The organism is Mesorhizobium sp. P3_A10 (assembly GCF_056403175.1).
The window spans coordinates 400530-457906 of sequence record NZ_JBFUFZ010000005.1 but is presented as its reverse complement, the minus strand read 5'-3'; the positions used below and the strand labels follow the sequence as shown (position 1 = coordinate 457906).

Below are 57377 nucleotides of genomic sequence, written 5' to 3'. Positions count from 1 at the left end.
CATTGTCGACCTTGGCATGGTTTCCGAGATTTTCATTGCCGATTCCAAGGTCTTTTTCTCGATCACCGTCCCCGCCGCTCGCGCCCAGGAGATGGAGCCGCTGCGCGCCGCCGCCGAGCGGGTCGTCAAGGCGATCCCCGGTGTCTCCGGCGCCGTGGTCGCACTGACGGCGGAAAAGAAGGGCGGCGGCATGGAGGCCTCGGTCCCGGCACGTCCCGCCCCCAGACCTGCGCCGCCGGCCGCACCCGCGGCCCCGCGCCCAGCTCCCCACGCCCCTGCATCGCAAAGCCAGGGAAAACGCGGCGTGCCCGGCATCGAGGCGATCATCGCGGTAGCCTCCGGCAAGGGCGGCGTCGGCAAGTCGACCACCGCCGTCAACATCGCGCTTGGCCTTGCCGCCAATGGCCTGCGGGTCGGTGTGCTCGATGCCGACATCTATGGCCCGTCCATGCCAAGGCTGCTCAACATCCATGGCCGGCCGCAGACCGTCGACGGTAAGATCCTGAAACCGATGGAGAATTACGGGCTCAAGGTGATGTCGATGGGCTTCCTCGTCGATGAGGAGACGCCGATGATCTGGCGCGGGCCGATGGTGATGTCGGCGCTGACGCAGATGTTGCGCGAGGTCGAATGGGGCCGGCTCGACGTGCTGGTCGTCGACATGCCGCCCGGCACCGGCGATGCCCAGCTGACCATGGCCCAGCAGGTGCCGTTGGCCGGCGCCGTCATCGTCTCAACGCCGCAGGACCTGGCCCTGATCGACGCCCGCAAGGGGCTGAACATGTTCAAGAAGGTCGACGTGCCGCTGCTCGGCATCGTCGAGAACATGAGCTATTTCATCGCCCCCGATACCGGCAAACGCTACGACATTTTCGGCCATGGCGGGGCGCGGCGCGAGGCCGAGCGTCTCGGCGTCACCTTCCTGGGCGAAGTGCCGCTCGAAATGGGCATCCGCGAGAGCTCGGACGCCGGCACCCCGGTGGTCGCCTCGAAGCCAGATGGTCCCGAGGCGAAAATCTACCGCGATATTGCCGGAAGGGTCTGGGAGCGGATTAATGAAGAACGCGGCGCGGCGGCAGCTGCCGTGCCGAGCATCGTCTTCGAATAAGTTTTGACGACCTAGGCTGCGCCGACCTTCTCGCCAAAGCTCGAGAAAAACTGGCCGGCCAGTTTCTTCGAGGTCGATTCGATCAGCCGGCTGCCGAGTTGGGCGATCTTGCCGCCGACATCGGCCTTGGCCGCGTATTTGAGGATTGTCGCATCTGGTCCGTCGGCGGTCAGCGTCACGTCGGCGCCGCCCTTGGCGAAGCCGGCGATGCCACCCTTGCCTTCGCCCTGGATCGTGTAGGAGTTCGGCGGGTTGAGGTTTTTCAGCGTCACTTCGCCGTTGAACGTCGCCTTGATCGGCCCGATCTTCAGCACCACGGTCGCCGTCATTTCGGTCGGCGACTTCATGTCGAGGCTCTGGCAGCCGGGAATCGTCGCCTTCAGCACCTCGGGGTCGTTCAGCGCTTCCCATACTTTTTGCAGGGGTGCGGCGATGCGTTCCTCGCCTTCGATCACCAAAGCCATCAAAATCTCCCCGAAAAGACAGGTCTGAAGCCCTAGCGCAGGGGTGCGGATATGTCTATCGCACCAAAGTGTGGGTTCGGACCGCGCGTGCCTCTTGCCTGCTCTCGCGCGTTGCCATATCGATTTGTCCTACAAATATGGAGACCATGATGGCCGGCGCCCCTACCAGAAAGAAGAAATTTCGCTCGCAGGAGTGGTTTGACAACCCGGACAATCCCGGGATGACCGCGCTTTATCTGGAGCGCTACCTCAATTACGGGCTGACACGCGCCGAGCTGATGTCGGGCAAGCCGCTGATCGGCATTGCCCAGACCGGCTCGGACCTGTCGCCTTGCAACCGCCACCACATCGAACTGGCCAAGCGCGTGCGCGAGGGCATCGTCTCGATGGGCGGCATTCCTTTCGAATTCCCTTGCCATCCGATCCAGGAAACCGGCAAGCGGCCGACCGCGGCACTCGATCGCAACCTTGCCTATCTCGGCCTGGTCGAGGTGCTTTACGGCTACCCACTAGATGGCGTCGTGCTCACCATCGGTTGCGACAAGACGACACCGGCCCTGCTGATGGCTGCTGCCACCGTCAACATTCCGGCCATCGCGCTGTCGGTCGGCCCGATGCTGAACGGCTGGCACAAGGGCAAGCGTACCGGCTCCGGCACCATCGTCTGGGAATCGCGCCAGCGGCTGTCGGCCGGCGAGATCGGCTATGACGAGTTTATGGACATCGTCGCGTCCTCGGCGCCGTCCACCGGCTATTGCAACACCATGGGCACCGCCACGACGATGAATTCGCTGGCCGAGGCGCTTGGCATGCAATTGCCGGGCTCGGCTGCCATTCCGGCGCCTTATCGCGAGCGCGGCCAGATCTCCTACGAGACCGGCAAACGCATCGTCGAGATGGTGCATGAGGATCTGAAGCCTTCGGACATCATGACCAGAGAGGCGTTCGAGAACGCCGTTGTCGTCAATTCTGCCATTGGCGGCTCGACCAACGCGCCGATCCATCTCAATGCCATCGCCCGTCATCTCGGCGTCAAGCTCGACAATGACGATTGGCAGGCGATCGGCCTCAACGTGCCGCTGCTGGTCAATCTGCAGCCGACGGGCGAGTATCTCGGCGAGGACTATCACCATGCCGGCGGCGTGCCGGCCGTGGTGGCCGAACTGATCAAGGGTGGGCTGTTGCCGCATCCCGGCGCGCGCACCGCCAATGGCAAGTCGATCGGTGAGAATTGCGAGGGCGTCGTCAACGAAAACGCCGACGTCATCCGCTCTGTCGCCAAGCCGCTGAAGACCAATGCCGGCTTCATCAACCTCAAGGGCAATCTGTTCGATTCGGCGATCATGAAGACCAGCGGTATCTCGCCCGAATTCCGCGAGCGCTATCTGTCCAACCCTGCGGATCCCGAGGCCTTCGAGGGCAACGCCATGGTCTTCGACGGTCCGGAGGACTATCACACTCGTATCGACGATCCGGCGCAAGGCATCGACGAACACACCATCCTGTTCATGCGCGGCGCCGGCCCGATCGGCTATCCCGGTGGCGCCGAGGTCGTCAACATGCAGCCGCCGGCCTATCTCATCAAGAAGGGCATCCATGCGCTGGCTTGCATCGGCGATGGTCGCCAGTCGGGCACGTCGGGCTCGCCGTCGATCCTCAACGCCTCGCCGGAAGCCGCCATCGGCGGTGGGCTGGCGCTGTTGAAGACCGGCGACCGTGTCCGTATCGATCTCAGGAAAGGCACCGCCAACATCCTCGTCAGCGACGACGAGATCGCCAAGCGGCGCGCCGCGCTGCAAGGCAATGGCGGCTTCCACTATCCGCTGCACCAGACGCCGTGGCAGGAGATCCAGCGCGGCATGGTCGACCAGTTCGACCAGGGAATGGTGCTGAAGCCGGCGGTGAAATACCAGGATGTGGCGCACACACGCGGCGTGCCGAGGGACAACCACTGAGCGGCGGATTCCGCCGCTCAAGCCGGCCGGCAAGGCGGTTATGGGCGGCAATCGCCCTAGCCGCCTGGCTCTTGCCCTCGGTTGCCTCGGCAACCGACTTTCCCGTGACGGCGGGCGGCTGGACCGTCGCCGTTGCGGGACGCTGGTGCAACGCCACCAACCGCGATCCGGTCGAGTTCGCTGCGACGCCCTACAACGGCCTGGTCTTTGCACGCACGCGCGACTCCTCGCGCATCGCCATGCGCGTCTTCCTGTGGCCAGGCGCCTTCAAGGAACAGGACATGCCGGTCACGGTGACGTTGCAGCTCAAGGGCGTCGACAGGCCGTTGGAAATGGCGGGCATGACCACCGTCGACTATATCGCCGACATCGACAATGATCCGACGGCCGAGGAGCGGAAGGCGATCGCCGATGCCGGATCGATGACGGTGCGCGTGACCGGCGTCGACCAGCCGCTCGTGTTTCGGACCGAGGGTGTTGCTGGAGCGCTAAGGCTGCTCGATGAATGTGCCAGGACGATCAAACAGGGGTGAGTCCTATTCCGTTTCCTTTCGGACGCGCGGTTCCCATATTGGGTGGGAAACGGACAGGACCACCATGACGAAACGGCGCTCTTCCCTTGGATTCCTCGGAATGTTCGGCCGCTCGGGCGACCTCAGGGAGCTCGACGCGGCATTGCGTGGCGCCGACCTTCATCCCGCCTTGGTGCCGGAGGGCGTAAAGCTCACCATCGTCAATCTGATGAAGGATCACTGGCCCGACGAGCCACCACCCAACGCCTATCGATCCGTGGCGCAACTGTTCAGCTACTGTATCGCCGGGCCGCAAACTTTCGAGCAGGCCAATGGCTCTGAACGCAGGCTGGATGCAGAGCGCCGGATCGAGTCAGCCCTCGAGGCCGGCGACAGTTTCGATGCGCAAATCGTGCTGATGACGCTGCACGCCAAGCTGATCAGCGCCGAAATCGTCGAGCGCTACGGGCTGAGCGCCGACTGACCATCCGGCAGGATGGGCTCAGCCGCCCATATTGCCGCGCGGCAGCTTGATCATCTCGCCGAAGCGGGCGCGCAATTTGTCGTCGATCGCCTTTGGCACATGGCGCGGAAAGCGCTCGGCAAGGATGCGTTTCTTCTCGATGATCGCCCGTTGCAAGATATCGGGCCTGCCCTTTTCGTTCCATTCTTTTGGTGAAAAGCGGTCGCCGACGGCCGGATAGAAATATTCCGTCTGCATCAGCCGCAGCGTCTGCTCGTTGCCGAGATAGTGGCCGGGTCCCTTCAGGCAGACATCGGCGATGGTATCGATCGACAGCGCCTCGTCGGTCACCTCGATGCCGCGCACGCAGCGCAGGCAGTGGCCCAGCATGTCATTGTCGATGATCAGGCTTTCCAGGCAGAAGCCGAGCAGCGAGGCGTGCATGCCGGCCGATTCATAGACGAGGTTGAGCCCGGCAAGGCCGGCCATCACGTCGGTGATGCCCTTTTCATAGCCGGACTGGATGTCGGGCAGTTTCGAATCCGTCATGCCGGCGGCCGACCCGCCCGGCAGATCGTAATATTGCGCCATCTGCGCGCAGGCCGCGGTCAGCACCGCCTGCTCGGCCGACCCGCCGGACATGGCGCCGGTCCTGAGATCGGAAACGAACGGCCAGGTGCCGAAGATCGCCGGATGTCCCGGCTTGATGGCGTTGACATAGATGAGGCCGACAAGCACTTCGGCCACCGCTTGCACCACCGCACCGGCAATCGCCGCCGGCGCTGTCGCGCCGGCCTGGCCGGCCGAGAGCAGGAGAATCGGAATGCCGCCTTCGACGCAGGCTTCGAGCACGCCGCAGGCGTCCTCGGCGAATTTCATCGGCGGCACGACGAAGCAGTTCGAGTTCGACACGAACGGCCGGGCGCGAAAGTTCTCCTCGCCGCCGGCGATTGCGTATAGCATCTCCAGCGCCGGCTGCACGTTCTCGCGCACCGTGAACGACGTGCCGACATGCTTGGACGTCCCCATCACGCAGGCGTAGAGCGTGTTGAAGTCCATATCGAGCGGATCGGGAATGTCGCGCGGCACCATCGGCCGTTGGAAGAAATGGATATTGTCGAGCCCGTCGACGATGCGGGCGGCGTCGTAAATGTCCTGCAGCAGTGACTCGCGGTATTCGCGCTTCTCGACATCGACCAGATGCACGGCGGCACCGGCTGTGCCGTAGTGCACCCGCTTGCCCTTGATCAGCATGTCGTGCCGGGGATCCTGGCCGTGCAGGGTGAAATGCCGTGCTGCCTTTTTGATCGTGTCGAGGACGAGGCCACGGGGGAAGCGCAGGCGGCCATCGTCGCCAAGGGTAGCGCCGGCCTTGGTCAGGGCTTCGATGCAGGAGGGAATGGCGTTGGCGAAGCCGACCGTCTCCAGAAGGGTCAGCACCGCTTCGTGGATGCGCTCCTGGTCGTTCTCGGTCAGCGGTCCGTAGCTGCCGCCTTCAAGGCCGGCACGCACCGGCCTGATGTCGTCGGCGAGCGGTGCCGCCCGCATGGCGCGGCGCGCTTCGCGCCCGCCGGAGCGTCGCGAACGTTGGTCCGTCGATGCATCCTGCTTCTCAAGAGCCACTGACATGGAGGCACTCCACCTTTAGCTGCGAAGCGGGCGGCGGCGGTTGGTCCACCATCGGCCTGCTTCGTCCCCTTTATGCCTCCGACTATGCCGCCGGCATTGGCACAGCCTATGGGCCAACGACCCCCGTCGCATATGCCAGAGTGCTAAAAGAAAAACGGGGCCGTTTCCGGCCCCGTCACAAATCAGGTTGTCAGGCCGCTGCCGGTCGACGCCCGGCTGCGGTCGCCAGTTCGCGGATGCCGGGCTCGATGTGCTGCAGCGCGATCGAGGAAATGCCTAAGCGCATGAAACGCGACGGCTTTTCGTTGCGGTCGAAGAAGCGGTCGCCGGGCTCGATGATGACGCTGCGCGAGGCCGCGGCCTCGGCCAGCCCGCGTGAATCAGTGCCGCGCGGCCCCTCGAGCCAGAGCGATGTGCCGCCGGCAGAATCGGTCGAACGCCACTCCGGCAGGAAGGCGGAAATCGCATGGACCAGGCGCTTGCGCCGCTCGTCGAAGGCGCTCGACAGCCGCCGCACCAGCGCCTCGTGATGGCCAAGCGACAGGAACAGCGCAACGGCGCGCTGGTTGTTGGCCGGCGGATGGCGCAGCATGAAGCGGCGCAACGCGCGCAGTTCGGAGATCAGCCCGGCGGAGGCGACGATGTAGCCAAGCCGCAGGCCGGGAGCCAGCGTCTTCGACATCGAGCCGACATAGACGACGCGGCCGGAGCGATCGAGGCTCTTCAGCGCCTGCTGCGGCGCCTCGTCGAGAAGCTGGCTGTCATAGCCGTCCTCGATGATGATCTGGTTGTAGCGGTTGGCGCGCGCCAGAAGATCCTGCCGCCGTTCCGCCGACAGCGGCACCATGGTCGGGCAATGATGGCTCGGCGTGACGAAGACGAAGCCGGAATCATTGGGAATGGAAGAGGTTACGATGCCGGACTGGTCGACCGGAACCGGCTGTATCTCGGCGCCCGCCAGCCGGAAAATGCTGCGCGCGTCGGGATAGCCGGGATCTTCCATCGCCACTTTGGAGCCCTTGGTCATCAGCAGCGTGGCCAACATGTAGAGCGCATTCTGGGCGCCCAAGGTCACGATGATCTCGTCCGGATTGGCAAAAATGCCACGCCGCGGCAGCAGCCGCGCCTGGATCTGTTCGATCAACAGCGGATCGTCGCGGTCGACCATGTCAGACGCCCAGTTGCGGATTTCGAGCACGGCCAGCGCCATGCGGTTGCACTCGCGCCATTCGGCCGTCGGGAACAGTGCTGGGTCGAACTGGCCGTAGACGAAGGGATAGGACGACTTGATCCAGTTGTCGTGCTTGGCCGGCGGCGGCATGTCGCTGGCGGCGATCTGCCGGCGCGCCTTCCAGTCGATCTCATTGGCCTGGTCGGGCGCCTTCTGATGCGGCTTGGCCGGTGTCGCCAGCACATCGGGATTGACGAAATGGCCACGCCGTTCGCGCGCCACCAGGAAGCCCTGGTCGACCAGCTGCTGGAACGCCAGCACCACGGTGCCGCGCGCCACGCCGAGTTTTTCGGCCAGGATGCGGCAGGACGGAAGCGGCATCGAAGCGGCAATTTGCCGGTCGAGGATGGCGGCGACGATCGCCTGGCGGATCTGCGCCTGCAGGGTCTGACCGGATTCCGCAGAAATCCGGAACAGGCCGGACCATATGGCCGTATCGTTACGCTGTGGCATGAAGGATGTTCCTCGATGGCCAACCTTTTTTGCTTGGTTGGACCAGCCGAACGTAACCGTGGCACAAGGGGTTGCGCCAATCAATTTTTCTGATCTCTGGGATTTATGCCAGTGATCCATCGCGCGACGCGCCCAGCGTGACGCGCAGCGTCATCGCTTCGTGATGCATCCCATCCCCGGGTGACGCTTGCGTCATCCCGCCCGCGCGACGCGCAGCGTCGTCGCGCCTTCCGACGCTCGCGTCATCCCATCATGTTGCACTGCGTCATCGCGCGCATTGAAACGAAGGGAATTCGGCTCAATAGATTGACGCGCCGACACGCGCCGGAAACATCCGGTCTGATAGAATGTGTCAAAAAGCCCAGGAGCCCCGCCAGTGGATCAATCGTCCTTCGACAAGCAGCTCGCCGCCTTGCGCGACCATCGCGCGGCGGCGTCAGGCACCATGCGTGAGGCTTTCGCCGCCGATCCCAGGCGCTTCGAGACATTCTCCGCCACCGACGGCGACCTGTTGCTGGACTGGTCGAAATGCGCCGTCGACGCGAAAACGATGGAGCTGCTGGAGAAGCTCGCGGGTGCGGCCGACCTTGCGGGCCGCCGTGCCGCGATGTTCTCCGGCAAGAAGATCAACATCACCGAAGACCGCGCCGTGCTGCACACCGCGCTGCGCAACCTCAGCGGCAAGGGCGTCACGGTCGACGGTCAGGACGTCAAAGCGGATGTGCTGGCCGTGCTCGACGCGATGGGCGTTTTCGCCGACGCCGTGCGCTCGGGCAAGGCGGCCGGCGCCACCGGCAAGAAGATCACCGATATCGTCAACATCGGCATCGGTGGTTCCGACCTTGGCCCGGCGATGGCGACGCTGGCGCTGGCGCCCTATCACGATGGGCCGCGCGCGCACTACGTGTCCAATATCGACGGCGCCCATATCCATGACACGCTGAAGGGCCTGTCCGCCGAAACCACCCTGTTCATCATCGCCTCGAAGACCTTCACCACGGTCGAGACGATGACCAATGCCGAGACGGCGCGCAAATGGGTGCAGAAGGCACTCGGCAAGGACGCCGTCGGCAAGCATTTCGCCGCCGTCTCCACCGCGCTCGACCTGGTGGCAAAATTCGGCATCGCAGCGGACCGCGTGTTCGGCTTCTGGGACTGGGTCGGTGGCCGCTACTCGCTCTGGGGCGCCATCGGCCTGCCGGTGATGATCGCCGTTGGGCCAAGGAACTTTCGCGCCTTTCTCGATGGCGCGCATGAGATGGACGAGCACTTCCGCACCGCGCCGCTGGCGAAAAACCTGCCGGCGCTGATGGGGCTGATCGGCTGGTGGCATCGGGTGATCTGCAAATATCCGGCGCGCGCGGTCATTCCTTACGACCAGCGCCTGTCCAGGTTGCCGGCCTATCTGCAGCAGCTCGACATGGAATCGAACGGCAAGAGCGTCACGCTCGACGGCGGTGCTGTCACCACGCCGACCGGCCCGCTGGTCTGGGGCGAGCCCGGCACCAACGGCCAGCACGCCTTCTTCCAGCTGCTGCACCAGGGCACTGACGTCATCCCGGTCGAATTCCTCGCGGCGGCCATCGGCCACGAACCAGACCTCAGGCATCACCATGATCTGTTGTTGGCCAACTGCCTGGCGCAGTCGGAAGCGTTCATGAAGGGCCGCACGCTGGAGGAAGCCCGCGCGCAGATGCTGGCCAAAGGCATGAAGCCGGCCGATGTCGACAAGATTGCGCCGCACCGAGTCTTCTCCGGCAACCGCCCCTCGGTGACGATCCTCTACAAGAAGCTCGACCCGCGCACCTTTGGCCGGCTGATCGCGCTCTATGAGCACCGCGTCTTCGTCGAAGGCACGCTGTTCAACATCAATTCCTTCGACCAATGGGGTGTCGAACTAGGCAAGGAACTGGCGACCGGGCTGCTGCCTGTCGTGGAAGGCAAGGAGAATGCCGCAAAGCGTGACGCTTCGACGGCCGGTCTGGTGGGACATATCCACCAATTGCGTGGCTCGGAGTGAAAAATTTGGCGGACATCAAGGGAATTCTGTTCGACAAGGACGGCACGCTCGTCGACTTCAACGCAACATGGCTCGGGATCGCCGATTTCATGGCCATGGACGCCTCCGAAGGCGACCGCTGGAAGGCCGACAGGCTGCTTTCGGCGGCCGGCTTCGATTTTGCCACCAAGCGCTTCAAACCTGATTCCATCTTTGCGTCCGGCACCAACATGGATGTCGTCGAACTTTGGTTTCCGCGCCTGTCCGACGAAGATCAGATGCTGGCCGTCGCCCGCTTCAACGAGATCACCTCGGTAAAGGGGTCGGCAATGGCGGTGGCGTTGCCGGGCATCGTCGAGTCGCTGACGGCGCTGCACAGGAAATCCTACCGGCTCGGCGTCGCCACCAACGATTCGACCAGCGGTGCGGAAAAGACCTTGCTGACACTGGGCGTCGCCCAACTGTTCGATGCCGCCTACGGCTACGACGCCGTGGCCAATCCGAAACCGGCGCCGGACACGATCCTCGCCTTCTCGGACCTGACCGGCCTGAGGCCGGCGCAGATCGCCATGGTTGGCGACAACCGTCACGATCTCGAAATGGCGCGAGCCGGCGGCTGTGGCCTGGCGGTCGGCGTGCTCTCCGGCACCGGCACGCGTGAATCGCTGTCGTCGATCGCCGACGTCGTCCTCGATTCGGTTGCCGATCTGCCGGCGTTTCTTTCGGAGCGGGTCAAGGAGACGATCTGACGGGAGGCCTGGGCAAACAGAAACCTCGCGGACGAGAAGCGCCATGGCGACGGTCGCATTGTTTCATTCGGTTCTTGGTCTCAGAAATGTCGAAAGAGCGGCCGCCGACCGAATGCGTCGAGCTGGTCATACAGTCGCTATGCCCGATCTTTACGCGGGCCTAGTAGCGAGTACGATTGAAGAAGGTTTTGAGCTCATGAGCACGGTTGGATGGGAAGCCATCTGCGGCCGTGCTCGAGCAGCACTTGAACCACTTCCGGAAACAGCTGTCCTGGCCGGGCATTCCATGGGCGCGGGCGTTGTCAGCAGCGTATGGCCCGATAGGGCTTTGTCCAGCGGCATAGTCCTCCTTCACGGGCTGGCGGAGATCCCGCGAAATGTGCGTCGTGGGATCCCGATTGCCGTTCATGTCGCCGATCCGGATCAGTTCGCGCCCCCCGAAGAACTCGCAGTGTGGACGGCGGTAGCCGAGAAGGCTGGCGCCGTCGCCGATGTGTTCACATATCCGAATGTGGGACATTTTTTTACCGACGAAACTTTGCCTGACTACGATGCGGCCGCGACCGACCAGACTTGGGAACGAGTGCTAAGTTTCCTGAACGCCATCACGATCACCGAGCGTCACGAAGAGCGCTAAGGGCCGCAAGCAGACTGTCCACTACTAAAAGGCAACCTCGCGAAAGCAGTCGTCTCGCCTGTGATCAAGCCAAAACTCGACGACAGTTCGAATCTCTCCGGGCGCGCCATTTGTGAACAAAACTGGGTACTCCTGCCGGGGCCGCCGCGCCGCCCATCGCCAGACCTTCCAGAAGCCAGCTTGGTCGAGGTCAATCGGCGACTTCTGCTTCCAGAACGCCGCCTTGCCTTCGGCCACCGTCAGACCGGCGAACTGCTCGATAACGGCCAGGCGACAGGCCGTGATGTCGATGGAACAGCTTCGAAAACGCGGCTGCGGTCTCGTAGCCGACACGGGTCGCAATCCGTGCAATCGCCTCGTCGCTTGTTTCGAGCAGAAATGCGGCCTCCGACATCCGGCGTGCGATCAGATAACGGTACATGGACTCGCCGACGAGCTTGGTGAAGCGGGCCGAAAACGCCGAACGACCAAGTCCCACGCTTTGCCCGAGCTCGCCAAGCGTCCAGGGTCGATCCGGTCGTTCGTGGATCAACTGAAGCGCCGGTCCTATGTGCGGGTCCGCCATCGCCCCCAGCCACCCGCCTTCTCCGGGGCCGAGCGACTTGATCCAGCTTCGCAGCACCTCGACGAAGAGCACTTCTGTCAGTCGTGAGAGTGCGACGTCCTGGCCGGGACGCGCAAGCGCCGACTCGCTCACCATGCGTTGCAGTATAGCCTCGAGCCATCCGCCGTCTTCCGTCGGCTTCAGGAGAAGCAAGGGCGGAAGCAATTCCAACACGCTGCCGCGCGAGGGCCGCTCTACAGTGAAATTGCCACAGATCATCGACGAGAGCGGCTGCGCGTTGCCTCCATGACGAACGACGCCAAGACGTCCGGGCAATCGACCGAGGTCCGGGATCGGTAACGGCTTCGTCCGGCGATCCGAATAAATCAAGTGAGGCTCGCCGCGTGTGATGACGACAAAGTCGCCCGCGCTGATGTGGAGTTCTCGTCCCTGATCGAGCGCGAGGGTAGCTGAGCCACGGCTGAGATAATGGAACAGGGCGTAGGGGCGCGCTGGCAATGCCAGATTCCATGGATGGCCGAGCTCGAAGTGGAACAGCAGAGTTCCACCGAGGCGGACGCGATCGAGCACTTGGCCGAGTATGTCCATCCTCCCGATGTTAGCACGACGGACGATCAGACACAATATTTGGACGATCGAGGCCTAACGTCCACATGCTCCACGTACTACTTGGTCGCAAGTCGGGCCAACGGGTCGCACGGCAAACCATCACCCAAACGGCAGATGGGAAGCCCAAGACTTTTGCCGACACGCCTGCCCTTCCCCGGACCCCGTCCGTCATCCCAACAGGAGCAATGAATGCGAAATCTTCTACTCACAGTCGCCACCGTCCTCATGGCCGGAGCGGCAGTTGCCACCCCCGCCCAATCAGCTCAACTGCCCAAGGGGGCGGCGCACAATATCGTGCTCGTCCATGGCGCTTTCGTCGACCAGACGAGTTGGCAGCCGGTTGCCGATATCCTCACGAAGAAGGGCTACAACGTTACGCTCGTCGAAAACCCGCTCACCTCGCTTGCAGCGGACGTCGATGCCACCAAACAGGCGCTGGCGAAACAGGACGGCAAGACCGTTCTCGTTGGCCACTCCTGGGGCGGTGTGGTCATCACGCAAGCAGGTGACGATCCAAAGGTCTCGGCGCTCGTCTACGTCTCCGCATTCGCGCCCGACGTAGGACAATCCCTGGCCACCCTGGCAAAGAGCGGTCCGGCAACCGAAGGCGGCGCGGCGATCCATCCCGACGAAAACGGCAACCTCTACATCGACCCCAAAGTGTTTCCTTCGGCGGTCGCGGCTGACCTTCCCTTGGAGATCGCCGAATCCCTGGCAAACCATCAGCTTCCGTTGAACCACACGGCGTTCGAGGCGCCCGTCGACACGGCAGCTTGGCACGACAAGCCGACGTTCTATGTGATCAGCACGAAGGACAAGGTCATCGCCCCCGAGGTTCAGAAGATATTCGCCAACAGGATGAAGGCCCAGACGACGGAGGTCGCCGGCAGCCATGCCTCCCTCGTCGTCCACGCGAAGGAAGTCGCGGCGGTGATTGAAAAGGCCGCACTGGTGAAGTGACAATACCGCTCCCGGCACTTTCGTGCCGGGAGCGCCACGCGTGCTCGGCGAACTAGGGAATGCCTTGCGTTGACGGGAGGCGGGGCCATGCCCGCAACGGTCGGTGTCGAGCAAGCGCCTATAGCGAGTGTTGCGGCCAAGAGGGGCAGGAGGATCCGTCCGACAACATGCATGGGCAAAGTGTGCACTGGCCCTCTAATGTCCGCAATGGGTGGCGGGCTCAGCCGATCGCTGCAACACACTCAGCGAACTTCTCCGCTGGGGTCTTATAGAGCAAGGTCTTTCTGGGGCGCTCGTTGAGCTGCCGCGCGATGGCGCCGAGCTTTGCCTGGCTGTGCAGGGATAGGCCGGATCGCGGCATGAACGGACATTCGAGGTGTGGTTTTTCCGTTTGCCCTTGTGCGGAAGCCGGTATTCTTCCTCTGGTCGGCGAAAAGCTGCTTGCGACGCGGGAAACTGCTAAGGTATGCCTCCGAAACATGCGGGGCAACCGAGTATGGAACGCCGCCTGACCGCAATATTGGCCGCCGACGTGGTCGGCTATTCCAGGCTGATGGGGCTTGACGAGGCCGGCACGCTGTCGGCGCTCAAGACGCATCGGCGCGAGATGGCCGACGGCAAGATCGCCGAACACCAGGGCCGCATCGTCAAGCTCACCGGCGACGGCATGCTTGTCGAGTTCCCGAGCGTGGTGAACGCAGTGGCGTGCGCCGCTGACATCCAGCGCCGGATGCGCGAGCGTAATGTCGACGTGCCGGAGGAGCGCCGCATCGAGTTCCGCATCGGCGTCCATCTCGGTGACATCATCTTCGAGGACAACGACATCTATGGCGACGGCGTCAACATCGCGGCGCGCATCGAAAGCATCGCCAAGCCCGGCGGCGTCGCGGTGTCCGGCTCGGTCCGCGACAATGTCGGCAACCGCCTCGATCTCTCCTTCGAGGACACCGGCGAGCAGACGCTGAAGAACATCGACCGGCCGGTTCGAGTCTACAATGTCGACCTCTTCGCCGGCGCTCCGCCGCCGCGCGTGACGAACGGTGCGGCGTCACCCAAGCCAGCGTCGACGAAGGAAAAACCGTCGATCGCTGTTCTGCCGTTCAACAACATGAGCGGCGACCCGGAGCAGGAATACTTCTCCGACGGTATCACCGAAGACATCATCACCGATCTCTCGAAGATCTCCGGCCTGTCGGTGATCGCCCGCAATTCGGTGTTCACCTATAAGGGCAAGTCGGTCGACGTGCAGGAGGTCAGCCGGCGCTTCAATGTCGCAACGGTGCTTGAAGGCAGCGTGCGCAAGGCCGGCCAGCGCGTACGCATCACCGCGCAGTTGATCGACGGCAAGGACGGCACGCATCTGTGGGCTGATCGCTATGACCGCGACCTCACCGATATTTTTGCGATTCAGGACGAGATCACAAAAACGATAGTCGACCAGCTCAAGGTCAGGCTGCTGCCGGGAGAAAAGAAGGCGATCGAGGCGTCGCCGACCGAGAGTGTCGAGGCTTACACCTACTATCTGAGAGGCCGCGAGTTTTTCCACCGCGGCACGAAGCTGAACTACCGGCTCGCCAGACGGATGTTCACGATGGCGATCGAGCTCGACCCGCTCTATGCGCGCGCCTATGCCGGCAGCGCCGATTGCGACTCCTTCCTGTTCCTCGACTACAGCGAGGAGGTGTCGCTCGACGGCATACTGGCCAACGCCGCCAAGGCGCTCGAGATCGAAAGCGGACTGGCCGAAGCGCATGCCTCGCGCGGACTGGCCCTCTCGATCGGCCAGCGGTACGACGAAGCGGATCGAGAATTCGAGCAGGCGATCGCGAGCAATCCCAACCTGTTCGAAACCCACTATTTCTACGCCCGCAGCTGTTATGCGCGGGGAAAGCTCGAAAAAGCCGCCGTCCACTGGGAGCGCGCCGCCGAGATAGACCCAAACGACTACCAATCCCAGCTTCTGCTGATTCAGATCTATCGCACGTTGGGACGGCATGAGGAACAAGGGGAGACGGCTCGCAGGGGTGTTGAACGAGCCGAGCGCGAGTTTGCAAGGAATCCGGAAAATCCCCGGCCTGCCTACCTCGGCGCCAACGCGCTTGCCGGACTTGGCGAGTTCGACCGGGCGAAGGAGTGGGCCGCGCGCGCTTTCGCGATCGACCCCGACGATGTCCTGACCCAATACAACCTTGCCTGCTTCCACTGCTTCCTCGGTGATTTCGACCGGACGTTCGACATGCTCGAAAGTGTGATGCCGCGCGCCAACCACGAGATGAAAGCTTGGGTTCTGCAAGACTCGGATTTTGATCCGCTGCACAGCCTTCCGCGCTGGCAGACGGTGCTGGAGCTTGCGAGATAGCAATGGAACGCCGCCTGACCGCCATATTCGCCGCCGACGTGGTCGGCTATTCCAGGCTGATGGGGCTTGACGAAGCCGGCACGCTGTCGGCGCTCTGACCGGAATCGGTCGAACCCGCTCATTCAGCGTCAGCGATCTTCCGGCTCGAAGGAAAAGACGCCGCTCGGTTTGCTCGCAGCACCCTTCGCGTCGCCGAAATCCGCCACCTGATATTCGGCCAGCAACCGCAGCCGTGACAGTGGCAGATCGTTGCGACGGGGATCGCCGACCAGCACCTCGATGCCAGCTGCCAGGCAGCGATCGAGGAACAGGATAACTCGCAGAGCAACCTCATGGCCGTAAAAGACGTCGCCGGCAAGCACGAGGTCGACGGCCGGTGGCGGACCCGTGGTGATATCCTTGTCGACAATGGTGATCGTGACGTCGTTGGCCGCGGCATTGAGGCGGATTGCAGCAACGCCGTTGCGGTCGATCTCGGCGGCGATCACCGCGCTGGCGCCGGCCTTCGCGGCGGCGATGCCGACCAGGCCCGAACCGGCGCCAAGGTCGAGCACGCGGCGGCCCGCCACGGTCTCCGGCCGGTCGAGAATGTAGCGGGCAAGCACCGCACCACCAGCCCAGGCATAGGCCCAGTAGGGCGGCTGCGGTTCAGGCCTGTCGTCGTCAGCGTCGGTCCCGTCGTCCGGCTCGCCCGCGTCTTCTTCCCACTCGACAAGCCGCCTCAGTCCACTGCCAGGATGGGTCGTGTAGAGCTGGATTTCGGGAACCGACGGCACCGGGGCGATGCGCATGTTTGCCGCGATGAACGCTGCTGGATCGGGACGCGAGTGCGCGTCCATCCCGTCTTTGACAGCAAGACCCAAAACCGCGCCTATCCTCGCAACGCCCGCCGCAGGATCTTGCCCACCGGCGTCTTCGGCAGCTCGGTCCGGAATTCGATGTATTTGGGCCGCTTGTAACCGGTCAGGTTCTCGCGGCAATAGGCGATCAGCACCTCTGCGGTCAGAGCGGGATCCTTCTTGACCACGAACAGCTTCGGCACCTCGCCCGAATGCTCGTCCGGTACGCCGATCGCCGCCACTTCGAGCACGCCCGGATGCATCGCCACGACTTCCTCGAGTTCGTTCGGATAGACGTTGAAGCCGGAGACCAGGATCATGTCCTTCTTGCGGTCGACGATCTTGGTGTAGCCGCGCTCGTCCATGAAGCCCATGTCGCCGGATTTGAAGAAACCGTCGGGCGTCATCACCTTGGCGGTCTCGTCCGGCCGGTTCCAATAGCCGGCCATCACCTGCGGTCCCCTGATGCAGATCTCGCCGACCTCGCCGAGCGGCAGATTGTTGCCGTCATCGTCACGGATGGCGATCTCGGTCGAGGGCAGCGGCAGCCCGATCGTGCCGGTGAAGTCGCCGGCGCTGAACTTGTTGGCTGTGGCCACCGGCGACGTCTCGGACAGCCCGTAGCCTTCGGTAACCGGGCAGCCGGTCAGCGCCTTCCAGCGCTCGGCAACGCCTTTTTGCACCGCCATGCCACCGCCCAGCGTCAGGATCAGCGGCTTGAAGTCGAGCTTGCGGAAATCCTCATTGTTGAGCAGCGCGTTGAACAGCGTGTTGAGACCGGGAAAGATGTGGATCGGGTATTTCTGCAGTTCCTTGACGAAGCCGGGAATGTCGCGCGGGTTGGGGATGAGCACATTCTGGGCGCCTTGCTGCATGCCCATCAGCGCGTTCACCGTCAGCGCGAAGATATGGTAGAGCGGCAGCGCGCAGATGAAGTTGGGATGCGCCGGCTTTGGCTTGATCGCGTAGGCGTCGTCCATCCACAGCGTGTTCTGCGCGACATTGGCCAGCACATTGCTGTGCAGCAGCGTCGCGCCCTTGGAGACGCCGGTGGTGCCGCCGGTATATTGCAGGAAGGCGACATCTTCGGCCGCCATCTTGGCGGGTTTGAAGGCGATACCCGTGCCGGCCTTCAAGGCGGCGTTGAACGCGACATGGCCGGGCAGCGACCAGGCCGGCACCATCTTCTTCACGCGGCGCACGACGAAATTGACGATCGTCCCTTTCAGGCTGCCCAGCATGTCGCCCATCGCGGCGACCACGACATGCTTGACCGCCGTCCTGGCGATCACCGCCTGCAAGGTGTTGGCAAAATTTTCGAGGATAACGATGGCTTGCGCGCCGGAATCCTTGAGCTGGTGCTCGAGCTCGCGCGGCGTATAGAGCGGGTTGATGTTCACCACGATATAGCCGGCGCGCAGGATGGCCATCATCGCCACCGGATATTGCAGCACGTTCGGCATCATCAGCGCGACGCGCGCGCCTTGCTGCAGCCCCTTCGACTGCAGATAGGCGCCAAAGGCAGCCGACTGCCGGTCGAGTTCGGCATAGGAGATGGACTTGCCCATGCAGACGAAGGCCGGCTGCGCGGCAAACTGTTTGCAGGCGGCCACCAGGAAGTCGCCGATGGAACTGTAGGGCAGGGCGCCGATCTCTGCCGGAACGACTTTCGGATAGCTTTTGAGCCACGGCTTTTCCGGCAGTCCGGCGGCCAGCGCCGTCAGCGCCTTCGGCAATCTCTTGGCCGGAGCCGCTGCGGGCTTTGCCGCCGCCGCCTTCACCGCAGGCTTGGTCGTTGCGGGTTTTGATGCGGCTGCCGGCTTTCCAGCCACAGGCTTGGCCGCGGTTTTCGCGGCGGGCTTTGCGCTTGCCTTGGCAGCTACAGGTGCCGCCTTTGGCTTGGCCGAGACAGCGGCTTTGACGGATGGCGCCTTTGGCTTGGCCGTGGCAGCAGCCGCTTTGGGAGCTGTCTTGTCCCCCGCTTTCGCGGCCGTTGTCTTTGTTGCTTTTGCCATCCGTGCCTCCCTCGGTCGTTCCACTGCATGCCCCACGCCGCACCGCCTCTGAATGACCGAGACGTCCTCTCCTGCAGCGATGGTGCGGATTCCCCAAGAAATCCAGTACGCAGTCTATGTATTGCGACTAGCGGCGGCCGTGCAAGTCTTGCCCCTACGGCAGAACCGGAAAGATTTGCCGTCGAAATCTTTCCGGCGGCGCGGCCTTCGGAACCTGCTTCCTGTCATGCGGGTGGCAAGGCCGGGCCTGTGGATGATTGTATTCGCGAGACCGGCGATCAATAAAAAAATGCGGTCGTTAACAATCCTGTGATTAGCAGGTTTTGCTATTTTTTTCTGAAATTGAGCAAAACACGAGAATCATTTTCTGCTTACGGTGGGGTAGGCAAACAGGGAGTTCCAAAGCCGGGAAAACGGTGCTTATATGCGCCCTTCGCGAGCCTGCTAGAGGGGCTTGGCAGAACATCAGGGAGTGCTCAATGAAAAAGAAACTGACTTTTGCAGCCGCGTTGCTGGCTGCAAGCGTCCTCGGCGGCGTGGCCAGCGCAAAGACGCTGGTCTACTGTTCGGAGGCATCGCCGGCCAATTTCGATCCGGGTACCACGACTGGCGGCAATGATTTCGATGCCTCGTCGCGTACCGTCTATTCGCGGCTGGTCGAATTCAAGCATGGCGGCACCGAGGTCGAGCCCGGCCTCGCCGACAAGTGGGAAATCTCGGACGATGGCCTGGTCTACACCTTCCACCTGCATCCGGGCGTGAAGTTCCAGACCACCGATTATTTCAAGCCGACGCGCGACCTCAATGCCGACGACGTCGTCTTCTCCTTCGATCGCCAGTTCAACAAGGAAAATCCCTGGAACGGCGACAAGTATCTGCCGAACCTGACCTGGGACTACTACACCGGCATGGACATGCCGAAATATGTCGCCAAGTGGGAAAAGGTCGATGACCTGACCGTCAAGCTGACGCTGACCGAGCCGAATGCGCCGATGCTCGCCAATCTCGGCATGGACTTCGCCTCGATCGTTTCGAAGGAATATGCCGACCAGCTTCAGAAGGACGGCAAGATGGCCGACTTCTCGACCAAACCGATCGGCACCGGCCCGTTCCAGTTCGTCGACTACCAGCTGGATTCGGTTATCCGCTATGCGGCTCACCCGGACTACTTCAAGGGCAAGGAAAAGATCGACGATCTCGTCTTCGCCATCACGCCTGACGCGACTGCCCGTATCCAGAAGGTGCTGGCTGGCGAATGCGACATCGCTCCGTATCCGAATCCTGCCGACATCGGCACGATCAAGGCCAACGCCGACGTGACCCTGATGGATCAGGCCGGCCTGAACATCGGCTATATGAGCTACAACACGACCATCCCGCCGCTCGACAAGCCTGAAGTGCGCCACGCGCTCAACCAGGCGATCGATCGGGAATCGCTGATCAAGTCGCTGTTCCAGGATGCCGGCGCAACGCCGGCTGAAAACCTGATCCCGCCGACCATGTGGTCGTGGGACAAGGACGTGAAGTCCGACAGCTACGATCCGGAAGCTGCCAAGAAGGTGCTGGCTGCTGCCGGTCTCACGGAAATCCAGCTTTGGGCTTCCGATCGCGTCCGTCCTTACAACCCGAACTTCCAGCGTGCCGCCGAACTGATCCAGGCCGACTGGGCCAAGGTCGGCGTCAAGGCTGAGATCGTCAACTACGAGTGGACCAAGTACCGCTCGGAGGGCAAGAAGAAGGATCGTCCAGGCGCCTTCCAGATCGGCTGGACCGGCGACAATGGCGATCCGGACAACTTCTTCGCCACGCTGTTCGCCTGCTCGGCCATCGGCGTGTCGAACTACTCGAGCTGGTGCGACAAGGACTTCGAGGACCTGATCCAGAAGGCCAAGAAGACCAGCGACCAGGCTGAACGCACCAAGCTTTACGAACAGGCCCAGGTGGTCTTCCAGAAGCAGGCCCCGGCCTTCCTTCTGGCACATAGCCAAGTCTACTCGGTCGTGCGCAAGAATGTCAGCGGCTACATGATGGATCCGCTCGGCATTCACCGCTTCGACGGCGTCGACAAAGCCGAATAAGACATTAGAGTGGGGCGGCGCGATAAAGCGCCGCCCCCTTCATCATGATCAAATATATCCTCAACAGAATAGCGCTTTTGATTCCGACGCTGATCGGCATCACCATCTGTGCTTTTGCTTTCGTCAGGCTGCTGCCCGGCGATCCCATCCTTGCCATGGCCGGCGAGCATGGCGTGTCGGCCGAGCGTTACGCCGAGCTCAAGGAACAGTTCGGCTACAATTTGCCGATCTGGCAGCAATACGCACGCTATGTCGGCGAGGTCCTGACAGGCGATTTCGGCGTTGCGATCTCCTCCAAGCGCCCGGTTCTCGAAGAGTTCAAGACCCTGTTTCCGGCAACGCTGGAACTCTCGTTCTTCGCCATGATTTTTGCCATGGCGCTGGGCATTCCGGCCGGCATATTCGCGGCGGTCAAGCGCGGCTCCTGGTTCGATCAGTCGCTGATGGGCACCGCACTCGTCGGCTATTCCATGCCGATCTTCTGGTGGGGTCTGCTGCTGATCATCTTTTTCTCCGGCTACCTCGGTTGGACGCCGGTTTCGGGCCGCATCGGCCTGCAGTACTTCTTCAAGCCGATCACCGGCTTCATGACCATCGACACCTTGCTCTACGGCAAATGGGACGCGTTCCGCTCGGCATTGAGCCATCTGGTGCTGCCGACAATTGCGCTCGGCACCATCCCGCTGGCGGTGATCGCTCGCCAGACGCGCTCGGCCATGCTTGAGGTGTTGGGCGAGGACTATGTGCGGACCGCCCGTGCCAAGGGGCTGTCGTCGTCCCGCGTCATCGGCGTGCACGCGCTGCGCAATGCATTGATTCCGGTGGTCACCACCATCGGCCTGCAGGTCAGCACGCTGCTCGCCGGCGCCATCCTCACCGAAACCATCTTTGCCTGGCCGGGCATCGGCAAGTGGATGGTCGACTCCATCGGCAAGCGCGACTATGTGGTGGTGCAATCAGGCTTGCTCTTGATCGCCCTTATCGTCATGGCCGTGAACCTGATCGTCGACGTGCTCTATGCCGTCATCAACCCGCGCATACGGGCATCATGATGAGCCAGTCAACCGAAACCGCCCCGATGGCCGCCGGCAATCCGGATAGGCTGACCGGCTTCAGGACCTTCTGGCACTATTTCTCGGTGAACCGCGGCGCCGTCATCGGCCTGTTCGTCTTCATCCTGCTGGTGGTGGCCGCGATCCTTGCGCCGGTGCTGGCGCCCTATGCGCCCGACGTCCAGGACAAGACCGCGTTTCTGCGGCCGCCGGCATGGGAGACCGGTGGCAGCAGCCAGTATCTGCTCGGCACCGACGCCGTCGGCCGCGACATACTTTCCCGCCTGCTCTATGGCGCGCGCTTCTCGCTGCTGATCGGCGCCGTCGTCGTTACGCTTGCCCTGGTCGGCGGCATCACGCTCGGCCTGCTCGCCGGTTATTTCCGCGGCTGGGTCGACGTGGCGATCATGCGCGTCATGGATCTGATCCTGGCCTTTCCGTCGCTGCTGCTGGCACTGGTGCTGGTGACCATCCTGGGGCCCGGCCTGTTCAACGCCATGCTGGCGATCGCGCTGGTGCTGCAGCCGCATTTCGCCCGCCTGGTGCGCGCCGCGGTGATGGCCGAAAAGAACCGCGAATATGTGGTCGCCGCCAAGGTTGCCGGCGCCGGCCACATTAGGCTGATGCTGCGCACCATCCTGCCCAATTGCCTCGCGCCGCTGATCGTCCAGGGCACGCTGTCCTTCTCCAACGCAATCCTCGAGGCGGCTGCGCTCGGCTTCCTCGGCCTTGGCGCCCAGCCGCCGACGCCGGAGTGGGGAACCATGCTTGCCACGGCGCGCGAATTCATCTTGCGCGCCTGGTGGGTGGTGACCTTCCCCGGCCTCGCCATCCTCATCACCGTGCTCGCCATCAATCTGATCGGCGACGGCCTGCGCGACGCACTCGATCCCAAGCTGAGGAGGTCGTGATGGCGCTGCTCGACATCCAGAACCTCGTCGTCGAATTCCAGACCGCGTCCGGCCCGTTCCGTGCGGTCGACGGTGTCTCGCTCCATGTCGAAGAGCGCGAGGTGCTCGCCATTGTCGGCGAATCCGGCTCCGGCAAGTCGGTGTCGATGCTGGCGGTGATGGGCCTGTTGCCGTGGACCGCAACGGTCACCGCCGACAAGATGAGCTTCAATGGCCGCGACCTCCTGAAGCTGAGTCCGGCCGAGCGGCGCAAGATCGTCGGCAAAGACATGTCGATGATCTTCCAGGAGCCGATGGCCAGCCTCAATCCCTGCTTCACGGTTGGCTTCCAGATTGAGGAAGTGCTGCGCTTCCATATGGGCATGGACAAGGCCCAGCGCCGCGAGCGCGCCATCGAGCTTTTGACGCAGGTCGGCATTGCTGAGCCGGCGGAACGGTTGAACTCCTTCCCGCACCAGATGTCGGGTGGCCAGTGCCAGCGCGTCATGATCGCCATCGCCATCGCCTGCAATCCGAAGCTTTTGATCGCCGACGAGCCGACCACCGCGCTCGACGTCACCATCCAGAAGCAGATCCTCGACCTGCTGGTCTCGCTGCAGGCCAAATACGGCATGGGCCTGATCATGATCACCCACAATATGGGCGTCGTCGCCGAGACCGCCGACCGCGTCATCGTTCAGTACAAGGGCCGCAAGATGGAAGAGGCCGACGTGCTGTCGCTGTTCGAGTCGCCAAAGAGCAACTACACGCGTGCGCTCCTGTCGGCGCTGCCGGATAACGCTGTCGGCGACCGTCTGCCGACTGTCTCAGATATGCTGTTCGAACCGGCCGCCGGAGTCGCCTGATGAGCATCAAGGTCGTCGAAGGCAAGGACATCAAGCGCGATTATCACGTCGGTGGCGGCCTGTTTCGCGGCGCGCGCACCGTGCATGCGGTCAAGGGCGTTTCGTTCAGCGTCGACAAGGGCAAGACGCTGGCCATCGTCGGCGAGAGCGGTTGCGGCAAGTCCACGCTGGCGCGCATCATCACGTTGATCGATCCGGCAACGTCGGGCGAGCTGTTCATCGACGGCAACAAGGTCGATATCGCCAGGAACGGCCTGACCAAGGAGATGCGCCGCAAGGTGCAGATCGTCTTCCAGAATCCATACGGGTCGCTTAATCCGCGCCAGAAGATCGGCGATGTGCTCGGCGAACCACTGCTCATCAACACCGACAAGCCGGCCGAAGAGCGGCGCGACCTGGCCATGAAGATGCTGAAGAAAGTCGGCCTCGGAACCGAGCACTACAATCGCTACCCGCATATGTTCTCGGGCGGTCAGCGCCAGCGCATCGCCATTGCCCGCGCGCTGATGCTCAATCCGAGCCTGCTGGTGCTGGACGAGCCGGTCTCGGCACTCGATCTGTCGGTGCAGGCGCAGGTGCTCAACCTGCTCGCCGACCTGCAGGACGAGTTCAAGCTGACCTATGTCTTCATCAGCCACGACCTGTCCGTGGTGCGCTACATCGCCGACGACGTGATGGTGATGTATTTCGGCGAGGCGGTCGAATACGGCCCGCGCGACGAGGTCTTTTCGGACCCCAAGCACCCCTATACGAAGACGCTGTTCGCCGCCACACCGCGCGCCGACGTTGCCTCGATCAAGGCAAGGCTGGCGAAGAAGAAGGCCGCCTGATCCTGACTATCGCGACAGTACAGTCAAACTGAAGCGTTCGGCGCCAGCGTCTTTACGAGCAGGACATTGGCGTGGCCGCGCGGAAAGTCCTCGAGCTGCGTCAGCCGCTGAAATCCATGCTTCTCGTAGAAGTCTGGCGCCTGGAAGGTGAAGGACGCAAGATGGATGACATGGCATCCGCGCCGACGCGCCTCCTGTTCAGCGGCTGCAAGGAGGCGCGAGCCAAGGCCTTTGCCGCGCTCGCTGTCGGCAATCCATAGCGTCTTGATTTCGCAGACGCCGGCCCAACTGTGCCCGTGGAGACCGGCATAGATCGTTCCGTCGTCCCTCTTCAGGAAGATCGACAAATAGCGGCCGTCATCGACGCCGGTCGCGACGACGTTGAAACGATAGAGGCCATCCTCGAGCGCGACGATGTCTTCTGGCGTGGGTTCACTGAGCACAATTAGAGACGTCGCACCGTCGGTGCTCGGATCGGAGTCGCCGGGATCAACCATTTCAAGACAATTTGGCAATGATGGCGCGCAGCGCTTCGCCGAAACGCCTGATCTCGTCCACGGTGTTGTAGTGCACCAGCGAGGCGCGGATGGCGCCGCTGTCCATCGACAGGTTGAGACGCTTCATCAGTCGCGGCGCGTACATGTGGCCGTCGCGGATGCCGATCTGCATTTCGGCCATCTCCTCGACGATCTTTTGCGGCGACAGCGTGCCGATGTTGAAGCAGAAGGTCGGCACCCGCTCGTTGATGCGGGCCTCATCAGCGACGCCGTAGATGGTGGCATTGCAACTCTTGAGCACGGCCAGCATCTCGCGCGCCAGCACCAGTTCGTAATCGCGGATGGCGCCCATGCCGGCGACGATGTTGTCGCGGCGCGAGCGGTTGTTGGAAGGCGCAAGATTGCGGCCGATCAGCTCCAGATACTGCACGGCGGCATCCATGCCGGAGACGTTTTCGTAGATGAAGGTGCCGGCCTCGACCTTGTAGGGCGGCTCGTCGGGGATGAAGTCCTCGCGGAAGGTCGGCAGCCGCTTCAGCGTCTCGAAGCGACCCCACAGGAAGCCCATATGCGGCGAGAAATTCTTGTAGCCGGAGCAGACGAGGTAGTCGCAATCCCAGGCCTGTACGTCGATCAGCCCGTGCGGCCCGTAATGCACGCAGTCGAGGAACACTTCGGCGCCGGCCGCGTGTGCAATCTTCGCCACGGAAGCGACATCGACGATCGAGCCGATCGAATGCGCCGTCACTGTGCAGGCGACGAGCCTTGTGCGGTCCGAGACCAGAGGCTTGAGATCGTCGACATGCAGATTGCCGTCCTCGCGCATGCGCCACCATTTGAACTTGGCGCCGGCGGACTCCAGCGCCAGCCATGTCGCGATGTTGGCGTCGTGGTCCATATCGGTGATGACGATCTCGTCGCGCTCTCCATCTGTGTCCTTGGCAAGCATCTGGCCGATGCCGAGACTGACCAGGCGGATGAACGAGGTGGCGTTCATGCCGAAGCAGATTTCCGAGGGGCTATAGGCGTTGATCAGCAGCGCTACGCTTGTCCTGGCATCGGCGACCGACTGGTCGACGGTGACGCTGCGGCCATAGCGCCCGCCGCGCTGCACATTGTGCGCCACCAGATGGTTGGTCACCGCGTCGAGCACGCTTTGCGGGATCTGCGCGCCGGCGGCGTTGTCCAGGAAGATGAAGTCGCCGGCCCGCTGCAAGGCGGGAAACATGGCGCGGATGGTTTCGACGGGGAACGCGCCGGCGGTGTCGCTCGCATTGTCGGTCTGGTGCTTGTTCAAGGTCGTCTCCTGCGCAGTGCTTTGCAGATGGAAATTGTTGGCGAGGTCAGCGCGTCTTTTCGGTTTTGAAGCGGCGTTCAAGCAGGCTGACGAGGCGGACCATCGGCCAGAGGAAGATGAGATAGACCAATGCCGCGCCGATCAGCGGCGAGGGATTGGCATAAAGCGACTGGGCGTTGGTCGCTTCCTTCAACAGTTCCGGCAGCGCCACGGTGGAGGCCAGCGAGGTGTCCTTGAACATCGAAACGCAGTTGCTGGTCATTGGCGGAATGACGACGCGCACCGCCTGCGGCAGCACCACCTTGCGCAAGGTCAGCAGGAACGGCAGGCCGAGCGCCTGTGCCGCTTCGAACTGGCCGCTCGGGATGCTTTCGATGCCGGAGCGGAACACTTCGCTCGAATAGGCCGACATGATGATGGCAAACGCCGTCACCGCCGAGGCCCAGGACGACAGGCGTATGCCGAGGAAGGGCAGCGCGTAATAGATCAGGATCAGCACGACCAGCACCGGCAGCGCGCGAAAGATGTCGGTGTAGCCGATCGCCAGCCAGCGCAGCGGCTTTGGCGCATAAAGCCGCAGCAGGCTGATCGCCAGGCCGACGGGGATGCCGATGCCGATGCTGAGCAGTCCGAGCAGCAGCGTGTTCAGGAAGCCGCGCAGCAGCGCCGGCAGGCTGGACATGATGACATCGGGATTGAAGAAGGTGTCGATCAGCGACATGGGAGCATTCCCGAAACGGTTGGCGTCCCGCGACGCTAAAGCATGATCCCGGAAAACCGAAATCGGTTTCCGGGGAGGGTCAGGCGCGAAAATCGAAGGACGCCGTCAGATCGTGCCGACATGGCGGTCGGCACGATCTTGGCAAAAACTGCGGCTCAGCCCTTCGGCAACGGCAGTTCCTTGACGGTCGACGAATCGGCCGGTGCATCGCTGCCGAACCACTTCTTGTGGATCGCGGCGATCGTGCCGTCCTTCTTCATCGCGGTCAGCGCGTCGTTCAGCTTGCCGAGCAGCGGGTGGTCCTTGGTCATCATCAGGCCGTACTGTTCGCCGGTCTTGATGCGCTCCTTGACGGTGAGGTCCTTCATCTTGGTGAAGGAGTATTCCATGCCCGGAATGTCGCTGACGGCGGCGTCGACGCGGCCGGCGCTGAGATCGAGCAGCAGGTTCTGCTGCGTGTCATAGCCCTTCACATCGCTGAACCCGTCGGCCGCCTGGTGCTCCTTGACCCAGGTTTCGCCGGTCGAGCCGGACAGCACGCCGATGATCTTGCCCTTGAGGTCGGCCTCGGCCTTGATCGCGCTGTCGGTCTTGGTGGCGATGCCCATGTCGGAATCATAATAGGGCTGGGTGAACGACTGGGACTTCAGCCGCTCCGGTGTGATGGTGATCGACGAGATGGCGACGTCGATGCGCTTCGAGGTGGTGGCGGCGAACAGCGCCTGGAATCCGAGGTCGGCGATCTCCGTGGTCATGCCGACGCGCTTGGCCGCTTCGTTGACGATGTCGACCTCGAAACCCTCGAAGGTGCCGCTCTCGTTCTTGTATTCGAAGGGCGGATTGGTCGGATAGGCGCCGACATTGAGCACGTCGGCGGCATAGGCGGCGGCCGGGCCGGCAACGATGCCGATCGTGGCAGCGAGAAGAAGCAGGTTACGACGAGTGAAGCTCATTTTTGTTCCCTCTGGTTGTTGATCGGGCGGGTTTGCTCCCGCACGGTTTTTTGCCGCCCCACCTCCTGCAGGGCGTCAATTCATGGCAGCGGTCATGCGGTCGAGCGCAGTCGCTATCTGGTCGCGGTCGCGGCAGACACACATCCGCAGGAAGGCCGTGGCCGAACTTCCAAACAGATGGCCGGGCGCCAGCCCGACGCGTGCCGTCTCCAGGATCTTGGCGCAGGCGCGACGCGCGTCGGCTTCGCCTTCCAGGGCAAAGAACGCATACATGCCGCCGCGCGGCTTTGACGGCAGCACGATATCAGGAATCTCGGCCAGCTTGTCATAGGCGAGGTCGAGGCCGGTCTTGATCCGTTGCCTGATCTCCTCGACCAGCGGTTCGCCCTGGCGGATCGCAGCCACGGCGCCGGCCTGGATCGGCGCGGCCGTGCCGCTGTTGATATACTGGCTCATGGCGCCGAGCTGGTCGGCGACGCCGGAGGGGTGCGTCAGCCAGCCGACGCGCCAGCCGGTCATTGCCCAGGCTTTCGAAAAACTGTTGACCGACAGCACCCGGTCGCCATCCTCGGCGATCTGCAGCACGGACGGTGCCACCACGCCATCGAAATAGAGCCGGCCATAGACCTCGTCGGAGATGATCCAGATGCCGGTGCGCCGGCTGAAATCGAGCAGCGCCTGCATCTCCTCGCGCGACGCGGTCCAGCCGGTCGGGTTGGACGGCGTCGACAGGAAGATCGCCCGTGTGCGCGCATCGCAGGTCGCGAACAGCCGGTCGAGATCGAGCTTCCAGTCACCGTTGAAATCGAGCGAAAACGGCCGCGGCTCGCCACCGATCAAATGGATGGCGTTGTGGATGTTGGGCCATTGCGGCGCGACATAGACGACGTTGGTGCCGGTATCGACCAGCAGTTCCAGCGCCAGGTACAAAGCCTGCATGCCGCCCGGCGTCACCGTGGTGCGGGCGATCGGGATCGGCCTGCCGTGGATGCGCGTCTGGTACTCCGACAACGCTTCATTCAACGGGCCGTGGCCGCGCATGTTAGGAACGTAGAAGGTCAGGCCTTCATCGAGCGCCGCCTTGGCCGCGTCGCGGATGAAGGCCGGCGTCACCATGTCGCCTTCGCCGTACCAGAGCGCGATCACGTCGCCCAGTTCACGGGCACGCACGGCAAGGTTGGCGATGTTTTCGGTGTGCAGATCGCGGATTTGGGCGCGCACGCCATCGAAAGCGTAACGCGCGCTGGCCAGAGACGATGACTGGGGCAGCATGAACGACAAGGACTGAACCTCGCACCCTGAACGCCTCGACAGGACCGCCGGCAAGCCCGTCCGGCACGGCAGTCAGATCGATATTGAATGCTTATCCAAAGCGGCGGACATTTCAAGACAAAAGTTTTAAGCTTAAAAAGTTTTCCGCTAAGCCAGCTCGTCGCGTGCCGCGGCATAATTTGCGGCAGCGCCGGCGCCGAGAAACATCGTATCGCTGGCCAGGATGAAGAAGCTGGCGCCGAAGGCTGCCCATTGGCCGACAGGCTGCGGGCTGGCGCAAAATATGCCGGCGGCCTTGTCGTGCGCGATCGTGACGCCGATGATGGTCCGGATCGCCGCATTGAGCTTGTCGGCGCCTTTCGGGCCGATTGCATTGATCGACACCGAGAGATCTCCTGGGCCGACGAAGATCACGTCGATGCCGTCGACGGCGGCAATTTCCTCGATATTGGCAAGCCCTTCTGCGGTCTCGACCTGCACCGCAACGACGGTCCTGGCGTTGGCGGCAGCGAGATACTCCGGGATGCGGTAGCCATAGCCGGCGGCCCGGCCGGGCCCGACGCCTCGCTCGCCCTCGGGCGGATAGCGCGAGGCCTTGACCGCCGCCTGTGCCTGGGCGGCCGTCGAGATGCGCGGGATGAGCACGCCTCGCGCGCCGCTGTCGAGTGCGGCGGCGATCGCTTCCGGCTGGTGGCCGGGGACGCGCACCAAGGCGGGCACTCGATGGCTATCGGCCGCCCGCACCATGTTTTCGATCGTGTCCCTGGATATCTGCGCATGCTCCCAGTCGATGCAGAGGAAATCGAGCCCGGACAGCGCCATCACTTCCACCGCAACGGCGTGCGGTATGGCGGCGAATGAGCCGATGAGGTTTTGGTTGCCGATGCATTTCTGGCGGAATTCGCTCATGCCGATCCCCTTTTTCGTCCTGTCCAAATTCATAGCCGCAAACCAGGGCCGGGCGAAGCTATTTCAGGCTTGAAATATTTTCGCGGAACCGTAGCCTGCCCTCTTCCGCAGCGAGTTTTCAGACATGATCAAAGCCCATCCCCTGCACGGCCCGAACAGGTTGAAACTCGGCGTCTTTTCGACCAATGCCGATGGCGGGCTTGCCATTACCGATGTGCCGGAGCGCTGGACGGCAAGCTGGCAGGACAATCTGACGGCAGCCCAGATCGCCGACCGCGCCGGGCTGGAGTTCATCCTGCCGATTGCGCGCTGGCGCGGTTTTGGCGGCCGCAACAAGGTGCGCGAATGGTCGTTCGAGACTTTTACCTGGGCCGCCGCCCTCAGCATGGCGACCGAGCAGATCGGCCTGTTCATGACCGTGCATGTGCCGCTCGTCCACCCGCTTTACGCCGCCAAGGCGCTGGCAACGGTCGATCACATCAGCCAGGGCCGCGCCGGCCTCAACATCGTCTGCGGCTGGAACCCGAAGGAATTCGGCATGTTCGGCACGCCTTTGGTCGAGAAAGGCTACGACCAGGCGGCCGAATGGATCGAAATCCTGGAGAGACTTTACGCCTCGAGCGAGCCGCTCGACTATGAAGGCACCTATTATCGCCTGAAAGAGGCGGTGAGCCGTCCGGCCAGTCTGCAGGCTCCACGCCCGGTGACCATGAACGCCGCCTTCGGCGGACCCGGCCGGGATTTCGCCGCCGCCAAATGCGACTACCTGTTCACCACCTTTTCCGAAATGGCTGACGCCGGCAAGCACGTCGCCGACATCCACGAACGCGCCGACAAGCAAGGGCGCAGCGTCGGCGTCTATACGGTGGCGCATGTCGTCTGCCGGGAAACCATGGAAGAGGCGCAGGCCTATTACACCCGCTATGCGGTCGATATGGCCGACCACGACGCGGTCGATGCCCATATGGCTGGCAAGAAGGAATTCTCGCAGTCGCACGACCCGCATGCTTATGACCGCTACCGCCAGCGTTTTGCCGGCGGCGCCGGCACTTACCCTTTGATTGGAACGCCGGAAACGATCGCTGCTGACATGGTCGCCATCGCCGAGCATGGCTACCAGGGCATTGCATTGTCCTTCGTCAACTACACGCAAGAACTGCCCTATTTCTGCGACCGCGTGCTGCCCCTTCTGGAACAGGCGGGCCTTCGCGGGTAACTCTCACTCAGGGATGACTGCGGTCGCCTGAATCTCGACCTTGGCGCGGTCCTCCACCAGCGCCATCACCTGCATGGCTGCCATCGCCGGGAAATGCCGTCCGATCACCTCGCGATAGGCCTCGCCAATGCCCTTCAGGTTGGCCAGATATTCGGCCTTGTCGGTAAAATACCAGGTCATCGAGGTGATGTGTTTTGGCTCGGCACCGGCCTCGGCCAGCACGGCGACGATGTTTTCTAGTGTCTGCCGCACCTGACCGGCGAAATCGTCGGTCTCAAACTGGCATTGCCCGTTCCAGCCGACCTGCCCGCCGACGAAGACCAGCCGGCCGCGCGCGGCGACGCCGTTGGCGTAGCCGACAGGTTTCGCCCAGCCTTCCGGCTGCAGGATGGTGTGCATTTCAAGCCTCCCGATACTCAATCTGCTTCTCAAATGTCCGGTTCGAAAACGGTCTCGTCTAAATCTTCTGAGCTGCCTTCAGGCCGCGCCCATCACTTGCCGCGCAATCACCACCTTCTGCACGTCCGACGCCCCCTCGTAGATGCGCAGCGCCCGGATCTCGCGATACAGGCTTTCGACGATATGACCTTTGCGGACGCCGTCGCCGCCATGCAGTTGCACGGCCTTGTCGATCACCTCTTGCGCGCGGTCTGTCGCGTATAGTTTCGCCATGGCCGCCTCGCGCGTCACCCGCGAGGCCCCCATGTCCTTGGTCCAGGCAGCGCGATAAACCAGCAAGGCGGCGGCATCGACATCGAGCGCCATATCGGCGATATGGCCCTGCACCATCTGCAACTCGGCCATCGGCGCGCCGAACAGTTCGCGCTCGGCCACTCTCTTGATGCTTTCATCCAGTGCGCGGCGGGCAAATCCGAGGGCGGCGGCGCCCACCGTCGAGCGGAACACGTCGAGCACCGACATGGCGATGCGAAAGCCGTCGCCCGGCCTGCCGATCAGGGCTGAGGCTGGAACGCGAACCTTGTCGAAGGACAGGCGCGCCAGTGGATGCGGCGCGATCACCTCGATGCGCTCGGCGATGCTCAGTCCCTTGCTGTCGGCCGGCACGATGAACGCCGAAAGCCCTTTGGCGCCGGGCGCTTCGCCGGTGCGGGCGAAAACGATATAGAGATCGGCGATGCCGCCATTGGAAATCCAGGTCTTTTCGCCGGACAGAACGTAGTTGTCGCCGTCGCGGACAGCAGTCATCTCCATATTGGCGACATCCGAACCCGAGCGTGGTTCCGACAAGGCAAAGGCGGAAATCGCCTTGCCGGCGCGGGTTTTCGCCAGCCATTGCTGCTGTTCGGCAGAGCCGAACAGGCTGAGCGCGCCAGTGCCCAGCCCTTGCATGGCGAAGGCGAAATCGGCCAGCCCGTCATGCCGGGCCAGCGTCTCGCGGGTGATGCACAGCGCACGTACGTCGAGCGGCCCAGGATTGTCCGTGTCTACGGCCGTCGGCCTCAGCCAGCCGTCTCGGCCCAGCTTCGCCACCAGCTCGCGACAGGCGGCGTCGACATCATGGTGATCGACGGGGAGGTTTTTCGCGCACCAGGCGTCCAGCCGCTCGGCCAGATCGCGATGGCGGTCCTCGAAGAACGGCCAGCTGAGGAAACTCTTGTCGGCCATCAATTCCCCTCGAACACCGGTTTTCCCTTGGCCACAAAAGCCTTGTAGGCGCGCTCGAAATCGCGCGTCTGCATGCAGATCGCTTGTGCCTGCGCTTCCGCTTCGATTGCCTGGTCGAGCCCCATCGACCATTCCTGGTTCAACTGCGTCTTGGTGATGCCGTGCGCGAAGGTCGGGCCGGAAACGATGCGCGCCGCCATGTCGAGCGCGTCGGCTTCGAGTGCCGCGGCGTCGACCAGCCGGTTGTAGAACCCCCAGCGCTCGCCCTCCGCCGCGCTCATCGTGCGGCCGGTGTAGAGCAGTTCGGCGGCGCGGCCCTGGCCGATGATGCGCGGCAGGATCGCGCAAGCGCCCATATCGCAGCCGGCAAGGCCGACGCGGGTGAACAGGAACGCGGTCTTGGCTTCCGGCGTGGCGATGCGGATGTCGGACGCCATGGCGATGATGGCGCCGGCGCCGACCGCCACACCGTCGACCGCCGCAATGATCGGCTTGCCGCAGTTCAGCATCGCCTTGACGAAATCGCCGGTCATGCGGGTGAAGGCGAGCAGTTGCTTCATGTCCATCTTGATCAGCGGGCCGATAATGTCGTGCACATCGCCGCCGGAGCAGAAATTTCCGCCATTGGACAGGAACACCACGGCGTCAACATCGTCGGCATAGACAAGGTCGCGAAAAGTGTCGCGCAGTTCGGCATAACTCTCGAAGGTCAGCGGGTTCTTGCGTTCCGGCCGGTCGAGCCGGACCTTTGCGATCTTGCCTTCGACCTGCCAGAGGAAATGTTTTGGCTTGCGGCCGGCCATCTCGGTCATTCCCTGCCCTCCCAATTGCTGCGGAACGAGGTCAGCATGCCGGTCAGCCGGCGTGCTTCATCCTCGCTGACAGTGCCCAGCAGCTCGGCGATCCATGTCTCATGCGCGGCGGCGATGATGGCGAAAGCTGAGGAGCCTTCCTCGGTCAGGCGCACCATCGAGGTGCGGCGGTCGCCGTTGCGGCGCGCGCGGGCCACCAGCCCTTCCGACACCAGACGGTCGACGATGCCGGTGACATTGCCGTTGGACACCAGAAGGAAGCGCGACAGATCGCTCATCAGCATGCCTTCCGGCACCCGGTAGAGCGCCGCCATCACGTCGAAGCGCGGCAGCGTCGTGTTGAACTCCTGGCGCAGCCGCTCGCGCAGCTCGGCCTCGATGGTGCGCGACGCTCGCAGCAGACGTATCCACAGGCGCAGCCGGTCCTTGCCGGGTCCGGACGGTGCGGGCAGGGGTCCGGCTACCATGTCTCGCCTCCTGAAATCGAGATTGTCTGTCCGGTGATCGAGCGGGCGGCATCGCCGCACAGCCAAAGCACCGCGGCGGCGACTTCCTCCGGCTGGATGAAGCGTCCCTGCGGATTTGTCGAAGACAGGCTCGTGCGCGCGTCCTCGGCCGAGCGGCCAGTTTTGTCGACGATGCGCTGGATGGATGCTTCCAGCATGTCGGTCTCGACGAAACCCGGGCATACCGCATTGACGGTGACGCCTGATTTGGCGGTTTCGGCGGCGAGTGCCCGCATCAGGCCGACGACGCCATGCTTGGCGGCAACGTAAGCCGCGACATACGGGTAGCCTTTGAGGCCGGCCGTCGATGCGACGAAGACGATGCGGCCTGTCTTGCGCGCGGCCATGCCGGCCAGCGCCGGCTTCATCGTCAGGAACGCCCCGGTGAGGTTGACGTCGAGCGTCCGCTGCCAGTCGCTGAGCGCGGTTCTGTGCGCCGGTGCGCTGCCGGACATGCCGGCATTGGCGACGACGATATCGAACGGTCCGCGCGCCGCTTCCGCCTGGCTGTAGAGCGACGCCATCGAGGCCTCGTCGGTGACATCGGCGGCGATGCCGAAAATACGGCTGCTTTCCTTGGCCACCTTGGCGAGTTCCGCCTCGCGCCGGCCGCAAATGGTCACGTCGATGCCGGCGCCGGCGAGCGTCAGCGCGATCGCCCGGCCAACGCCGGAGCCACCGCCGGTGACCAGCGCGTGCTTTCCAGCGATGGTTGCGCCGCCACTCATACTTTCAGCCCCGCAGCCGCGTCGCGTTCCGCCAACCGGTAGATCTGGTCGCGGCCCGGCAGATAGGGATCCGGCCATTTGACGTCGCGATCGCCAAGCGTCACCGCCGCATGCAGCGTCCAGTAGGGATCGGCGAGATGCGGCCGTGCCAGTGCCACCAGGTCGGCGCGACCGGCCATCAGGATCGAGTTGACATGGTCCGGCTCATAGATGTTGCCGACCGCCATCGTCGCCATGCCGACCTCGTTGCGGATGCGGTCGGAAAACGGCGTCTGGAACATGCGGCCATAGACAGGCTTTGCCAGCGCCGATGTCTGGCCGGCCGAGACGTCGCAAATGTCGACGCCTGCCTCATGCAGCAGCCGTGCGATCTCGACCGCGTCGGCCGGGGTCACGCCTTCGATGCCGACCCAATCATTGGCGGAAATGCGCATCGAGATCGGCTTTGCCGCCGGCCATGCGGCGCGCACCGCGCGAAACACTTCGAGTGGATAGCGCATGCGGTTTTCCAGCGAGCCGCCATATTCGTCGGTGCGCCGGTTGGTGATCGGCGTGATGAAGGAGGACAAGAGATAGCCATGCGCGGCATGGATCTCCAGCATGTCGAAGCCGCAGCGCTCAGCCATCTCGGCGGAAGCCACGAACTGCTCGCGCACGCGGTCCATGTCGGCGCGGTCCATCGCCTTCGGCACCTGGTTCTCAGGCGACCAGGCGACAGCCGAAGCCGCCATCACCGGCCAGTTGCCCGACGGCAGCGGCACGTCGGTGCCTTGCCAGCCGAGCCGGGTCGAGCCCTTGGCGCCGGAATGGCCGATCTGGGCGCAGATCTTTGCTTCCGTCTCGCTATGGACGAAATCGACCAGCCGCTTCCACGCCACTTCGTGCTCAGGCGTGTAGAATCCGGGGCAGCCGGGCGTGATGCGGCCTTCGGGGCTGACGCAGGTCATCTCGATATAGAGCAGGCCGGCGCCGCCCTTGGCGCGTTCGGCATAATGGACGAAATGCCAGTCGGTCGGACAGCCGTCGACGGCCTTGTACTGCGCCATCGGCGAGACGACGATGCGGTTGTTGAGCGTCATGTCGCGCAGCTTGAACGGCGCGAACATCGGCGCACGGCGCAAGCTGTTGCCGCCGGCGCCGGCCTGGCGCTGGAACCATTCTTCGGCGCCAGCCAGCCATTCGGCATCGCGCAGCCGCAAATTCTCGTGGCTGATGCGCTGCGAGCGCGTCAGCAGCGAATAGTTGAACTGCACCGGATCGAGGCCGAGATAGCGCTCGACCTCCTCGAACCATTCGAGCGAATTGCGCGCCGCCGACTGCAGCTTCAGCACCTCGGTGCGGCGCGCATCCTCATATTTGCGAAACGCCGCCTCGAGGTCGGGCTCCGACTCGACATAGTCGGCCAGCGCCACAGCACTTTCCAGCGCCAGCTTGGTGCCTGAGCCGATCGAGAAATGCGCCGATGCCGCCGCATCGCCCATCAATGCCAGATTCTGATAAGACCAGCGCTCGCACAGCACGCGCGGGAAATTGATCCAGGCCGAACCTCTGATGTGGTTGGCGTTGGTCATCAGTGCGTGGCCGCCAAGGTGTTTGGCGAAGATCCGCTCGCAGACGGCGATCGATTCCTGCTGCGACATCGAACCGAAGCCAAAACCTTGCCACGTCTGCTCACTGCATTCGACGATGAAGGTCGCGGTGTCGCTGTCGAACTGGTAGGCGTGCGCCCACACCCAGCCATGCTCGGTCTTCTCGAAGATGAAGGTGAAGGCGTCGTCGAATTTCTGCTCTGTGCCGAGCCAGACGAACTTGCATTTGCGGGTGTCGATGTCGGGCTTGAACACGTCGACGAAGGTGTTGCGCGCCCTTGAGTTCAGCCCGTCGGCTGCGACGACCAGATCGTATGTCGCCATATAAGGTTTGGGATCGGCGATATCGGTCTCGAAGGCGAGCTTGACGCCGAGTTCGCGCGCCCGCCTTTGCAGCAGGACCAACAGCCGCTTGCGGCCGATGCCGCAGAAACCATGGCCGGTCGAAACCGTGCGCACGCCGTCATGGATGACGGCGATGTCATCCCAATAGGCAAAGTGCTTCTTGATCCAGACGGCGCTGACCGGATCGTTGCGGGTCAGATTGTCGAGCGTCTCGGCCGACAGCACGACACCCCAGCCGAATGTGTCGTCGGCGCGGTTGCGCTCGAACACCGTCACCTCGTGCGCGGCGTCCCTGAGTTTCATCGAGATGGCAAAGTAGAGGCCGGCTGGTCCACCGCCGAGAACCGCAACCTTCATGCCTGCGATCTCCTCTTCGCTTCCGGGTCGCCGGCAAGGGCGATCGACTGCCAGTATTGCGCTCGAGGCAAATTATTTCAAGCTTAAAGTTTCATATTGAGACGATTTGCGTCAGGGGCTTATGGCGCGCTTGCAGATGATTTCATGCCGGCGGCTTTGCGGCGGGATGGATGTCCAGCCAGCCGGCATCGATTTCGGGAAGCGGAATGGCTGATATCAGGTCGCGCGTGTAGGCCTGCTGCGGCTTGTCGAACAAAGCGTCCGTCGCGCTGGCCTCGACGATCACGCCTTCGCGCATGACGATCACTTGCTTGCACAGCCGCCGGATCACCGAGAGGTCATGGCTGATGAAGGCGACGGTCAGGCCCATCTCGGCTGCGAGCTTTTCCAAGAGCGTCAGGATCTGCGCCTGGGTCGAGACGTCGAGGCCGGAGACGATCTCGTCGGCCAGCACGAATTTCGGCGACAGCGCCAGCGCACGGGCAATGCCGACACGCTGGCGCTGGCCGCCCGACAGTTCGTGGCGGTAGCGGCCGGCAAAACTCTGCGGCAGGCCGACGCGCTGCAGCGCCTCGGCGACGCGGGTCTTCAGATTGTCGCCAAGGCCATTCTGCTTGAGCGGTGCCGCGATGATGCTGGCAATGGTGCGGCGCGGATTGAGCGACGACATCGGATCCTGAAAAATCATCTGCAGATTGCGGCGCAGCGGCCTGAGCTCCGCCTCCGGCAGATGGGTGATATCGCGGCCATCGAAGCTGATTGAGCCGGCGCTCGGTTCCAGCAGGCGCACGAGAGCGCGGCCGAGCGTCGATTTGCCCGATCCGGATTCGCCGACGATGCCGGTCACCGATCCCTTTGCCAGGTCGAAATCCAGGCCCTTCAGGATCTCGGCCAGCGGCGCGCGGCCGATCAGCGGCTTGCGCGTCATGTCGGGCAGGGCGACCTTCAGCCCGCGCACGGAAAACAGCGGCTCAGCCATGCGGTCGCCTCCACGCCTGGTCGGCAGCGGTAATTTCCGTGGCGAGCCCCGCCAGCACGGCATCGTCCACCGGCTTCAGCGACGCGAACGGGTCGGTGTAGCGCGGTGTCGCCGCCATCAGCGCCCGCGTGTAGGGATGCGCAGGGGCGGCGAAGAGGGCGGCCGTCTCGGCCTCCTCCACCACCTTGCCGGCATAGAGCACCGAGACTTTCTGGCTGATCTTGGCGACGACGCCGAGATCATGGGTAACGAACAGGATTGCGGTGCCATGCTCGCGCTGCAATTGCGCGATCAGCCGCAGGATCTGCTTCTGTACGGTGACGTCAAGCGCCGTCGTCGGCTCGTCGGCGACGATCAGCCGGGGCTCGGCGGCAAAGGCAGCGGCAATAAGCACGCGCTGGCGCATGCCGCCGGACAGTTCGTGCGGATAGCATTTCAGCACGCGGTCGGGGTCGCGGATTTGCACCTCGTCCAGCAATTGGCGGATGCGTTGATCGGCCTTCTCGCCGCTCCAGCCGAGGATGCGAACCAGCCGGTCGGTCATCTGCGGGCCGATGCGGCGCGACGGGTTGAGCGCGGTCAGCGGGTCCTGCGGAATCAGGGCCGTGCGGGCGCCGATCAGCGTGCGCCGCGCCTTGGCTTGAAGCCGGCTAAGGTCTTCGCCTTCGAGCAGCATATCGCCTTCGACGATGCGCACGCTTGGCGGCAGCACGCCGAGCACCGCCTTGCCGATCATAGTCTTGCCGGCGCCGCTTTCGCCGACCAGCGCGCGCACTTCGCCGGGTTGAACGGCAAGCGACACCGAGCGCAGCACACGCTGGCCGTTCGGCAGCACGGCGCTCAGGTCCCGGATGTCGAGGCAAGCCGCGCTCATCGCAGCACCGGATCGAAACGCGCCTTCAGCCCCTCGCCGAACTGGCTGAACGACAGCACGGTCAGGATCAGCGTGATCAGCGGACACACCAGCACCCACCAGGCCTGATGGATCGACAGCCGGCCCTCGGCGATGATGCCGCCCCAGGTCGGATCGTCGGTCGAGATCGACAGATTGACGAAGGACAGGATCGCCTCGACGATGACGGCGATGCCCATTTCCAGCGACAAGAGGGCCACGATCGACGGCACCACATTGGGCAGCACTTCGCGCAGCATGATGCCGATGCGGCCATAGCCGGCGATGCGGGCGTTCTCGACATAGTCCATGCGCGACTGGCCCATCGTTTCGGCGCGGATTACCCGGCAAAAACGCGTCCAGTCGATGACGGCGATGGCGATTATGACGGAGCTGAGGCCCGTGCCGAGCACCGCAACCAGCAGGATGGCGAACAGCACCGGCGGAAACGCCATCCAGACATCGACGATGCGCGAGATGATGCGGTCGGCCCAGCCGCCGAAATAGCCGGCGACCAGACCCAGCGTCGAGCCGACCAGGCACGCGGCGATGGCCGCCGCGAAGGCGACGATGAAGGCGATGCGGCCGCCGAAGATCAGCCGGGACAGCAGGTCGCGGCCGAGGCTGTCGGTGCCGAGCCAATAGCCGGGTTCGGCGCCGCTCATCCAGAATGGCGGCAGGCGCTCGAGCATCAGATCCTGTGCCAGCGGGTCCTGCGGCGCGATCAAGGGCGCGAAGATCGCGGCCAGCAGCGCCAGCAGCAGCCAGCCGCCGGCCAGCCACAGCTTTGCGCCCGAGCCATGTCTTGAGATGCGGCCGTCATCCATGGCGCAGCCTCGGATTGAGCAGCGCATACATCATGTCGACGGCCAGGTTGATCAGCACGAACAGCAGCGCAAAGACCAGCACGATGCCCTGGATCAGCGGCAGGTCGCGGTTGATCACGGCATCGATCGCCATGTTGCCGAGGCCTTCATAGGAAAACAGCCGCTCGACGATGACCGTGCCGCCAATGAGGAAGGTGAATTGCACGCCGACCAGAGTGAGCGTCGGCAGGGCGGCATTCTTCAGCGCCTCGCGCAGGATGACCTGCGTTTCCGAAAACCCCTTGACCCGCGCCAGCACGACATAGTCGAGATCGAGCACTTCCTTCAGCGACTGTTTCAGCAGCTGCGCGATGATCGCCGCCAGCGGCAGCGCCAGCGCAATCGCCGGCATCAGCATATGCGCCAGAAGATCTTTGGTCAGGTCGAAGCGCAGCCGCACGACGCTCTCGAACAGATAGAACTGGGTGACGAAGGGCAGGTCGAGCTGCGGCGACACCCGGCCGGAAATGTCGAACACCGGCACCAGCACGCCGAACAACAGGATCAGCACCAGGCCCCACAGGAAATCAGGAATGGAAAGTGCCGCGCCGCTGGCGATGTCGATGCCGGCTTCGACGGCGGTGCCGCGTTCGCGGGCGCCAAGGATCGCCGTCGTGCCGCCGATCGCTACCGCCATGATGAGCGCGACGATGGCGAGTTCCAGGGTCGCCGGCAGCCGGTTGAAGACCAGCCCCAGAACGTCTTGTCGCAGCGAAATCGAGGTGCCGAAATCGCCCCTGACGACGCCGGAGAGCCAGATGAAGAACTGTTGCACGATGGTCTTGTCGAGCCCGTACAGCGCGCGCAATCGGTCGATGTCCTCCTGGGTTGCGCCTGGTGGCAGCATCATGGCGATCGGGTCGCCGGGCGCGACGCGAATGACGACGAAGACCACGACGGCCACGCCGAACAGCGTGATCGCCATCGTCAGAAGACGGATCAGAAATCTTTGCAGAAGCATGGTCGCCTGTAAGCCTGGCGGAAAGGGGCGCGCCACCGGTTGCGGTGGCGCGCACTCAGTCTATGCCGATGTCAGGCCGGGGTCATCAGGGCCGGCAACAGCGCGCCGGACACATGCTGCACGACATTGACGCCCTTGGCATGCACGATCGGCTGCGCATACTGGATCAGCGGCAGCACATAGGCCTGCTCGGCAATGTACTTGTCGACGGCCTTCCAGCCGGCGATGCGCTTGGCCTCGTCCTTCTCGCCCCACAGCGGGTTGATCATGTCGATCAGGTCCTGGCTGTCCCACACCGAATGCGGGCTTGGGCCGTACATGGCAAAGCCGGTCGACGTCGTCGGGTCGCCGATGGCATTGCCCCAATTGTAGAAGGCGGCCGGCGCCAGCTTGTCGGCAGCGCGCAACTCGTAGTGCTTGGCGATCTCGTAGACCTCGATCGTCGCCTCGATGCCGACCTTGCGCCACATGCCGACGATGGCCTGGATCATCTCATAGTCCTTAGGCTTGAAGCCCTTGGTCGTCTGTATGGTGAACTTGACCGGCTTCTCCGGCGAAAAACCGGAGGCGGCCAACAATTCCTTGGCCTTTTCCGGATTGTGCTCGACCTTGATCGATGGATCGAACGCCGTGTATTCCGGCGTTTCCAGCGTGTCGATGGGCTGTCCGTAGCCGTGCAGCAGGCGCTCGACCAGCAGCTTCTTATCGACAGCCATCACCGCCGCCTGGCGGACGTTCTTGTCCAGCATCGCCTCGATGTCGTTGAAGAAGATCATGCCGATGTCGGACACGTTCTTGCACGAGCCGGCAAGTCCGTCCTTGGCGATCAGGCGGTCATACTCCTCATAGGGAATTTCAAGCGTCACTTGCGAGGAGCCGGACTCCACTTCGGCGACACGGCTCGCCGCATCGGTGACGAATTTGATCGTCACATTCTCGAAGGCCGGCTTGCCGCCCCAATAGTTCGGATTGGCCTTCAGCCGCAGGAAGGCGTTGCGCTCGAATTTCTCGACCATATAGGGGCCGGTGCCGATCGGAGCCTTTTCGAAACCCTCGGCGCCGACCTTTTCGTAATAGGCCTTCGGCATGATGTAGCCGGTCAGGAACGACATCCATTTGAAATAGGTCGGGTCGAACTGCGCCACGTCGCCAGTGATCTTGTTGCCGTCGATCTTGAAGTTGGTGACGTTCTTCCACACGAACTGGATCGGGTTGCCGGTCTTTTCGTCGCCCGCCCGCTGCAGCGACCAGACCACGTCCTCGGCGGTGAATGGCGAGCCGTCATGCCAGGTGACGCCTTCGCGCACCGTCATCGTGATCTTGGTGCGGTCGTCGTTCCAGTCCCATTCGGTGAGCAGGCCGGGCGCGAAGGAAAGGTCCGGCTTCTGCGGGATGAACTGATCGAACACCGACTGGTAGAGACCCTGGATGGTCGGGTTGACCGCCGAAGGTCCGGTGGTCGGATCCCAGGACGGCAGGTTGACGTTGTAGGCGATGGTCAGTTCGCCCGCTGCCTTGGCGATCTGAGGCAGGCCGATGGCGGCCGCACCAAGCGCTGCGGCACTGTATCCGAGCAATTCACGTCTGTTGATTGTCATGGTCGTTCCCCTGTTTGGTTTTCTTTGCGCGGCGTCTCTGTCTAATCAGTGGGTTCAGGCTCCTTGGGCAACCGCGCCTTGCCTCTCCTTCACCCCGGAAGAAATCGTGATGCTACCTCCCACCAAGCTGTTGCGCGAGCATGAAGCCCGAGGCTGCACCGGTGCCGGCGCCCGGCCACGTGGCAGCACCCGTGAGATGCAGATTGCCGACGGGCGTGTTCCAGCCGGCAAAGCCGCGTGCCGGGCGAAACAGAAAATTCTGCGCCAGGTGATGGCTGCCGCAGATTTGGTCGCCGCCGACGAGATTGGGGTTTTCGTGCTCGAGGTCGAGGGGCGAGAACACCGCACGGCCAAGGATCTTCTGGCGAAGACCGGGCGCGTAGCGTTCGATGATGTCGAGGACGCGCTCGGCGTAGGCGTCCTTGACCTTGTCCCAATGATCCGGCGCGATTGTGCCGGTTGCGTCGCCCCAGATTTCGGCGGGCAGCATGCGCACCTGCACCCACAGAACATGCTTGCCCTCAGGCGCACGCGACGGATCGATCGCTGTGGGTTGGCCGACGACCAGCACTGGCTCGTCGGGCAGCAGGCCTGCCATCGCCTGCTGGTAGGTGCGCGACATGGCGTCGAGCGACGGCGACAGATGCACATAGGCGAATTGCCGGAGCTCGGCGCCGGCGCGCCAGTCCGGCAAATCGTCCAGCGCCAGGTGGATCATCATCGTGCCCGGCGCGTGGCGGAACTTTTTCATCGCCGTGTCGAAGCCGGCATTACCGGAACCGTTGGGCAGCAGTTTGCCGGCGAGCGCACCAGGAGCGACGCCGGCGATGACCGCTTTGGTCGCAGTATGCGTCTCGCCGGAAGCGAGCCGCACGCCGGTCGCCTTGCCGGCGGCAACCGTGATTTCGGTCACTTCAGCCCCGGTGACGATCTTGCCGCCCGCTGATGTGATCATGCCAGAAAGGGCGCGGATGATGGTATCGGCGCCGCCCTTGCCGATCACCATGCCGAACGACTGGTTTGCCATCGATTCCAGATAGGGGAACACCGCACCCCCGGCGATGTCGGGGGCGAAATCGAGATGCATGCCCCAGGTGGCAAGCGTCGCCCTGACATGGGCGGACTCGAAGTTTTCCTGAAGCCACGCGCGGGGTGACGACAGCAGCAGCCGGCCAGTATCGAGCGCGCCGGAAAATCCTTTTTTGCGCCACAGGTTCCACGCGGTGCCGGCGAGCGCCCGGCCGCTCATCGGCGAACCCAGCAGTCGGAACAGATGCTCGGCCTCGCCAGGGAAAGCCGCGACCAGTCGGCGCCAGTTTGCAGCGTCGGCGGCCGAGAAGGCGGCCATGCGCGCAGCGGTCTTTTCCAGGTCGTTGCTGACCCCGAACCAGCGCCCGTCGGCGAAGGCACTGGCGAAGCAATCCGCAACCGGTGCGAATTCCAGTCCGTGGGTTTTCAATTCATTTGCATATTTCCGGTGAAAGGCGGAGCCGGCGAACAGGCTTAGATTCATCGCCCCGAAATCGTGGCGGAAGCCGGGAAGCGTATATTCCCGGGTCTGGACGGCGCCGCCAATTGCTGCACTGCGCTCAAAAATCCCGGTTTTCCAACCCTTGAGCGCCAGATGCGCGGCGCATGCCAGACTGTTGTGGCCTGCCCCGACGAATATGGCGTCAAACTCGCTCACGCCCACCCAACCCATTTCCTTTATGCTTAAAGATAATTGCAGATGCATATGTTTTCGTCTAGTAGGATATTAAGGGCCGAGACGAGCCTTGATCATCATCACGAAAGAGGGAACAGAGACCATGGACACCCAAAAACTCCTCGGCGAAGTTGCCGGCCAGCTTCTTTCAGGCGCCATCAAAGTGGTCGACCTGTCGGCGCAGCTTGGACCCGACACCCCGCTGATCAAGCTGCCACCGGAACTCGCCGTCGACACGCCGAAGGTCGAGATCCACTCGATCTCCCGCTATGACAAGAACGGCCCGTGGTGGGCGTGGAACTGGCTGAAGCTCGGCGAGCATTCGGGCACGCATTTCGACGCGCCGCAGCATTGGATCACCGGCAAGGATTATCCGGACGGCGCCACCGACACCATTCCGGCGCAGAACTTCGTCGGCCCGGTCAATGTCATCGACTGCTCGAAGGAAGCCGCCGCCGACCATGACTTTCTGCTCACCGTCGACCACATCAAGGCCTGGGAAGCCAAGCATGGCGCGATCAATGCCGGCGAATGGGTGGTGATGCGCACCGACTGGTACAAGCGCAACGGTTCGGAAGCCGACTTCCTCAACGCCAACGAGACCGGCCCGCATACGCCCGGTCCGACCGCCGAAGCCATCCAGTTCCTGATCAGCAAGGACATCAAGGGCTGGGGCTCGGAGACGATCGGCACCGACGCCGGCAAGGCCGGCGGCATGGAGCCGCCATTCCCGGCGCACACGCTGATGCACAAGGCCAACCGCTACGGTCTCGCCAGCCTGTGCAATCTCGACCAGCTGCCGCCGAAGGGCGCAATCCTGATCGCGGCACCCCTGAAGATCGAGCACGGCACCGGCAGCCCGATCCGCGCGCTGGCGCTTGTGTCGAAAGGCTAAGCGAAAGCACGCTGCAGTGAGCCAGCCGGATCACATCATCGTCGGCAGCGGCATCAACGCGCTGGTCTGCGCGGCGATGCTTGGCGGCAAGGGCGCGAAGGTGCTCGTCCTCGAGCGCAACGACCGCATCGGCGGTTGTGTGCGCACCGAGGAGATCACCGCGCCCGGCTTCATCCATGATGTAATGGCGACGACCTTTGTCCTGTTCATCACCTCGCCGGCCTTTGCCGCACTCGGCAAGGACCTGGCGCGGCACGGGCTGGAATTCTGCCACACCGGCACGCCGACCGGCGTGCTGCGGCCGGACGGCAGCCATGCCGTGCTCAGCACCGACCGCGCCGCCAATGTCGCGTCGATCAACGCGCTTGCCGCGGGTGACGGCGACAAGCATGGAAACGATGTCGGCGAGATCGAGCGCAATGCCGGCCTGCTGTTCGGCCTGCTCGGCGGCAGCCTGTGGTCCTATCCCACCACCAAGCTGCTGGCGGGCGAGGCATGGCGGCGAAGCCCGCGCAAACTCGCTGCCTTTCTCGGCGAAGCCCTGGTGCCGGCGCGCGGCTGGCTGGAAAGCACCTATCAATCCGACACCATCCGCGCACTGTGGGCTCCATGGGTGCTGCATGCCGGGCTCGGACCGGAAGATGCGTTCTCCGGCCAGATCGCCAAGGTCATCGCCTTCGCGCTGGAAGCCGCCGGGGCGCCGATCGTCAAGGGCGGGGCGAAGAACCTGCTCTCGGCGTTCGAGGCTTTGATCAGGGAACGCGGCGGCGAAATCCGCACCGGCGCTGATGTCGCTGCCGTAGTCCAGACCAATGGCCGCGCCACCGGCGTGCGACTGGCCTCGGGCGAAACCATCACGGCAAACAAGAGCGTCATCTGCTCGGTTACGCCGACCCAGCTTTACGGCCGCTTGCTCGGCAAGGACGCTCCGAAAGACGGTGTCGAAGCGACGCAAAAATTCCGCTACGGCAAAGGCAACTTCCAGATCCACTATGCCCTGAACAAGCCGCCGGCATGGCGCGGCGAAGGTCTGGACAAGGTGGCGCTGCTGCATCTCACACCGGGGCTCGACGGTGTGTCGAAGGCCTGCAACGAAGCGGTGCGCGGCATGTTGCCCGAGGTGCCGACCATCTGTGTTGGCCAGCCGCATGCGCTCGACCCGTCGCGTTGTCCGGACGGCAAGGCGATCCTGTGGCTGCAACTGCCCGAGGCGCCACGGCATATCAAGGGCGATGCCGCCGGCACGTTGCAGGCACCGGAGAACGGCCGCTGGACCGACGCGCTGCGCGAGGCCTATGCCGATCGTGCTGAAGCGATCCTTGCCAGCCACATCGACGGCTTCAAGGCCAGCGTCATCGCACGCCGCGCCTATTCGCCAGCCGACCTTGAAGCGATGAACATCAATCTGGTTGGCGGCGATCCCTATGGCGGCTCGTCGACCATCGACCAGTCGTTCCTGTGGCGGCCGTTCAAGGCCAGCCGCAATCACGATACCGGGGTCAAGGGCCTCTATCATATCGGTGCCTCGACCCACCCGGGCGCCGGCTTGGGCGGCGGCTCCGGCTTTCTCCTGGCGGGGAGGCTGTGATGGATCAGAAGCCTCCGGAAAAACGCCAGCGCATTTCGACCCTCGGCCAGATCGGCCTGCAGCAATTTGCTCCCTATCTGATGAACCGCATCATGGGCCGCTACAACGCCACTTTGCGCGATGATTTCCGCAAGCAGGGCCTCACCATTCCGCAGGTGCGCACGCTGGCCGTGCTATCCGTCGCCGACGGCGTCACCGTCAACGACCTTTCGGTCTATACGGTGATCGAGCAGTCCACCCTAAGCCGCACGCTCGACACGCTGGAGGGGCAAGGGTTTGTGCGTCGCGAGCAGGGCGTCACTGACAGCCGCATCCGCCATGTATTTCTGACCGACGAAGGCCGCGCCGAGTTCACCCGCGCCTGGCCGGCCATGCACGACGCGTTCGAGGCGATGTTCGACGATGTCGACGATGCCGAATATGCCGCGCTGATCGCCACGCTTTTGAAGATGCTGAAGAACATTCGCAAGCACGACATCTAATGCATGTCGCCCAAAAGTGGATCCGGTTTTAGGGAAACGACATGCATAAACAAAGACTCTAGACCTACGCGCCGCCAATCCAGCCGATAACGGGCCGGCGGTAACGGAAGGAGACAAAAATGGCCGAACGGTCTTTTGCCAAGGAAGTCGAAAAACTCCGCCTCGGTGCCGGCGAGGAGTTTGCCGGCGAAGGCATTCTCGCCATCACCAAGGCGCTGTTGCAATGCGGCGTCGGCTATGTCGGCGGCTATCAGGGCGCGCCGATCAGCCATCTAATGGATGTGCTGGCCGACGCGCAGGACATTCTGGGCGAACTCGGCGTGCATTTCGAAGCCAGCGCTTCGGAAGCCACCGCCACTGCCATGCTGGCGGCATCAGTGCATTATCCGATCCGCGGCGCCGCCACCTTCAAGTCGACCGTCGGCACCAATGTCGCCTCCGATGCGCTGGCCAATCTTGCCTCCGGCGGCGTCACCGGCGGCGCGCTGATCATCGTCGGCGAGGACTATGGCGAGGGCTCCTCGATCATGCAGGAGCGCAGCCACGCCTTTGCCATGAAGAGCCAGGTCTGGCTGCTCGATCCGCGCCCGAACCTGCCGTCGATCGTCAAGGCGGTGGAGGACGGTTTTGAGCTGTCCGAAGCCTCCAACACGCCGGTCATGCTGCAGGTGCGGATACGGTGCTGCCATGTCCATGGCCATTTCATCGCCAAGGACAACAAGCGGCCGCCTATGACGGTGGCCGATGCGCTCGACGCACCACGCCGCGACACCGGCCGCATCGTGCTGCCGCCCGCCTCCTTCCTGCACGAGAAGGAGAAGGTGCAGAAGCGCTGGCCGGCGGCGGTGGATTTCATCCGCAAGAACAAGATCAACGAAATCTTCGGGCCGGACCATGGCTCGGTTGGCATCGTCCTGCAGGGCGGCATGTACAATTCGGTCATCCGCGCGCTGCAGCGTCTTGGCCTTGCCGACACCTTTGGCGGCACCGACGTGCCGCTCTATGTCCTGAATGCCGTCTATCCCCTTGTTGATGACGAGTTCCTGTCCTTCTGCGAGGGCAAAGGCTCGGTGCTCGTCGTCGAGGAAGGCCAACCCAACTACATCGAGCAGGCGTTCGCCTCGATGCTGCACAAGGCCGGGCGCGGCACCAGCATTGTCGGCAAGGAGCATCTGCCGATGGCCGGCGAATACACCGGCCAGGTCATGCTCGACGGCATCGGCTCCTTCCTGCGCGCCACCGCTCCGCATCTCTTGCCGGGCGAGGTGCGCGCCCCCAACAAGGTCGGCGACGGGCTCGACATTGCCGACCTGATCAATGTCGTTCCGGGCCGTCCGCCCGGCTTCTGCGTTGGCTGTCCGGAGCGACCGATCTTTGCCGCGACAAAACTGGTCGAGCAGGAGCTTGGCAAGCATCACATCGCCTCCGACATAGGCTGCCATCTGTTTTCGATCATGCCGCCCTTCGAACTCGGCGCCACCACCATGGGCTATGGGCTGGGTCCGGCCTCGGCCTCGGCATTCAATTCGCCGGACGCCAAGCGCCGTTCGATCTCCTTCGTCGGCGACGGCGGCTTCTGGCACAACGGCCTGACCTCCTCGATCGGCAACGCCGTGTTCAACAAGAACGACGGCGTCATCGTCATCGTCGACAATTTCTACTCGGCCGCCACCGGAGGGCAGGACATTCTCTCCTCCCGCGCCGGCAACAAGACCAAGTCGACCAAGCACCCGATCACCGAGGCGGTGAAAGGCATGGGCGTCAAATGGCTGCGCCACATCGACCGCACCTATGATGTCACCAAGATGCAGGACACGCTGCGTGAGGCGCTGACGACGGAGGAGAAGGGACCAAAAGTCATCGTCGCCTCGTCCGAATGCATGCTCAACCGCCAGCGCCGCGAAAAGCCGCTGGTCGACAAGGCGATCAAAGGTGGGACACGCGTCGTCAAACCGAAATTCGGCGTCGACGAGGACATCTGCACCGGCGACCATGCCTGCATGCGGCTGTCCGGCTGCCCCTCGCTGTCGGTCAAGTCGCTCGACGATCCGCTGCGTGACGATCCGGTGGCGCATATCGATCAGAGCTGCGTCGGCTGCGGCAATTGCGGCGAGGTCGCCGATGCGGCGGTGCTTTGCCCGTCCTTCTACCGTGCTGACGTCGTGCACAACCCCGGCCGCTGGGATCGTTTCCTGGAAACGGCGCGACGCGCCACGATCGGCCTCTTGCAGCGCCGCCGTGAAAGCCGGCGCCTGATGTTCGCCGATGCTTGAGCCTTCACCCCACTCGAGGGCGGACGTGCGGCATGACGAGCGCGTCATCAAGCTTGCTGTGCTGGCGGTCGGCGGTCAGGGCGGCGGCGTTCTGGCCGACTGGATCACCGACGTCGCCGAGCGCAATGGCTACGTCGCGCAATCGACCTCGGTCGCCGGCGTCGCCCAGCGCACCGGCGCCACCATCTACTATGTCGAGATGTGCCGCGACACCGGCCGCCCGCCGGTTCTCGCGCTGTCGCCGTCGCAGGGCGATGTCGACATATTGATCGCCGCCGAATTGATGGAAGCCGGCCGCGCCATCATCCGCGGTTTTGTTACGCCCGAGCGCACCACGCTGATCGCCTCGTCGCACCGCATCGCCGCGGTGTCGGAGAAGATCGAGCCCGGCGACGGTCGCGCATCGTCCTCAAAGGTGCATGCAACCGCGGAAGCCGCGGCCAAGCGGTTCATCGCCTTCGACATGGAGAAGATCGCCGCCGACAATGGCTCGATGATCTCGGCCAGCCTGCTCGGCGCACTGGCGGGGTCCGACGCGCTGCCCTTCACCCGTGAAAGCTACGAGCAGGCGATCGGCGCCGGTGGTCGAGGCGTCAAGGCCAGCCTCGCCGCTTTCGGTGTTGCCTTTGATCGCGCGCGGGGCACAGCCTCGCCAGCGCCGCAGGCGGTCGAGCCGGCGGTTAGCGAGGTCGGTCTGGATGCGGCGGGGAAAGTCAGCGGTCCGGAGGGCCTTCTAAAAGGTTGGCAGGCGTTAGCAACTCGTGTCAGCGCGCTGCCGGAGCCGCTGCGCGAAATGGCGCTTCGTGGTTTGCGAAAGGTCGTCGACTATCAGGACATCGCCTATGGCGGCGAGTATCTCGACCGGCTAGATCGGGCCGTCGCGCTGGACGATGCCGAACATGCCTATGCGTTGTCGATCGCTGCCGCCAAGCATCTGGCCAACGCCATGTGCTACGACGACATGATCCGCGTTGCCGATTTGAAAACGCGCTCGACCCGTGATCAGCGCGTGCGCCGCGAGGTCGGTGTCAAGGATGGCTCGATCCTGCAGGTGACCGAATATTTCCACCCGCGCATCGAGGAGTTCTGCGGCACGCTGCCGGCGGGGCTGGGTAGCTACATCGAGGACCGGCCGAAGCTCGCCGCCTTTCTCGACCGCCGCATCAACCATGGCCGCCGCATCCGCACTGACAGCTTCGCCGGCTTTGCCGCTCTGTGGTTCATCGGCGGCCTGCGCCGCTGGCGTCGCAGCCTGCTGCGCCACAAGGTCGAGGTCGAGCATCTCGAGCGCTGGTACGCGCTGGCGCTTGGCTATGTGCCGGCTGATTACGCGCTTGCCGTCGAGATCGTCAACTGCCGCCGGCTGATCAAGGGCTATAGCGACACCCATCTCCGTGCCCAGTCGAAATTCGACCGCGTGCTGTCGGCGCTCGATCTGGTCAAGGGTCGCCCGGATGCCGCCGACTGGATCCGCCGCCTGCGCGAGATGGCGCTGAAGGACGAGAAGGGCGACATGCTCGACGGCGCGCTGAAGACCGTGGCGACGCTCTAGCGAACGGATTCCGTGCTTCCCCCAGCTGACCGGTGAAATAGCGGGTGCCGCAGCCGCGCAGGCCTTCTGTGGTTGGCGCGCCCGGCTCGTGCTATCGTATTCTGGGAGACGGCGGACGCGCCGTGAGCGCCCGTACGCTCCCCATTTGTGGGAGGAACCAATGGCTTACTACGTATTGCTGTCGAATTTCACAGATCAAGGTATCAAGAGCATCAAGGACACGCAGAAGCGTGCCGAGGCTTTCAAGGCGATGGCCAGCAAGAGCGGCATCAAGGTTCACTCGCTGTTGTGGACGCTTGGTCAATATGATGTCGTGGCGATTGCAGAAGCCGACGACGACATTGCTGCGACCGCCCTGGGCTTATCGATCGCATCGCTAGGCAACATCAGAACCCAGACACTGAGGGCGTTCGACACCGCGGACATGGCCAAGATCCTGGCAAAGATGGCCTGACCGCCACTGTGCTGCCTGCGCAGACGATTGAAGCCGGCCGCTGGGCCGAACGGCGGCAAGCTCGTTTGTTTTCCATGAAGCGAAAACCCCGGCATGAGGCCGGGGTTTTTGGTGACCGCGCGAAGGTGCAGGCCTTGCTGGCACGGGTCGTTAATCCTGTCGTCGCATCGACGTTACTGCTGAGAAGGGGCAGCGCTCAATCGTCGGTAGGAGATGCCGTCGAAAACTGCGATGGCAAAGTCCGTAGCCGACATCTTGCGCTTACGGCCGTCGCTGCAACTGAAAACCGGCCAACCGGCATCGCTGCATTCGCTGGCGGCGCAGATGCGGGCAAGGCAGTTTCCGAGCGTCAGCCGGAAGCCGCCAGTCCCTGCGAAGCCCTGCAACAGACTGCCGTCCGCCGCGCGCCATGTCCGTGCCCGGAATTCCGCTCGCAAGAGCGTTGGTTCGAGAGGGACCGCAAGGTCGGTTTCGCCAGAACGTCCCGCGAGCTTCAGCCGGATGCGTGCCATCCCTGTCGTGTAAGCGGTTACAAGGTCGGATTCTGCCGCATAGGCTGAGGCCATGGCCGAACGGTCAAGCAGATGAGAAATCCACCCGCCTGCCTCCACCGGCTTGATGAAGACAGCAATCAGAGCAAGAAAGGCAAAGCAAGCTCGCGACATCGGATAATTCCAGCAGCCGTTTTGGCGCCAGCGTGCCGGTTCGCCTCCCGTTTCCCTTGTACAACATCCTGCCAATCGGCGCCCGGCGCAAGCCGCCACCCGCTATTTTGCTGTCGTCGATGAATGGGGGCGTCCGGAGCAGCCTGCTGGGAATGAGCACGCCTGGCGAAGAATGAGAAAATGGTAGGACTGGCGCGGGCGTGCTGCTGCACTGTTGTCGGCCGGCAATGCGCCTGTCGCCTGAGCGCTTAACGTTCGAGCAAATGCCTGAGAAATATGGTGCCGCTTAGGTGACTCGAACACCTGACCCCATCATTACGAATGATGTGCTCTACCAACTGAGCTAAAGCGGCCCGGGAAGCCTAGGACCTCCAAGATGGGCTGGGTGATAGACGCAACCGGGTTTAAATTCAAGACAGGACTTGGCATTTCGTGCCGACCTTGGCTGCCGGTCCAAAAGGAGCCGGCGCACCGGTCCGCCGGGCGCTCGCGCCACCTGCGTTGTGCATCGCGCCGGCGATCACGCCGGAAAAATCGGCGACATGTGTTGATTTCTTTGCCGAAAACCTCCGAAATCGGCCTTGGACGCCCTGCCGAGGCAGAATGCGGCCGCTCGCCCGTTGATTGATTGGTCGCCTGCGGCTAACGATCATGGCGATGTGAGCGAACATGCAGAGGGAATTCGCTTGGACGCGATCGAAAAAGCGATCCGCAACGCCTTCGAAAAGGGCAATGCCGAGGACCGGGCGTTTCGCGAGAAGGTCTATCGATCGGCCTTCGCCGCGCTTGACCGCGTCCTCCAGGCCAATCCCGGCGTGACGGTGGAAGCCGCCATCAAGCGCCGCAAGGCGGTGCAGGCCAAGATCACCGAGATCGAATCCGAGTATCTGCCGGCGGTTGCCGGTGTCGCTCCGCAGGCAGAAACTGCCGCGCAGGCGGAACCTGCCACGGCTGCGCCCGCAGTGGAACTTCCGACGAGCACCGAACCTGTGGGCGAAGCTGTCGTTTCAGCGCCGTCGCCTGAGGTCGTTGTCGACGGGCCGGTGCAGACCCCTGCGGCCGATGCGCCCCGCTCGCGCGTCCTGCCTGTCGTTCCCGATATCATGCCAGCCGAGGATCTTCCCGGCGTGCCGGAAATCGACATGTTCACCTCAGCTCCCACCGAAGCCGCAACAGAGGTGGCGCCCGACCGTGACGAGAGGCGGGTGAGGGGGCGCCGCTTGCCGCTGACAGCGATCTTCCTCGCTGTGACGCTGCTCGCCGCCGCCGGCATCGGCCTCTATTTCGGCATACAGACCGGCGTCTTCAAAACGCCGGCCCAGCTCGACACCGCTCCGCCAGAGGCACCGCCGACGGTCGACGGTGACGATTTCACGCCGCCGGCCGACACGGGCTCGCCGCAAAAGCCCGGCGCCGCCGATCAGGCGCGCGACTGGATCAATGTGTTTTCGCCTGCCGATCCGACGCATGTCAGCGCGCCGTCCGATGCCAAGGCCGAGGTGATGCAGGACGACACCGGTTCCTTCCTGCGCATCCGCTCAGGCGCCTCCGGCTCGGCCATCGCCTTCGATGTCGGGCAAGGCGTGCTGGAGAAACTCGCCGGCAAGCACGCCGTGTTCGACATCCTCGCCCGCTCCGAAGAAGGCAAGGAGACGCAGATTTCCGTCGACTGCAATTTCGGTGATCTCGGCGATTGCGGTCGCAAGCGCTACGCGGTCGGCCAGCAGCGCAACGAATATCTGTTCGACGTGCAGTTCCCGCAGAAGCATCCGGGTGCAGCCGGCACCATCGCCATCAATTCCGACTTCGACAAGCAGGGCAAGGCGGTCGACATCTACGAGATCCGCGTCTCGATCGCGCCCTAGTCCAAGAGCGCCTGCAGCGTCTCGATGCGGTCGGCTTCAGCCGTCGGCTTGTCCCAGCGCAGCCGCGAAATTCTGGGGAAACGCATGGCGACGCCGGATTTGTGCCGGGTCGAGCGGTTGAGCCCCTCGAACGCCACCTCCAGCACCAGGCCGTTCTTGCGGTCGGCTCGCACCGAGCGGACCGGACCAAAACGCTCGACCGTGTTGTCGCGGACATATTTGTCGATCTGCTTCAGTTCCTCGTCGGTGAAGCCGAAATAGGCTTTGCCGACCGTCACCAGCTCTTCCGAACCCTCGGTGCCGGACCAGACGCCGAACGTGTAATCCGAATAGAAGCTCGAGCGCTTGCCATGGCCGCGCTGGGCGTACATCAGCACCGCATCGACCGTGTGCGGATCGCGCTTCCATTTGAACCACGGGCCTTTTGGCCGCCCAGCGAGATAGGGCGAATCCCAGCGCTTCAGCATCACGCCCTCGATAATCGGGTGCGGCGGTGCCCGGCGCAGCTTTTCCAGCGTTTGCCAATCCGGGAATTCGACGAACGGCGAAAGATCGAAACGGACCGGGTCGAGCGTTTTGACGAAGGTTTCAAGCCGCTTGCGACGCTCCGCGAAAGGCAGCGCGCGCAGATCTTCGCCGTTGATCTGCAGCGCATCGTAGCAGCGCATGAAGGCCGGGTATTGCTGCTGTATCTTCGCCGTCACGCTCTTGCGGTTGAGCCGCTGCTGCAGGTCTGAAAACGTGCCGGTCGCCGCGGGCTCGCCGACCAGCAATTCGCCGTCGAGCGCGGCGGAGAAATTCATCGCCTGGGCGAGATCGGGAAAGGCGCCGGAGACATCGTCGCCGGTGCGCGAATAGAGCCGGCGAACGCCGCCTTCGCAGGTTGCCTGGACGCGGATGCCGTCCCATTTCCATTCCGCCGCATAGTCGGCCGGATCGAGTTTTTCGAGATCGCCATCGCCGACCGGGTTGGAGAGCATCACCGGCCGGAACAGAGCCAGCGCTGTTCTCGCCGGCTTGTCGGCCTTGCCTTCCAGCCAGGCGAACAGCTCGATATAGGGTGGCGTCAGCCCGTGCCACAGCTCCTCGATTTCGGCGACGTCAACCTTGCCGAATTCGGCCAGCGCCTGTTTCGCCAGCCGCGCCGAGACGCCGATGCGCAAGCCGCCGGTGACCAGTTTGATGATGGCAAAACGGGCCGAAATGCTGGCGCTGTCGAGCAGCCTGGCCAGCACCTTCGGCCCGTCAGAGCGGCTCGCCGCCTGCAGCTTTTCGACGACCTCGCCAAGCGTAGGCTCACGGTTCTGCATATTGGCGGATGACTGCGGCCAGACCAGCGACACGGTTTCGGCGAGGTCGCCGACATAGTCGTAGGAGTAGCCGAACAGCACCGGGTCCATGCGCTCGCTGACCAGCGTGCGCAGCATCGCCGGCTTGACCGCCGCGATCGAAAGATCGCCGGTGATCGCAGCCAGCGCCAGGCCGCGGTCGGGATCCTCGACGCTGCGAAAATAGTCGGTCAGCAGCGTCAGCTTGCCGTTGCGCGACGGCGTCAGCACCAGGCGGTCGAGAAGTTCGGCGAAGCGGTTCATCGGCGTGTGGACCACGCCAACGACGGAGGTTTGCGTTCTGTCGCGCCCCCCTCTGTCCTGCCGGACATCTCCCCCTCAAGGGGGGAGATTGGCAGCTTCGCCAACTGCGCTTCCTTTGCAACGCTGAAGATTTGCGAAAGCGAAAGTGACATCTGATCTCCCCCCTTGAGGGGGAGATGTCCGGCAGGACAGAGGGGGGCGCCGTAGAGCACCACACCGGCGATTGCTGGATCCACGAGTGCCATCAATCGCCCTCGTCCTCATAGCCGACGAGATGCAGCGGCTTGGCAGTGATGCCTTCGAGTTCACACCAGCGCACCAGCGCTTCCTCGCGGCCATGGGTGACCCAGATTTCTCCCGCGCCCGTCTCCTTGATGGTGGCGGTCAGTTCGTCCCAGTCGGCATGGTCGGAAATGATCAGCGGCAGTTCGACGCCGCCTTGCTTGGCGCGCTGGCGGATGCGCATCCAGCCGGAGGCAAAGCACGAGATTGGATCGGGAAAGCGCCGCGCCCAGCGGTCAGCGAAGGCCGATGGCGGACCGACGACAATAGCGCCTGCGAAATCACCCTTGCCACCCTCCACCGTTGCCGGCTCCAGCGCCCCGAGGTCGATCCCCTGGCTCTGGTAGTAGTCGCTGAGCTTGGCCAGCGCACCGTGGATGTAGATCGGTCTGTCGTAGCCGGCGTCGCGCAGCAGCCGCATGACGCGCTGCGCTTTGCCCAGTGCATAGGCGCCCACCAGATGCGAGCGTTCGGGAAACTGCGCCGCTGATTTCAGCAGCCGGGCGATCTCTTCTGAATCGGGCGGGTGGCGGAACACCGGTAGGCCGAAGGTCGCCTCGGTGATGAAGACATCGCACGTCACCGGCTCGAAAGGTTCGCAAGTGGCGTCCTTCTGCCGTTTGTAGTCGCCGGAAGCGACGATGCGCGTGCCCTGATGCTCGACCGCGATCTGTGCCGAGCCAAGCACATGGCCGGCGGGATGGAAGGTGACGGTCACACCGTTCAGCGCGATCGTCTCGCCGAGCGCAGCCGCTTGGCGGGCCTCGGCAAAGTCCTCGCCATAGCGCAGCCCCATAATGTCGAGCGTCTGCCTTGTGGCCAGCACCGAGCGGTGGCCGGAGTGCGCATGGTCGGAATGGCCGTGCGTGATCAGCGCCCGGTTGACCGGCCGCACCGGGTCGATGAAGAAATCGCCGGGCGGGCAATAAAGGCCTTCCGGCCGGGGATGAAGCAGGTCGCTGGCGCGCATGGTTGCAAGATAGGCACTAATTCCGGCGCGGGAAGCCTGTTGTAACTCACTGCTGACTCCCGCATACACGGCACCGCCGGCTTCGCTTGCCGGCAGGACCCATCGCCATGAAACCGCTCCAGGCCTCGTCCGGCGACTTGAACGCCGATCGCCGCGCCGACTATGCCGAGATGCTGCACGCCGATGGCGATCATGCGGCGGCGGCGGAATTGCTGCTTGGCGCGCTGGAACTGACTCCGCAATGGGCGATGGGATGGTTCCGCCTCGGCGAGATGCAGCAAGCGGCAGGTGCGTCGGGTCCGGCGGCGCAGGCCTGGGCCATGTCGTTGCAGCTGGACCCGGTGGATCGCCAGGGCGCCGCGCTCAATTTGCAATTGATCGGCAAGGCGCCGGCGACAGACGCGCTGCCCAGCGCCTTCGTCGAAACGCTGTTCGATCACTATGCCGAGACGTTCGATCAATCGCTGGTCGACAAGCTCGGCTACCGCTTGCCCGAATTTCTCGACCACGCCATTCGGGCGGTAAGGCCGGGCCGTTTCGGGCTGGTGCTCGATCTCGGCTGCGGCACCGGGCTGATGGGGCAACGGCTGCGGCCGATCGCCGACCGGCTGGAAGGCTATGACATCTCGGCCAGCATGCTGAGAAAGGCGCGCGCCAAAGCCATCTA

At 63.5% G+C, this 57377-nt stretch carries 50 protein-coding genes, 1 tRNA gene and 1 pseudogene (2 of these 52 cut by a window edge); 23 read left to right on the top strand and 29 right to left on the bottom strand.

The window, feature by feature from the left end; all coding sequences use genetic code 11:
- On the top strand, positions 1–1108 hold the 3' portion of the coding sequence (locus AC1DXU_RS21520; protein ID WP_477372219.1) for an Mrp/NBP35 family ATP-binding protein. 83 nt of this gene lie to the left of the window's left edge; only the last 1108 of its 1191 coding nucleotides appear in the window; its start codon lies beyond the left edge, outside the window; its stop codon occupies positions 1106–1108.
- Between the two features lie 11 nt (positions 1109–1119).
- Here AC1DXU_RS21520 and AC1DXU_RS21515 read toward each other — a convergent pair whose 3' ends face one another.
- Positions 1120–1572, bottom strand: coding sequence for an SRPBCC family protein (locus tag AC1DXU_RS21515; protein ID WP_477311482.1), 453 nt, complete (start codon positions 1570–1572; stop codon positions 1120–1122).
- 149 nt (positions 1573–1721) lie between these two features.
- On the opposite strand from AC1DXU_RS21515, the gene AC1DXU_RS21510 reads away from it, so the two are divergent.
- The 3 genes from AC1DXU_RS21510 to AC1DXU_RS21500 all read left to right on the top strand — a co-directional run bounded on the left by AC1DXU_RS21510 (position 1722) and on the right by AC1DXU_RS21500 (position 4523).
- Positions 1722–3527: an IlvD/Edd family dehydratase gene (locus AC1DXU_RS21510; protein ID WP_477372217.1), complete on the top strand. Its 1806-nt coding sequence runs from the start codon at positions 1722–1724 to the stop codon at positions 3525–3527.
- A gap of 71 nt (positions 3528–3598) precedes the next feature.
- Positions 3599–4060 carry a hypothetical protein gene (locus tag AC1DXU_RS21505; protein WP_477372215.1) on the top strand — a complete coding sequence of 154 codons (462 nt, stop codon included), beginning with the start codon at positions 3599–3601 and terminating at the stop codon, positions 4058–4060.
- Between the two features lie 64 nt (positions 4061–4124).
- A complete protein-coding gene (locus tag AC1DXU_RS21500) occupies positions 4125–4523 on the top strand; it encodes a hypothetical protein (protein WP_477372213.1) in 399 nt (132 codons plus the stop codon).
- 18 nt (positions 4524–4541) lie between these two features.
- Here AC1DXU_RS21500 and AC1DXU_RS21495 read toward each other — a convergent pair whose 3' ends face one another.
- Positions 4542–6131, bottom strand: coding sequence for a trimethylamine methyltransferase family protein (locus AC1DXU_RS21495; protein WP_477311486.1), 1590 nt, complete (start codon positions 6129–6131; stop codon positions 4542–4544).
- Between the two features lie 190 nt (positions 6132–6321).
- Complete coding sequence (pdxR, locus tag AC1DXU_RS21490) at positions 6322–7815, bottom strand: MocR-like pyridoxine biosynthesis transcription factor PdxR (protein WP_477241394.1); 1494 nt, start codon at positions 7813–7815, stop codon at positions 6322–6324.
- A gap of 376 nt (positions 7816–8191) precedes the next feature.
- Between pdxR and pgi the strand changes: the two genes are divergently transcribed.
- Genes pgi through AC1DXU_RS21475 form a run of 3 tightly spaced genes read left to right on the top strand, consistent with a single transcriptional unit; the run spans position 8192 to position 11200 of the window.
- A complete protein-coding gene (gene pgi, locus AC1DXU_RS21485; RefSeq protein ID WP_477372211.1) occupies positions 8192–9835 on the top strand; it encodes a glucose-6-phosphate isomerase in 1644 nt (547 codons plus the stop codon).
- A gap of 5 nt (positions 9836–9840) precedes the next feature.
- On the top strand, positions 9841–10563 hold the full coding sequence (locus AC1DXU_RS21480) for an HAD family hydrolase (RefSeq protein WP_477372209.1): 723 nt from the start codon (positions 9841–9843) through the stop codon (positions 10561–10563).
- Between the two features lie 43 nt (positions 10564–10606).
- Positions 10607–11200, top strand: a complete 594-nt coding sequence (locus AC1DXU_RS21475) for a dienelactone hydrolase family protein (protein ID WP_477372208.1) — start codon at positions 10607–10609, stop codon at positions 11198–11200.
- Between the two features lie 190 nt (positions 11201–11390).
- Here AC1DXU_RS21475 and AC1DXU_RS21470 read toward each other — a convergent pair whose 3' ends face one another.
- A complete protein-coding gene (locus tag AC1DXU_RS21470) occupies positions 11391–12353 on the bottom strand; it encodes a cupin domain-containing protein (protein ID WP_477311489.1) in 963 nt (320 codons plus the stop codon).
- Positions 12354–12563: 210 nt separating this feature from the next.
- On the opposite strand from AC1DXU_RS21470, the gene AC1DXU_RS21465 reads away from it, so the two are divergent.
- Positions 12564–13334: an alpha/beta hydrolase gene (locus AC1DXU_RS21465; protein WP_477311490.1), complete on the top strand. Its 771-nt coding sequence runs from the start codon at positions 12564–12566 to the stop codon at positions 13332–13334.
- Positions 13335–13554: 220 nt separating this feature from the next.
- On the opposite strand, the pseudogene AC1DXU_RS21460 reads toward AC1DXU_RS21465, so the two are convergent.
- A pseudogene (locus AC1DXU_RS21460) lies at positions 13555–13680 on the bottom strand (IS30 family transposase); the annotation flags it as partial.
- A 150-nt stretch (positions 13681–13830) separates the two neighbouring features.
- Here AC1DXU_RS21460 and AC1DXU_RS21455 point away from each other — a divergent pair.
- Positions 13831–15693 carry a tetratricopeptide repeat protein gene (locus tag AC1DXU_RS21455; protein ID WP_477372206.1) on the top strand — a complete coding sequence of 621 codons (1863 nt, stop codon included), beginning with the start codon at positions 13831–13833 and terminating at the stop codon, positions 15691–15693.
- A gap of 128 nt (positions 15694–15821) precedes the next feature.
- Here AC1DXU_RS21455 and AC1DXU_RS21450 read toward each other — a convergent pair whose 3' ends face one another.
- Positions 15822–16532 (bottom strand): class I SAM-dependent methyltransferase, encoded by a 711-nt coding sequence (locus AC1DXU_RS21450; RefSeq protein WP_477372204.1) that lies wholly within the window; start codon positions 16530–16532, stop codon positions 15822–15824.
- Between the two features lie 32 nt (positions 16533–16564).
- Complete coding sequence (locus tag AC1DXU_RS21445; RefSeq protein ID WP_477372202.1) at positions 16565–18547, bottom strand: long-chain-fatty-acid--CoA ligase; 1983 nt, start codon at positions 18545–18547, stop codon at positions 16565–16567.
- Positions 18548–19026: 479 nt separating this feature from the next.
- On the opposite strand from AC1DXU_RS21445, the gene AC1DXU_RS21440 reads away from it, so the two are divergent.
- From AC1DXU_RS21440 to AC1DXU_RS21420, 5 genes are read left to right on the top strand one after another with little or no spacing between them, the layout of a single operon-like run.
- The gene (locus tag AC1DXU_RS21440) at positions 19027–20625 is read left to right on the top strand and encodes an ABC transporter substrate-binding protein (protein ID WP_477311494.1); all 1599 of its coding nucleotides are present in this window, start codon (positions 19027–19029) and stop codon (positions 20623–20625) included.
- A 44-nt stretch (positions 20626–20669) separates the two neighbouring features.
- Positions 20670–21677, top strand: a complete 1008-nt coding sequence (locus tag AC1DXU_RS21435; RefSeq protein WP_477311495.1) for an ABC transporter permease subunit — start codon at positions 20670–20672, stop codon at positions 21675–21677.
- Between the two features lie 26 nt (positions 21678–21703).
- On the top strand, positions 21704–22588 hold the full coding sequence (locus AC1DXU_RS21430) for an ABC transporter permease subunit (protein ID WP_477311900.1): 885 nt from the start codon (positions 21704–21706) through the stop codon (positions 22586–22588).
- The gene (locus AC1DXU_RS21425) at positions 22588–23433 is read left to right on the top strand and encodes an ABC transporter ATP-binding protein (RefSeq protein ID WP_477311496.1); all 846 of its coding nucleotides are present in this window, start codon (positions 22588–22590) and stop codon (positions 23431–23433) included. The genes AC1DXU_RS21430 and AC1DXU_RS21425 overlap by 1 nt, the downstream gene beginning before the upstream one ends.
- The gene (locus AC1DXU_RS21420) at positions 23433–24263 is read left to right on the top strand and encodes a dipeptide ABC transporter ATP-binding protein (RefSeq protein WP_477372200.1); all 831 of its coding nucleotides are present in this window, start codon (positions 23433–23435) and stop codon (positions 24261–24263) included. Before AC1DXU_RS21425 ends, AC1DXU_RS21420 begins: the two co-directional genes overlap by 1 nt.
- Positions 24264–24286: 23 nt before the next feature.
- Here the strand turns inward: AC1DXU_RS21420 and AC1DXU_RS21415 are convergent, their stop codons facing one another.
- From AC1DXU_RS21415 to AC1DXU_RS21390, 6 genes are all read right to left on the bottom strand, one after another.
- A complete protein-coding gene (locus tag AC1DXU_RS21415; protein WP_477372198.1) occupies positions 24287–24706 on the bottom strand; it encodes a GNAT family N-acetyltransferase in 420 nt (139 codons plus the stop codon).
- A gap of 55 nt (positions 24707–24761) precedes the next feature.
- Entirely contained in the window at positions 24762–26057 is a 1296-nt protein-coding gene (locus tag AC1DXU_RS21410; protein WP_477372196.1) for a cysteine desulfurase-like protein, read from the bottom strand.
- A 46-nt stretch (positions 26058–26103) separates the two neighbouring features.
- Positions 26104–26778: an amino acid ABC transporter permease gene (locus tag AC1DXU_RS21405; protein ID WP_477372194.1), complete on the bottom strand. Its 675-nt coding sequence runs from the start codon at positions 26776–26778 to the stop codon at positions 26104–26106.
- Between the two features lie 155 nt (positions 26779–26933).
- Positions 26934–27731: an ABC transporter substrate-binding protein gene (locus AC1DXU_RS21400; protein ID WP_477311501.1), complete on the bottom strand. Its 798-nt coding sequence runs from the start codon at positions 27729–27731 to the stop codon at positions 26934–26936.
- 75 nt (positions 27732–27806) lie between these two features.
- Positions 27807–29003, bottom strand: coding sequence for a pyridoxal phosphate-dependent aminotransferase (locus tag AC1DXU_RS21395; RefSeq protein WP_477372266.1), 1197 nt, complete (start codon positions 29001–29003; stop codon positions 27807–27809).
- 147 nt (positions 29004–29150) lie between these two features.
- Positions 29151–29912, bottom strand: coding sequence for an HpcH/HpaI aldolase family protein (locus tag AC1DXU_RS21390; RefSeq protein WP_477372192.1), 762 nt, complete (start codon positions 29910–29912; stop codon positions 29151–29153).
- A 124-nt stretch (positions 29913–30036) separates the two neighbouring features.
- Between AC1DXU_RS21390 and AC1DXU_RS21385 the strand changes: the two genes are divergently transcribed.
- Positions 30037–31128: an LLM class flavin-dependent oxidoreductase gene (locus AC1DXU_RS21385; protein ID WP_477372190.1), complete on the top strand. Its 1092-nt coding sequence runs from the start codon at positions 30037–30039 to the stop codon at positions 31126–31128.
- A 3-nt stretch (positions 31129–31131) separates the two neighbouring features.
- On the opposite strand, the gene AC1DXU_RS21380 is transcribed toward AC1DXU_RS21385, so the two are convergent.
- From AC1DXU_RS21380 to AC1DXU_RS21325, 12 genes are all read right to left on the bottom strand, one after another.
- On the bottom strand, positions 31132–31527 hold the full coding sequence (locus AC1DXU_RS21380; protein WP_477372188.1) for a RidA family protein: 396 nt from the start codon (positions 31525–31527) through the stop codon (positions 31132–31134).
- Positions 31528–31605: 78 nt separating this feature from the next.
- Positions 31606–32754, bottom strand: a complete 1149-nt coding sequence (locus tag AC1DXU_RS21375; RefSeq protein WP_477372186.1) for an acyl-CoA dehydrogenase family protein — start codon at positions 32752–32754, stop codon at positions 31606–31608.
- On the bottom strand, positions 32754–33566 hold the full coding sequence (locus tag AC1DXU_RS21370) for an enoyl-CoA hydratase family protein (RefSeq protein WP_477372184.1): 813 nt from the start codon (positions 33564–33566) through the stop codon (positions 32754–32756). The genes AC1DXU_RS21375 and AC1DXU_RS21370 overlap by 1 nt, the downstream gene beginning before the upstream one ends.
- Positions 33563–34033, bottom strand: coding sequence for a MarR family winged helix-turn-helix transcriptional regulator (locus AC1DXU_RS21365; RefSeq protein ID WP_477311507.1), 471 nt, complete (start codon positions 34031–34033; stop codon positions 33563–33565). Before AC1DXU_RS21365 ends, AC1DXU_RS21370 begins: the two co-directional genes overlap by 4 nt.
- Positions 34027–34800, bottom strand: coding sequence for an SDR family NAD(P)-dependent oxidoreductase (locus AC1DXU_RS21360; RefSeq protein ID WP_477372182.1), 774 nt, complete (start codon positions 34798–34800; stop codon positions 34027–34029). The genes AC1DXU_RS21365 and AC1DXU_RS21360 overlap by 7 nt, the downstream gene beginning before the upstream one ends.
- A complete protein-coding gene (locus tag AC1DXU_RS21355) occupies positions 34797–37091 on the bottom strand; it encodes a bifunctional salicylyl-CoA 5-hydroxylase/oxidoreductase (protein WP_477372180.1) in 2295 nt (764 codons plus the stop codon). Before AC1DXU_RS21355 ends, AC1DXU_RS21360 begins: the two co-directional genes overlap by 4 nt.
- A gap of 142 nt (positions 37092–37233) precedes the next feature.
- Complete coding sequence (locus AC1DXU_RS21350) at positions 37234–38070, bottom strand: ATP-binding cassette domain-containing protein (protein WP_477372178.1); 837 nt, start codon at positions 38068–38070, stop codon at positions 37234–37236.
- Positions 38063–38944: an ABC transporter ATP-binding protein gene (locus tag AC1DXU_RS21345; protein ID WP_477372176.1), complete on the bottom strand. Its 882-nt coding sequence runs from the start codon at positions 38942–38944 to the stop codon at positions 38063–38065. The genes AC1DXU_RS21350 and AC1DXU_RS21345 overlap by 8 nt, the downstream gene beginning before the upstream one ends.
- Positions 38941–39789 (bottom strand): ABC transporter permease, encoded by an 849-nt coding sequence (locus AC1DXU_RS21340; RefSeq protein WP_477372174.1) that lies wholly within the window; start codon positions 39787–39789, stop codon positions 38941–38943. The genes AC1DXU_RS21345 and AC1DXU_RS21340 overlap by 4 nt, the downstream gene beginning before the upstream one ends.
- Complete coding sequence (locus tag AC1DXU_RS21335) at positions 39782–40789, bottom strand: ABC transporter permease (protein WP_477372172.1); 1008 nt, start codon at positions 40787–40789, stop codon at positions 39782–39784. Before AC1DXU_RS21335 ends, AC1DXU_RS21340 begins: the two co-directional genes overlap by 8 nt.
- Positions 40790–40860: 71 nt before the next feature.
- Positions 40861–42387: an ABC transporter substrate-binding protein gene (locus AC1DXU_RS21330; RefSeq protein ID WP_477372170.1), complete on the bottom strand. Its 1527-nt coding sequence runs from the start codon at positions 42385–42387 to the stop codon at positions 40861–40863.
- A 112-nt stretch (positions 42388–42499) separates the two neighbouring features.
- Positions 42500–44074, bottom strand: a complete 1575-nt coding sequence (locus tag AC1DXU_RS21325; protein WP_477372169.1) for a phytoene desaturase family protein — start codon at positions 44072–44074, stop codon at positions 42500–42502.
- A gap of 121 nt (positions 44075–44195) precedes the next feature.
- Between AC1DXU_RS21325 and AC1DXU_RS21320 the strand changes: the two genes are divergently transcribed.
- From AC1DXU_RS21320 to AC1DXU_RS21295, 6 genes are all read left to right on the top strand, one after another.
- A complete protein-coding gene (locus tag AC1DXU_RS21320; RefSeq protein WP_477311517.1) occupies positions 44196–44987 on the top strand; it encodes a cyclase family protein in 792 nt (263 codons plus the stop codon).
- 16 nt (positions 44988–45003) lie between these two features.
- Entirely contained in the window at positions 45004–46575 is a 1572-nt protein-coding gene (locus AC1DXU_RS21315; RefSeq protein ID WP_477372167.1) for a phytoene desaturase family protein, read from the top strand.
- Positions 46575–47057 carry a MarR family winged helix-turn-helix transcriptional regulator gene (locus AC1DXU_RS21310; RefSeq protein ID WP_477311519.1) on the top strand — a complete coding sequence of 161 codons (483 nt, stop codon included), beginning with the start codon at positions 46575–46577 and terminating at the stop codon, positions 47055–47057. Before AC1DXU_RS21315 ends, AC1DXU_RS21310 begins: the two co-directional genes overlap by 1 nt.
- 119 nt (positions 47058–47176) lie before the next feature.
- Positions 47177–49330: a thiamine pyrophosphate-dependent enzyme gene (locus AC1DXU_RS21305; protein WP_477372165.1), complete on the top strand. Its 2154-nt coding sequence runs from the start codon at positions 47177–47179 to the stop codon at positions 49328–49330.
- Complete coding sequence (locus AC1DXU_RS21300) at positions 49323–50882, top strand: indolepyruvate oxidoreductase subunit beta family protein (protein ID WP_477372163.1); 1560 nt, start codon at positions 49323–49325, stop codon at positions 50880–50882. The genes AC1DXU_RS21305 and AC1DXU_RS21300 overlap by 8 nt, the downstream gene beginning before the upstream one ends.
- A 160-nt stretch (positions 50883–51042) precedes the next feature.
- On the top strand, positions 51043–51336 hold the full coding sequence (locus tag AC1DXU_RS21295) for a GYD domain-containing protein (protein ID WP_477372161.1): 294 nt from the start codon (positions 51043–51045) through the stop codon (positions 51334–51336).
- A 173-nt stretch (positions 51337–51509) separates the two neighbouring features.
- On the opposite strand, the gene AC1DXU_RS21290 is transcribed toward AC1DXU_RS21295, so the two are convergent.
- Positions 51510–52001 carry a hypothetical protein gene (locus AC1DXU_RS21290; protein ID WP_477372159.1) on the bottom strand — a complete coding sequence of 164 codons (492 nt, stop codon included), beginning with the start codon at positions 51999–52001 and terminating at the stop codon, positions 51510–51512.
- Between the two features lie 277 nt (positions 52002–52278).
- Positions 52279–52354, bottom strand: a tRNA-Thr gene (locus tag AC1DXU_RS21285).
- Positions 52355–52687: 333 nt separating this feature from the next.
- On the opposite strand from AC1DXU_RS21285, the gene AC1DXU_RS21280 reads away from it, so the two are divergent.
- The gene (locus AC1DXU_RS21280; RefSeq protein ID WP_477372157.1) at positions 52688–53866 is read left to right on the top strand and encodes a hypothetical protein; all 1179 of its coding nucleotides are present in this window, start codon (positions 52688–52690) and stop codon (positions 53864–53866) included.
- On the opposite strand, the gene AC1DXU_RS21275 is transcribed toward AC1DXU_RS21280, so the two are convergent.
- Together AC1DXU_RS21275 and AC1DXU_RS21270 are read right to left on the bottom strand one after the other, a co-directional pair.
- On the bottom strand, positions 53863–55458 hold the full coding sequence (locus tag AC1DXU_RS21275) for a cisplatin damage response ATP-dependent DNA ligase (protein WP_477372155.1): 1596 nt from the start codon (positions 55456–55458) through the stop codon (positions 53863–53865). The genes AC1DXU_RS21280 and AC1DXU_RS21275 overlap by 4 nt on opposite strands.
- Positions 55459–55702: 244 nt before the next feature.
- Positions 55703–56710: a ligase-associated DNA damage response exonuclease gene (locus tag AC1DXU_RS21270; protein ID WP_477372153.1), complete on the bottom strand. Its 1008-nt coding sequence runs from the start codon at positions 56708–56710 to the stop codon at positions 55703–55705.
- 107 nt (positions 56711–56817) lie between these two features.
- Between AC1DXU_RS21270 and AC1DXU_RS21265 the strand changes: the two genes are divergently transcribed.
- Positions 56818–57377 carry the 5' portion of a class I SAM-dependent DNA methyltransferase gene (locus AC1DXU_RS21265; RefSeq protein ID WP_477372151.1) on the top strand. Its footprint extends 361 nt past the window's final position, so the window shows 560 of its 921 coding nt (coding positions 1–560); its start codon is at positions 56818–56820; its stop codon lies beyond the right edge, outside the window.

Bases quoted from the DNA above. Each gene is read 5' to 3' on its own strand.
- AC1DXU_RS21515 (WP_477311482.1), bottom strand. From the start codon at position 1,572: ATGGCTTTGGTGATCGAAGGCGAGGAACGCATCGCCGCACCCCTGCAA.
- AC1DXU_RS21510 (WP_477372217.1), top strand. From the start codon at position 1,722: ATGGCCGGCGCCCCTACCAGAAAGAAGAAATTTCGCTCGCAGGAGTGG.
- AC1DXU_RS21500 (WP_477372213.1), top strand. From the start codon at position 4,125: ATGACGAAACGGCGCTCTTCCCTTGGATTCCTCGGAATGTTCGGCCGC.
- AC1DXU_RS21495 (WP_477311486.1), bottom strand. From the start codon at position 6,131: ATGTCAGTGGCTCTTGAGAAGCAGGATGCATCGACGGACCAACGTTCG.
- pdxR (WP_477241394.1), bottom strand. From the start codon at position 7,815: ATGCCACAGCGTAACGATACGGCCATATGGTCCGGCCTGTTCCGGATT.
- AC1DXU_RS21475 (WP_477372208.1), top strand. From the start codon at position 10,607: ATGGCGACGGTCGCATTGTTTCATTCGGTTCTTGGTCTCAGAAATGTC.
- AC1DXU_RS21470 (WP_477311489.1), bottom strand. From the start codon at position 12,353: ATGGACATACTCGGCCAAGTGCTCGATCGCGTCCGCCTCGGTGGAACT.
- AC1DXU_RS21465 (WP_477311490.1), top strand. From the start codon at position 12,564: ATGCGAAATCTTCTACTCACAGTCGCCACCGTCCTCATGGCCGGAGCG.
- AC1DXU_RS21455 (WP_477372206.1), top strand. From the start codon at position 13,831: ATGGAACGCCGCCTGACCGCAATATTGGCCGCCGACGTGGTCGGCTAT.
- AC1DXU_RS21450 (WP_477372204.1), bottom strand. From the start codon at position 16,532: ATGGACGCGCACTCGCGTCCCGATCCAGCAGCGTTCATCGCGGCAAAC.
- AC1DXU_RS21445 (WP_477372202.1), bottom strand. From the start codon at position 18,547: ATGGCAAAAGCAACAAAGACAACGGCCGCGAAAGCGGGGGACAAGACA.
- AC1DXU_RS21440 (WP_477311494.1), top strand. From the start codon at position 19,027: ATGAAAAAGAAACTGACTTTTGCAGCCGCGTTGCTGGCTGCAAGCGTC.
- AC1DXU_RS21435 (WP_477311495.1), top strand. From the start codon at position 20,670: ATGATCAAATATATCCTCAACAGAATAGCGCTTTTGATTCCGACGCTG.
- AC1DXU_RS21430 (WP_477311900.1), top strand. From the start codon at position 21,704: ATGGCCGCCGGCAATCCGGATAGGCTGACCGGCTTCAGGACCTTCTGG.
- AC1DXU_RS21425 (WP_477311496.1), top strand. From the start codon at position 22,588: ATGGCGCTGCTCGACATCCAGAACCTCGTCGTCGAATTCCAGACCGCG.
- AC1DXU_RS21420 (WP_477372200.1), top strand. From the start codon at position 23,433: ATGAGCATCAAGGTCGTCGAAGGCAAGGACATCAAGCGCGATTATCAC.
- AC1DXU_RS21405 (WP_477372194.1), bottom strand. From the start codon at position 26,778: ATGTCGCTGATCGACACCTTCTTCAATCCCGATGTCATCATGTCCAGC.
- AC1DXU_RS21400 (WP_477311501.1), bottom strand. From the start codon at position 27,731: ATGAGCTTCACTCGTCGTAACCTGCTTCTTCTCGCTGCCACGATCGGC.
- AC1DXU_RS21395 (WP_477372266.1), bottom strand. From the start codon at position 29,003: ATGCTGCCCCAGTCATCGTCTCTGGCCAGCGCGCGTTACGCTTTCGAT.
- AC1DXU_RS21390 (WP_477372192.1), bottom strand. From the start codon at position 29,912: ATGAGCGAATTCCGCCAGAAATGCATCGGCAACCAAAACCTCATCGGC.
- AC1DXU_RS21385 (WP_477372190.1), top strand. From the start codon at position 30,037: ATGATCAAAGCCCATCCCCTGCACGGCCCGAACAGGTTGAAACTCGGC.
- AC1DXU_RS21380 (WP_477372188.1), bottom strand. From the start codon at position 31,527: ATGCACACCATCCTGCAGCCGGAAGGCTGGGCGAAACCTGTCGGCTAC.
- AC1DXU_RS21375 (WP_477372186.1), bottom strand. From the start codon at position 32,754: ATGGCCGACAAGAGTTTCCTCAGCTGGCCGTTCTTCGAGGACCGCCAT.
- AC1DXU_RS21370 (WP_477372184.1), bottom strand. From the start codon at position 33,566: ATGACCGAGATGGCCGGCCGCAAGCCAAAACATTTCCTCTGGCAGGTC.
- AC1DXU_RS21365 (WP_477311507.1), bottom strand. From the start codon at position 34,033: ATGGTAGCCGGACCCCTGCCCGCACCGTCCGGACCCGGCAAGGACCGG.
- AC1DXU_RS21360 (WP_477372182.1), bottom strand. From the start codon at position 34,800: ATGAGTGGCGGCGCAACCATCGCTGGAAAGCACGCGCTGGTCACCGGC.
- AC1DXU_RS21355 (WP_477372180.1), bottom strand. From the start codon at position 37,091: ATGAAGGTTGCGGTTCTCGGCGGTGGACCAGCCGGCCTCTACTTTGCC.
- AC1DXU_RS21350 (WP_477372178.1), bottom strand. From the start codon at position 38,070: ATGGCTGAGCCGCTGTTTTCCGTGCGCGGGCTGAAGGTCGCCCTGCCC.
- AC1DXU_RS21345 (WP_477372176.1), bottom strand. From the start codon at position 38,944: ATGAGCGCGGCTTGCCTCGACATCCGGGACCTGAGCGCCGTGCTGCCG.
- AC1DXU_RS21340 (WP_477372174.1), bottom strand. From the start codon at position 39,789: ATGGATGACGGCCGCATCTCAAGACATGGCTCGGGCGCAAAGCTGTGG.
- AC1DXU_RS21335 (WP_477372172.1), bottom strand. From the start codon at position 40,789: ATGCTTCTGCAAAGATTTCTGATCCGTCTTCTGACGATGGCGATCACG.
- AC1DXU_RS21330 (WP_477372170.1), bottom strand. From the start codon at position 42,387: ATGACAATCAACAGACGTGAATTGCTCGGATACAGTGCCGCAGCGCTT.
- AC1DXU_RS21320 (WP_477311517.1), top strand. From the start codon at position 44,196: ATGGACACCCAAAAACTCCTCGGCGAAGTTGCCGGCCAGCTTCTTTCA.
- AC1DXU_RS21310 (WP_477311519.1), top strand. From the start codon at position 46,575: ATGGATCAGAAGCCTCCGGAAAAACGCCAGCGCATTTCGACCCTCGGC.
- AC1DXU_RS21305 (WP_477372165.1), top strand. From the start codon at position 47,177: ATGGCCGAACGGTCTTTTGCCAAGGAAGTCGAAAAACTCCGCCTCGGT.
- AC1DXU_RS21300 (WP_477372163.1), top strand. From the start codon at position 49,323: ATGCTTGAGCCTTCACCCCACTCGAGGGCGGACGTGCGGCATGACGAG.
- AC1DXU_RS21295 (WP_477372161.1), top strand. From the start codon at position 51,043: ATGGCTTACTACGTATTGCTGTCGAATTTCACAGATCAAGGTATCAAG.
- AC1DXU_RS21290 (WP_477372159.1), bottom strand. From the start codon at position 52,001: ATGTCGCGAGCTTGCTTTGCCTTTCTTGCTCTGATTGCTGTCTTCATC.
- AC1DXU_RS21275 (WP_477372155.1), bottom strand. From the start codon at position 55,458: ATGAACCGCTTCGCCGAACTTCTCGACCGCCTGGTGCTGACGCCGTCG.
- AC1DXU_RS21270 (WP_477372153.1), bottom strand. From the start codon at position 56,710: ATGCGCGCCAGCGACCTGCTTCATCCCCGGCCGGAAGGCCTTTATTGC.